The organism is Armatimonadota bacterium (genome assembly GCA_039679645.1).
Taxonomy (GTDB): domain Bacteria; phylum Armatimonadota; class UBA5829; order UBA5829; family UBA5829; genus UBA5829.
Genome location: JBDKUO010000065.1, coordinates 1 through 57,671 on the forward strand (window position 1 = coordinate 1; position 57,671 = coordinate 57,671).

Below are 57,671 nucleotides of genomic sequence, written 5' to 3' on the forward strand. Positions count from 1 at the left end.
ACAAGAGAATCGATCAACTCAAGCTATGTTGATGCCGCCTTGGGCGGCTCATAAATGACGAACAGATAACCGCTTTGAGCGGTTCCTATATTCCAAGCCTCCGGCTTTGCCGGAGGTTACTGACTCTGCTCGACTTTCGATTTTTGAGACAGCCTCATACGCTCTCGAAGCATCACTGCAAAGGGAAGAAATTGCATATATAAAAAACAGCCAAAACGAACTCCTCACGCTCAATAATCTAAATTTCACGCTCAGTTCGTTTTGACAAAACACAAAAAAAGAGGAGCCTTTCAGCTCCTATTAATTCTCAACAATATGTCCGCACAATTTCCATCTCAATCCCTTTGCCCGAGTATGAAATAAGGTCTCGCACGGCAGCTTCATCGACTTCCTGTCCGTTTATTAGAATCCTACTAGATGCAAGCCTGTCACCATCGCCTTCACGCCGAACTCGAAGGGTGAACGGCATAACTGTATATTCGCCGTTGTCTGTGCGAATAAAGAGCCTGCGTCGGAATGTGATATTGTCCTTGAGCATTGCAGGCAGGTTCGGCGATACAGTGAGGTCCGGCACTGACGGATCGTGAAGATTTAACCTGAGACCGGCTATACTCTGGAAGACCTCGATGATCCAGTCAGTCGAGCCGGACAGCCCGAAGTACATAGCCTGCCCGAAATGAGGATCGTCCACATCGGATACATATGACGTGCATGGTGTCTCAAACGGCCCACCGATAGACTCATCCCGGAGTGCGGACATCATAGGCTTGAACTCTCTCCATACCGTATCCGCCTGGCCGGCCACATTTAGCCGGAACCGGTGCATCATAACCTGAGCGTGATGATATTCACCGTTTTCAGCAGCGCCCGACGGCACCACTCCCATCCTGCCCACCAGCCGAACTGCCTCCCGGTTGTTGCCTATCGGGACAGTGAACAGAGCCAGCCCCAGCTTTTCATGATAGAAGAGAGTATCTATCGTGTTTAGCAGAGATTGTATTTTGCGCTCGGCATCGGGAACAGGCGTCAGATACGGTCGTTTGAGGTTAAGCATTTCAAGTCCATAAGCCTGGCTGGTAAGGTCACGGCGCTTGGCTCCGTCAAAGTCGCTGCCGGACATAGAACCCAGCGTATATCCGGTCTCGCCTTTATCATAAGCAGGCACGCTGCCGTCTTTTTTCAGCTCATGAATTACATTGACGAATCCAGGCTTGTCTCCGTCTTCCCAGGCTGTTTTTATCACGGCCTGACGCAGTTTGTCCGCGAAGGATTCAAGCCTCTGAACATCGGGATGGATGCCTTCACCGGCCAGATAATCCGACACATGCTTAGTCCTCAAAATGTCGATGAACTCGGCCAGAGTCAGCACGACATGCGCCGAGAGACGTGTATGTGATCCGCGTCCCATCCCGCGAGTAGAGCTGTCACCGACTACCGAGGTGCCGAACATATCCACCGGGTCGCACCACTCACCATAAAGGATCTGAGCCATCTTGTACGGCGAGTCCAGCACATGCCGCTCGAATGAGGCGAATACTTCCATCGCAACTTCGAGAATACTATGTGTCTTATCGCAGCCGACTATACCCGATTTTTCCGGGTTGTCCGGGTCAGTGAGCCGTATTGTTTCAACATTTTCAAGCAGCAGCGAGATGTCACCCGTTTCTCTGATCAGCATGCAAAGTGAGTTGATCAGCCACAGAGGGCTGTCCGTATACGGCCGGTTGTCGTTAAAGACTTCCTGATCACGGTTTCGCCATGCGCTGGGATACTGGCGGGGAAACATGCCATGTAGCTTTTCACGTAGAGTCAGGCGGCTTGCCGATGGGTCAGGAGTATAGTCTACAGTCTGGTACATAAAACTCATAGCATGAATCAGATCGGCTCGGACGCGTCCCGGGTCTTCTTTCATTTTTGGCCACATATCCTGCCCGCGGTCACGCGTGCCGAGTTCTATTCCGTCAGCAAGCATTGCGCCGTGAGCGCGGCAATTTTCGTATATCTCACTGACGCCTGTCCATACCGAGTTGGCATACTGGGCTACAACCGGGTCACTAGGTATCCGAATATCAAAATCAGGATGCGCCTCACCATCCTTTGTCCCTCGACGGCTGCGGGCAGCATCCAATACTGCATCCGGCGCCGAACTCACAAGCATTTCTGCTGCAGTCTTGAATGCGTTGGATATTGCGCTATAGGTAGGCGCGTCTGCTAAGGAGCATTTTCTGAATGCTTCGATGATATCGGGGTCTGTAACATAGAGCAGGCTCTGGAACAATGCAGCGGATTCTCCAGCCTTAAGGTCGAATGAGTAGCCGTTTGCAGCAATAGTAGGTGATGAAAACCGGTTCATTCTATCGCCCGCGCCTTCAGACAGAAGTTCACCACGCAGCACCGCCTGCGGCGTAATTATACTCGCTGAAGAGCTGCCGACAAAACTCATATAGTCGCATGTCTGAGCTAATGGCTTGAACCCTTCAAAGCGGGACGACTGCCGCTTGATTTGCAATATATCGCTATATGGCACAACTGCCGAGGCCACTGTTTCAGTATCAGATAAAGGTAAACCGGAGTCATACCAGAGGTCTTTGTTGTAGACAAATCGCTGGGTGCCGTGCAGATTAAAATGTGTCCACAATGATCCTTGAACGGATTCTGCACCCGCATTTTTGACCATCATCTGGCGAAAGATTGCAGGCCCCTGATCCAGATATACCAGCGACAGCCGCACCGCGGTACGTATTTTTACTCCATTGGGCTTTAAGAACTCGGCGAAATACCAATACGCCCGGTCCGGTTCACCCATCTTTACCAGTCTGTGGGCTGTCGGTTCCAACGAGCGATTATTTAACGGGTTGATGATAGATGCAATGCAGGGTTGGCCGTCGATTTCGAGTCGAAGCCAGACATTGGATGATGGTGTGCCTGTCTCGCGTTTTGCTGTGGTGTCAAAGTGAGATTCCAGGATATTGACTTCAAGTCCTTCCTCGATCTTGACTAAAAACCCTAACGATCCGTTGGACATAAACGTGGCAGTAGCATTTTGCTTCTGGTCTACCAGCACTGATGGGCAGGCAACAGGCGGGGCATCATATATCACTTCTCCGTCTTTGCCGTAGCCGCCGATCTTGTTGACTCGATCAGCTATTTCCATACCGAACAAGCGCTCTGCTTCATTTTTGAACTCTACAAACATGCTTACCTCTACAGGGGATTGTGAATAATAACAGTATACTCTATAGAGGCTGAAAGCTGAAAGTGGAAAGCCCGGAATGAGCGGTCGCAGTCAGATATCGCGCCCAGTCACGATATTAGTAATAATTTACTTCGACTGTCTTGTCCTCATCTCTCAATAATGCAGCAAGAGTCTCGACGACAGAGCGCCGTAGGAGCATTTCAGGGGGGAAGCTTGCATTCTGGTGAGCTGCATTGCGAGCAGTACCGACCATAAACGTGATGCCGTCGCATGATTTCAAAATATCATATAGCTTTGTGGCGGCGTTTTCCTCGCCATCGGGCACGCCGCGCTTCATGTAATCGACAACGCGATTGAGTGTGAGCATGCCTTCTGTAACAATATCTATTCCTTCGATCTTGGCAGTCGGCGGGAGACCTGTGTCCAGGTATTTCAGCTCGATCTCAACTTCTTTGCCCATCTTTTCGGCCACAAGATGCGATGTCGTGCCTCCCGCGACGATCTTTATCCCGGGAGCGGACAGAAAATCGTTGAGCATGCGAGGCATGTCCTTCGGATCGCCCGCCGGACCGGTTATAACTACAGCGTTCCGCGCCTTTCTGTAGCGTGTCGCAACGACCGTTCCGTCATCGCCCGGTGACGATTCCCACAGTTCATTCGCCTGCTTGAGGACTATATCCGCCAACCTCTCAGGGTCGCCTTCAGCCAGGTGTGCGACATGGCTCAGATAGCTCTGAACGCCTTCCTCCTGCCAGCCCATGCGCATCGTCGTGCCGACCCCGGCATGGATGATTCCGTCCGACATCTGCAGGATAACATCATTCGGTTTGAGCCTGAAGTGAGTCTCGCGGATCGTTTTGTCGAGGACTTCAACTTCAGAGCCTATGGCCGGACTGACCTTGACACCGCCTCTGAGTCTTAATGAGATCGGAGAGTCATACTCGACCAGAGTCGCCTGACCTGTGTCATATATTCGCAGAATCGAAAAAGTAGAGTAAGCAATGCCGCGCCATTTGCAAACAGGCAGGGTCGCGACCAATGTCTCGACCATTTCATGCGTACTCAGGTTGCCGCTCGCAAGACCACCGACAATTTCGACCGTGAGCGTCGAGAGCACATTTGCCTTAACACCGCTGCCCAGGCCGTCCGAGAGCACGATTACCATTGAATCAGGCGCACGAAAGACCTTGAACGAGTCGCCGCAGGTGTCCTCGCCCTTCTTAGAAAAACTCTTTCCGATTACATCTACCGTATATTGCTTCATATCTGTACAGTCAAAAAGTCAAAAGGCCGAAAAGTCAAAAAGTTGGGTAATGCGATTTTAAGACGGGTCTTTTTGACTTTCTAACTTTTTGACTTTCAAACTCTATTTACTCTCTTCCACATCCTGCGCCAACTGCGTAAGCTTGCGCAGCAGCACGCGAGTCTCACTTGTAGTCTCGCCGAGGATACTTGCGATCTCCTGGGCCATCCGCATTTGCTTTTCAATCACGCTTTCCGCGTTGGAAAGCGTCTCAGAGCGAATGCGCGCTATCCGTTCCTCTTCTTCCCTTGTCTTTGTGAGGTTTGCGAAGATCCCGATCATAACGTCCTCGCCGTCGAGCCTATATATGCTCTCACTTGTGATCAGGTTATACTGCTGAAAAGAGACCGGTTTGCCGCTGATCCTCGGGATAACCTCAGCCGCCACTTTTTCAAAGTCTTCGGGGTCCATAAGCGTGCTAATGGGTCTGCCGACGAGCTTGTCTGTCGCGCTGAACATGCAGGCGAACGCCGGGTTGAACGAGACTATGTTGAACTGGGCATCTACCATGACAATGCCGTTGGGGCTGTTATCTATGATCTGATCGGTCTTGCGCTCGGCAAGCTGGCGCATCCACGGCAGGCACATGCTTCTTTCCGCCATGCCCGAGAGCACCGCGAGCGCATTCTCCCTGCACGACGAATATCCGCATGCGCCGCAGTTCAGCTCGTCTTCGAGTGCATATTTGCCTGTTTCGGCCAAAACCGCCTTGACCGCCGTCTCGCTGAACTGAGGCTGCGTTAGTATCTGTGGGCTGATCTCACGCGCCAGGTCTATCTTTGGTGCACCGGCTATATCAAATTCTTTTTCAGCCTCATACGTCTTTCTCTTGTGATATTGAAGTACCTTGTTCCGGCGGGCAAATATGTCTTTGGTGGGGCCCATACATGCGCCGTTTATGCATCCTCCTGCGCAGAAAAGTGCCTCAAATAACCTGATAGGAGTATTGTCGGATAGGTGGTCTATCATCTCACCTACATGCCTGCTGCCGGATAGAGTTATGAAATCCTCGCGCAGCAGGCCCGACGCAATCGAAGCCGTTTTAGCCAGCCCGCCCTCCAATGGGAAAAGCTGAGCATCTTTTGGACGAACATCGTCAAAGGCTGTAGGCTGCAGCGCGCTCTTTTTGATCCCTGCGTCGGCCAGTGCCTGGTGGAGTTCTTCAAATGTGAGCACCGCATCTACGCTGCGCTCCATATCTTCATCAGCTTCACCCTTCTTTGCCGAACATGGTCCTATGAAGACGACTTTTGAATCCTCGCCATATTTCTTCTTCAGATATCTTGCATGCGCGATCATAGGAGAGATAAGAGGCGTTATATTTTCACAGACCTCGGGGTGGTATTTCTCAACGTAGTTCACCACCACAGGACATGCGGAGGTTACCAGTGTATTGTTATTCTTGTCCATAAGCCCGGCGGTGGCGTGCGCGACCAGTTCAGCGCCGACGGATGTCTCGGTCACCATATCGAACCCGAGTTTCTTTAATGCAGCAGGAAGCAGACCGTTGCCGTAATCGCCGAATGCAGCGGGAAATGATGGCGCCACGGAGGCGATTTTGTTACCCGATAAGGAGAGAATCTGCATTACTTTCTGCACGTCATCGCGCACGTGTTTGGCCTGCTGAGGACATTCGCGGACGCATGTGCCGCAGAGTATGCACCTGTCTGCGTCGACACGCGCCTGACCGTCAGCGAACCTGATAGCCTTTACCGGACAGACTCTAACGCACCTGTAGCAGTCCCTGCACTTAGCTTTATCTGTAGAGATAATGGAGTTTTTCACGATTGCACCCGCGGCAGAATCTCATTGTTGAAGAATTCCTCGGTCCTCTCCGGCGTCACTCCGCCGTGAACCTTGCCGTCGATGACGACATTGGGCGCGTCCAGACAGTTTCCGAGGCATAAGTCGGCCTTGAGTTCCACTCTGCCGTCGAGGTGTTCTCGCTCAATCAGCATCTCAAGTGTTCTCAGGGTCTTGCTGCCGCCTTTGACGTGGCACGAACTGCCCACACATACTTTGATTTCAAGCTTATCGGACATAGGGGAACTCCTGACTCGGGGCCAGCCATTGTTACACCGCTGTGACCTACTAATACATTCTCCACGCAGAATATTGCTTTGTCAAGAGATTATGTTCAAAAGATTAGCTTGCAAATGTTAAAAACAATCAGCCAACTCCGTGCCGTTGACGCAAACCTGAGGTCATCAATCTTAAACGCACTTTGGCCAGGGCGAACGCATCAAAATGTCATTCACCTTGTTTTTGCCTCTGCGGTTAAAACCGCGACTAAGAAAAATACGAAGTGTCCCTTCGGACACTGAGATTTCAGTCGGCGAAGGCCGACTTCGTGTTTTTGTAGCAGTGACTTTAGTCGCCTGGCGGTTAAAACCGCGGCAACAACTACACAAAGTCCCCCTGCGAGGACTAGATCTGTAGCTCAATCCATATTACACATATGATATAATAATATAAGCCTTTCCCGTCTCGGCGGCAGGAGAGGCGATTTTTATGTCCTGGAGTTTGTATTGGCTGATAATATCCGCGATGAGATCCGCAGACGGCGGACCTTCGCTATCATATCTCACCCTGATGCGGGAAAGACCACCCTTACAGAAAAACTGCTGCTCTATTCTGGCGCAATAGACCTTGCAGGCTCGGTCCGTGCGAAAAAGGACCAGCGGCACGCCACGTCCGACTGGATGGAGCTCGAGCGGCAGAGGGGGATATCGGTCACATCCACCGTGCTGCAGTTCGACTATGAAGGGTATGTGCTGAATCTGCTGGACACTCCCGGTCATGAGGACTTCAGTGAGGACACATATCGCACGCTGACCGCTGCGGACAATGCTGTGATGCTTATAGATGCCGCCAAGGGAATCGAGCCGCAGACACGCAAGCTCTTTGAGGTCTGCCGGATGCGCGGAATCCCGATTTTTACCCTAATCAACAAGATGGACCGCCCGGCTCGCGACCCGCTTGATCTGCTCGATGAACTAGAAAAAGTATTCGGTATCGCGACTCATGCCATGAACTGGCCTCTGGGTAATGGCGCGAATTTCCGTGGAGTATATGATCGTCACGGTCGCAAGATGCATCTCTTTGAGCGGACAGAACACGGCGCAAAGCGCGCACCCGTGATCGTTACGGACCCAGACAGCCCGGAGTGCGCGAAACTGGTGGACAAAGAGACTCACGCCAGGTTTCTGGAAGAGATGGAACTGTTGGATATGGCCGGCGACAAGTTTGACCCCGAACTGCTGCGCACAGGAAAGCTTACTCCGGTATACTTCGGCAGCGCAGTAAACAATTTCGGCGTCAGGCTGTTTTTAGACTCGTTTCTCAAGTTGGGGCTTGAGCCTGGTGCCAGAGAGACCACGCAGGGCAGGATCGAACCCGATTACCCGCACTTTACAGGCTTTGTCTTTAAGATTCAGGCGAACATGGACCCCAAACACAGGGACAGTGTCGCGTTTTTGAGGGTGTGTTCGGGCAAGTTCGAGAAGGATATGCAGGTCCACCATTCGCGGCTCGGGACAAAAATGCGCCTCTCCCGTCCGCATAAGCTCTTTGCAAGGGACAGGGATACTGTTGAAGAAGCGTATCCCGGTGATATACTCGGCCTGGTGAACCCCGGCGCATTTGCGATAGGGGACAGTGTGAGCGCAGACGGGCCGGTTGCATACGGCGGTATTCCAAGGTTTGCGCCCGAGCATTTCGGCGTGCTTCGATGTCCTGATCCGTCTAACTACAAGAAGTTTCGAAACGGCCTGGATCAGCTCAAAGCTGAGGGCGCGCTGCAACTATTTTATGCGGCGGGCGCAGGTTCCGCTCATGAGCCGATTATAGCAGTGGTAGGTCGGCTTCAGTTCGATGTGATTACGTTCAGGCTCAAGAGCGAATATAATGTGGACACTATATTTGAGCCGATGCATATGAAGTATGCGCGCTGGATTACCGGCAGCGATGAAGATATTGCCAATATTTCACTCTCGATAGGCACGCGGCTTGTCGAAGACCCTGAGGGCAGACCTGCTGTGTTGTTCGATGACGACTGGAGCCTGTCTCGCGTTATCGAAAAGAACCCGAATCTCAAGTTTGACAGCGTTGCTTCTTAAAGTGACGCATCAATAATATATTTCCACCTCCACCGAACCCGCTAGCCTCAAAGCGGCTCTTATATATAGAACATATAGAGGGAGTCGAACGGCAATGCTTCTGCTGCGTGATCTGCTCAAATTGTGCGAGACGGGCAATAACGATGCTGTTGCGGAGCTTGTCCGCCGCTTCCGGCCATGGGCGCTGGATTTCGCATCTGCAATCCTGGACGATCATGACCTCGCGGAAGACGCCGTGCAGGAAGCATTCATAACCGCAATCACACACCTATGCGATCTTCGTGAGCCAAATGCATTTCCGGGCTGGTTCCGGCAGATCATCCGCACGCAGGCCAGTCGTATTCTTCGTATACGCAAAGAACTGCCGATTGAACAGGGTGATCTACTCGCTTCATATGACTGTTCGGCGCAGGACCAACTTCAATCTAAAGAACTCCGCGTCGTGGTCCGTGATGCTTTAAGGTCGCTTCCAAGCATAGGACGTGATGCAGCGGAAATGTTCTATCTTGAAGAGATGAGCTGTGCGAGCATATCGGACCTGCTTGCAGTGCCGGAAGGCACTGTGAGACGCCGGCTCTTCGATGCCAGGGCTCGGCTTAGAGATTTGCTGCTTGGCTATGTCCAAGGTGAAGAGCCGGATCGCGAAGAGCACAAGGACCCAGGATTCCCCCTGTGAAAGGAGACTGAAATGTCAGAACAATCGTCTGTTGAGCTTGAGAAGTTGGTTATGATGGCTTATTCGCGCGGGGCAAGTGACCTGCACCTGCTCGTTGGTGAGCCGCCGACACTCCGTATTGATGGCGTGCTGGAGCGTACAGACATTACACCACTTACCGCTAATGAGACCAGGGCAATAGCATCTGCTGTTATGTCGAGTGACAAGATCGAGCAGATAGAACGCGAAGGCGGAGCGGTAGAAAGGTCTATAACCTTTGGAGAAGTTGCGGCGAGGTTTTGTGTAGCTCGTGTTTCAGGTGATATCAGTATTTCAGTTCGCTTGATTCCTACAAGCGTTCCATCTGTCGATATGCTGGGTCTGCCTAAGGGGCTGATTGAGGCAGGAAAAGCTCCCATGGGGCTTATAGTATTTTCCGGTCGCATAGGTTCCGGCAAGTCAACTGCAGCGTACAGCCTCCTCGACCACATCAACTCGAACAGCAGCGCTAACATCCATACTCTGGAAGACCCGATTATGTATCGGCTCATACCGAAGAAATCACTGGTGCAGCAAAGAGAGGTGGGTGTGGATATCCCTGATACTATCTCGGGACTCAGGCAATTGATTCATATGGACCCGGATGTCATATTCATGAGCGAGGTGAAAACGCTGGAGGACCTGCAGGCAGTCATAACCGCTGCTGAGACAGGGCATCTGGTCATCATGGTAATGCATGCAGACTCACCCGAGGAAGCAATCCAACGAATAGGGGATGTCTTCTCAGAACAAATACGCCCGTTCTATCGGAAAGCGCTTGCTGGTGTGCTCCGGTGTGTGTCATGCCAGCGCCTCATACCTAAGATAGGTGGAGGGCGAGTCGCGGTATTCGGGGTATTGGTTCCTGATGAAGAGATGAGGACAGCAATTGCTGAAGGTGAGGATGTCTTTTCTAGGAAAACTCCACTACCCGAAAATTGCATCCGCATGCCCGACGAGATCAATCGTATGGCCAGGGAGGGGATTATCAGCGAGGAGACAGCTAAAGCCTATTTGGCGGATATTTAGCTGAGTATACTGCGCTTTGCTCTTGCGAAAGCATGCAAGAGCAAAGCGCAGGAAAATGACTGCCGTGCGCATAATTATCTACTTACAGCTAGCGCATACAACGTGACGCATCCGAACATTGCTGCTCTTCCTGGAGGACCTGACCCATGATCCCCAACGCTTTTTTGATAGGTGAAAAAATATATCTAAGGCCGTTCGAGAAAAGTGACCTCGACTATATCCGCAAGTGGTATAACGATCCCGAACTCAGAGGGTCTATCTGTGTGACTGAGCCTTATAATGCTGTGAAGACCGAGCAGTGGTTCGACGATATCTGCAAGGACGAGCAGCGTATATGGTTTGCGATTGCTGTGAAAGAAAATGACGAAGTGATCGGTGAGTGCGGGCTGCTGCGAATGTTTGTCGCCTGGAAGACCACAGACCTGACCATGATCATAGGCGAACGCGACGCGCATGGCAAGGGCTATGGGTCTGAAGCGATCCGGCTGCTGCTGGACTATGCATTCGGCTATCTGGGTTTTCATAGAGTAGCTGTTGGAGTGGCCGGTTTCAATGAGGATGCGGTCAGATTCTATGAGAAAAACGGCTTCAAACGCGAGGGCATCCAGAGAGACGGCTATTATTATAATTACGAATATCACGATTTTGTGATGATGAGTATTCTGGAAGACGAGTATCGGCACACTGCCTCTTGATGCCAGCCACGTTTACCATTTCCATTGATACCCTATACCTTGAGGTGAAACCATCACATGGTCGCCGGTGAAGCGCTTGCCTATGAAATATCCAAGAGCAGCGCCGCCGATTACATCGCGCCAATAATGCGATCCGGCTTCTACCCGTGAGTATCCGATTGTGGACGCGGTTATATAGGCGGGCCATTTATACTCAGGTCTGTAATCAGCAAGAACGGTGGCCATTGCGAATGCGGCAGCCGTATGACCGCTCGGGAAGCTGGTCCCGGAATCGCTGTTCGGGCGTTTTTCTCCGACAGCATACTTCAATGCTTCCGTGGCAATGCAGGTAGCTGCGACCGCTTTTGCACACTGTGTAAACTCGTGCTTATCGGACAGCAAGGATAGCCCACCTGCAGCGAGAAATGGTGTTACCGTACCAGATATTGAGCGTGCAAGAGGTTCTCTGATTACCTCGGAACTCCAAGCATGTGCGGAGCAGACCATCAGCAAAAAGATCATTAGCGGCACAAATGAACAAGTTGAATTCCTTTTCATATTAAGTTGCAGTTCTCCAAAGTCTGGGCTTTGCGAATCGATTCAGTGTTTCATCCATGAGTTTATACTGCCAGGGCAGCATTCCGTGTTCCCGGACGATGAGATGAGATGAATGCTGTGATATCTGAATAGTGTCATTACAAAGGAAAAAGGCTGTCAGGCACCGAATACATTACTTTCAATCGGCACACGACTCGTTCGAGGATCCTGAAGGCAGGCCGACGGTGTTATTCCGATGATGACTGAAGCCTGTCGCGCTTGGTACACAATACAAGGGGAGAAATGATATGTCGAACTCTTTCTTGCGCCGCATAACATTTTGCATTATCCTGGCTGTGATCTGCGCTACGGGCTTGTTTGCGGATACAACAGAAAGGACGTCTTCCAATATGTGTGTGCCTAATCTGGCCGCTCATCCGCGCCTGCTAATGACGGCTCAGAACATTACAGAGATGAAGAGCCGTATCGAGCACTGCGATTGGGCTCGCGAACAGTGGAGATCAGTCAAGGAAAAAGCTGATGAAGCCCTGAACGAGGAGATAATCCTGCCGCCTCGCGGAGGCAACTGGCCCCACTGGTATGCGTGTCCGGTGCATGATTGCCCGCTTAGTAAAGGCAAACAGATCGGTTCGTGGCGCTGGGAACATAAATGCCCGGTCGGCGGCGAGACGCTTTTGGGTGATCCGAGCACACCGAGTAAGGACTACGACAGCTGCGTTCTTGCTGATATTCACACCAAATGGGCACTGGCTATACTCGATCTCGGCATTGCATATCAGATTACTGACGATACCCGTTATTCTTCAAAGGCACGCGACATTTTACTTGCCTATTCAAAGAAATACCTTGCTTACCCGCTCCACGACATTTACGGGAGAATCGGTCCGCAGAATCTGGGCAAAGACGACAAACCGGCACTTGGCGGTGGTAGAGTTGGTCCTCAAAATCTGGACGAGGCTGTCTGGCTGATTCCGGTCTGCCAAGGTGCAGACCTCGTGTGGGATACTCTTACTCAGGCCGACCGAGACACGATATCGAATAATATGCTCATGCCTGCCGTAAAAGATGTGTTGATGCCCAATCCGCTCGGTATTCACAACATCCAGTGTTGGCGAAACAGTGCGATAGGGCTTGTCGGTTTTCTCTTAGGCGATAAAGACCTCATAAGTTACGCAATCGATAATCCCGATACGGGCTTCCGGGCGCAGATAACCAAGGGCGTTACGGCTGACGGCCAGTGGTGGGAGGGTGCGTGGAGTTATCATTTCTATACCGTATCGGCTATCTGGAGCCTTACCGAAGCTGCGCGCAATTGCGGAATCGACCTCTATTGTCGGGAGTTCAAGTCGATGTTCGATGCACCTTTGGCAATGGCAATGCCGAACATGTATCTGCCTGCTTTCAATGACAGTGGCGAGGTCAATCTCGAATCCGAAGAGGACCTATACGAACTGGCTTACGCTCGCTACAAGAATCCTGTTTATCTCGGCCTGCTTGATAAATCCGACAGGCACAACAACTTTGCACTGTTCTACGGTGAACCAAAGCTGCCTGCAGTGTCGCCAATGAACTGGAAAAGCACTGATTATCCTCACAGTGGCTATGCAGTGCTCACCAAAGGTAAGCGCGAGATGGCGACGTGGCTTTGTATGAAATATGGGCCGTACGGCACTAGTCATGGTCACCCTGACAAGCTGAGCTTTGTCCTTTATGCAAAAGGACACGTGCTCGGTATCGATTCGGGCACATCTCGTTATGGTCTGCCGATCCACTCCGCATGGTATAAGACAACTCTTTCGCATAATACGCTCACCGTGGATGAAGAATCTCAGAAGCCTGTGGAAGGACGCGTGATCTCATTCGGAACCGAGAAAGGCGTGGACTTTGCTTTGTGCGATGCCGGGCCGATCCAAGATGGCGTCCACTTCACGCGCGCGGCGGTGATGCTGGATGAAAACCTGATCATCTTTATCGACCAGATACGCTCGGACAAGGACCACATTTATGACATAGCCTATCACCAGTGCGGCAAGTGGACCAACATCCATCAAGGCACAGCCTGGAACCCACCCGACAAGCTGGGTTACAGCTATTTGAAAGATGCAATAATATGCGGTCTGGGTAAAGGAATCAATCTAGGCGTCGACGTCGCGCCGGGCAATAAGGTCATGCTTGGCGCGGAAGCCGAAAATGATGCGGAGGTCATCACGGCCACCGGAGTCGGTGCGAATATTGCGGACCGCGTGCTCGCCGTGATCTTCCGCAAGCATGCGAAGGATATGTCGCTGGCATGGTATATTTCACTGGATGGATCTGCGGTTCGTATCGAGCGACTGAGCGTGAATGACGAAGGTGGAACCGATATAGCCTCACCAGCGGTAGCCGTCATGGTAACTGATGCGACCGGCAAAAAGTGGTGTCTGCTTTCCAACCCCGAAAAACGCGAAGTTGCAGTGCTGCTGCCGGACGGCTCTATGTGGCGGGGCAGGTCATTGTTCGCAGTGAAATAGCAAATATCCCATACTCTGGTTCTTCGATTCGTTTTTTGTATTAGGCTTTTTCGTTTTGGGGACAAGTTCCAGAATAATCAAAAAGTGAGTTTGTTTGTTGTTATAGGAGGTCGACAGATCGCATATGTCAAACCACCTGAGACCCAGAGTACAAAACTACTAACCAAAACCATGCTAGTGCTTTCGCAATTGGGGCTTGGCTGGCTTTGGATAGCCCAATTAAAGCTATTCCAGATGGACCGGGAGGTCAATGTCCCGGTCCATCTAAGCTGCGCTCTGGTCTATTCTACTTCTACCAACGCGTAATCCTGACTTCCCAAACCGATCTTAGCCGATTCCACGCATTGCAAATATGGGTCCTTGCTGTGGATTTTATGGAGCAAGTGACCGTCGATGTCGTCGCGGACAATAAGCGGGTGGGGCAGTGAGCCCTCTATGAAGTTTTCAGTTTTGATTGAGTCTATCGATGCTTGCTCGACCGAGACGATGTCGGTTCCCGCGAAGACCCCCACGTCCGGGACAATGGCGGGCGACGAAAATCCCCAGCAATCGCAAAAAGGCGTGACGTTGAGCACATGGTTAATATAGAGCACACGGTCTTGATCGAATGTATCAAGGCAGGCCTTGGTTGCACGGGCCATGCCGGTCTGGAAGTTACGGATTGCTTCCTGATGCATCTTGATTGCGCCCACGGGGCACGCGAGCACGCAGTGCATGCAATACCGGCAGTGGTGTGAAAAGATATTCAAAATGCCGTCTTCATTGAATGTGAGCGCGCCGGTCGGGCAGTTGTCGCGGCAGAGGTGACAGTGAGTGCACAGCTCTGAGTTCCACTCGAAATCAGTATCTCCGAGAGCGTGTATAGACCCTCGTGTCTTGCAGGTGAAGTTGCCCATGGCGATGTTTTTGATGGCGCCGCCCCATCCGCACATGCCGTGGCCCTTACCGTGGCTGTAGACGATCATGGCATCGGCATTGTATATTTCACCACACATCTGGGCTTCTTTGAAGCTGAGGTAATCTATCGGTACAGTGACGAAATATTTCTCATTGAAGCCTGCGGCAGGCACAATCGGCGCGCCGAGGACTTCCTGAGTGTAGCCCCTTGCGATTGCTTCCGGTATTGCCGGTGTGCCGTCCGTGATGAACGGGTTTCCTCCGGCATCTTTTATCTCCCGGACCAGCATTCTCACAAATAACGGCGGGATAGTAGTGTAGCCATAGTGACCTCCAAGATGCATCTTGATGGCGACTGTCTTTCCTCCGAACATATCCTTGAGCGGATATCCCTCGAGCAGTCTCTTGAATTTGGCGGGCAGGCTGGCGTCCGCGCGCAGTTGCTTGAGTTTTGCTGAAGCGAAATGAACCTTACTCACGTATCATAGACCTCTCAAAACAATATCGGTGTTTCTCTATATTCCGTGCTTTCATTATTTGAAAACCATGAAATAACTTCCGCCGATCTCTGTGAGTAACCTTCGTGAGCGCGGAAATTCGGGCAGGAAGATATCAGCGAGTGTCGAAGTCCTAATTATACTGAGCGCTTATAAGTTCGGGCTCTCAGCTATTTTGATGGAGTAATTATCATGGAGATATTTCCGGTAAGGACAACGAAACGGCACCAGTTTGTGGACGTAACTGCCCAGGTGCAAAAATGTGTGGATGAAGCGGGGTTCAAAGATGGTCTGGTGTGTGTGTTTGTCCCGCATACCACTGCCGGGATCACCATGAACGAAAATGCCGACCCTGATGTCGTGACCGATGTGCTGGAAACACTGGCGAAGGTGATACCCGAACGAGCGGGGTATCGTCATGTGGAGGGAAACTCGGACTCGCATGTCAAATCGAGCCTTATCGCACCGTCGCTCATCGCGATTGTTGAAGACGGACGTCTTAAGCTCGGAACATGGCAGGCTATCTATTTTGCAGAGTTCGATGGTCCCAGAAACAGGCAGTGCTGGGTTAAGATGATTGGAGACGGAAAGTAAGAGATAAATGTGATCGTCGGGGGAGAATCCATCCCCCGACGTTTACTACGCCTTTACAGCTTCAAGCGCTTCGTCGAGGCTGTCATATATTCCAAACACGGTATTGAGCCGGGTAATTTTCAAGATTCTGTCGATGGAACCACAGCATTTGATCAGGTTTACGGTTCCGCCGGCCGGCTTTAATTGCTTGGTAGCTGAAAGCAGCGCTCCGAAGCCACTGCTGTCCATATAGGTTACTTGCGCGAAATTAATGATTAGATGCTTCTGACCACCGGAAAGAACGGAGTTGATCGCCTCCTTGAACTGGGGAGCGGTGTAGACATCAATTTCCCCTGTTACGTCCAATACATTCACTCCGTCAACATCACGAACATTTGTCTCTAGACGGATACCCTCCAATGTCACTCCTCCTGTCTGAAGTTCCAAAAGTATACACCCCCTACCAGGCAATGTCAACCACTGTGTGGACGCCCGGCGACTATCAGTAAATCGAACGTGATAGATGCGAGCCAGTGCAATACGAAGCCGGGCACAAATGATTTTGCGTTCAAAGCTATGATACCTAGAATTACTCCGGCGCCAAACGACGCTATGACTTCGATGCCCGGCTTGCCTGCATGCAAAATTCCAAACGCAATTGCCTGCACAAGAATAGCCGACCACCCGATCGACCGCTGCAGCCCGAAGAGCAGATAGCCTCTGAAGAAAAACTCCCAGCAAAACAGATACATGCCGTAGCTGAGTTCCGCATAAATCATCATCATTGGGGCAACCAGAAACGGGTTCTGCTGGGGATAACCGGCAAATGCGGCGGCGAAGTCAGGATATCGTCTGAATATTGGATAGTAGTCCTGGAAACCCTGCATTCGGCTTGCATAGAGCATCATGAAAAAGAGCGCTGCGAATGCTATTACTAAAACAATCCATATCCGCCGCCAAGAGCCGAGTAAGAACCCGAATTTGTCCGGTTCCTCACCAAAGAAAAACAGAACCGTGAGCATAGGGATCCAGAATATTCCGATCAGGTTGCCGACCAAATATTGATTGTAGCTGGTGGCGGCGAAATTGAAGCGCAGAAGCGCCGCGACTATCACCGCTCCCACTATCGCAACCACAACCGTGATAAATCTGTTCTTTCCCTTGACCAAATCAACTGCTCCTGACGCCGAGTTTGGCTTTGTATTCGTCCATATCGATATTGACCGGCCTGCCGTCTTTTACGATCTCTGCTCCGTCTACCATAACCATTACTACATCAGATGGGCTGCGTGAGATCACTGCCAGAGATAAATCCTCATCAGGCAGAGTATCGCTGAGGTCGATTACACTCATATCGGCGCGCTTGCCGATCTCAAGTGTTCCTACGAGTCCTTCAAGCCCCAGCGTTTCCGCGCCGCCTATTGTGGCCAGCCTTAGAATATCATTCGCCGTCATCACAGCCGCATCCTGCCTGCTTGCGCGTGCCATACCTAATGCAAATCGCATTTCTTCAAAGAAATCAAAGCGCATGCAACTGCCTTCGCTGTCAGTGCCCAGACCGACCGCCGCGCCCGCCGATATAAGCTTTGTTACCGGCGCAATCCCACAGCCGAGATATGCATTTGACCTCGGACAATGCGCGACTGACGCTCCCGAATGTGCAATAATATCGATATCATCATCAGAGACATGAACACAGTGCGCCAGGCTCACGCCTTTTCTCAGCAGACCAGCTTTCTTGAGCGTAAGGGTAGGGGAAAGGCCGGTTATCATTGGCGGATACCCCATACCAACGCGCCAGTCGGCTATGGGACCGGCGCCATACATTGTATAATCAGCCTCTGCCCATGTCTCAGCCAGGTGAAGCGAAATCGGAATGCCAATTTCAGAGCATGACTTGGCGCACAGCTCAAGCACCTCAATATTGGAAGTATATACGGTGTGCGGCGACAGACCGACCTTTACAAGCGCAGATGATCGAGCCTGCAGTTCATAAAGATTGTTCAGCTTTGCGGCATAATCTTGAGCATAGTTATCACCCATGCTCTGGCCGAAGAGTTCGCAATAAGCTATTCCACGCAGTCCGACCAAGCTCATTGCTTCTGCCGCAGCGCCCGTTAGTGTCGAATCGCCAAGGCATGTTATCCCTGAGTAAGCGCATTCTGCGGTTCCAAACGTTGCTGACACAAGAGCTTTATCGTATTCCGGGCGACCATTTTTATAGCCGACGTTGTCCAACCAATTCCATAAGTTTAGCGCATCGTATTGGTTGCGGCTCCAGGTGTAGTCTACATGTGAATGTGCGTTTACAAACCCCGGCAAGATCACGCAATTGCCGAAATCGCATATCGGCTCATCGAGATATTTTTCAGACAGGCGGATTCCAATATCGCAAATAAGGCCATCCTTGATCAGGACCTCGCCTTTTTCTATCGGATCGCCCGCCATTGTCATTATATATGCAGCCTTGTAGATCATATCAACTCTAGATTATTCGGCTTGCGGGACTTTTCCTTCGGAGAATATGGGAACACTACACATATGTTAGGCGAAGCATTTGCGCATGAGAAATCATTTGTAAACCTGATCTTAACCCAATATATGTCTTACATTATTGAATGGCAAATGCTTCGCCCCTGCGAAGATAGAACAATCGGAAATACAATGGACCGAAAAGTAAGAGCCGCATCCTTATCGGTATTATCGAATACATTCCTGCTGGCGCTGAAGCTGGTTGTGGGCTTGATTACAGGCTCGATCAGTATCATATCAGCGGCGGCGGACTCACTCAACGACCTGACCGCTTCAATCATAGCGTTATTGAGTGTACGCGCATCAGCCGCGCCTGCCGATGAGGAGCATCCGTTCGGCCATGGCAAGATAGAGAACATATCTGCTGCTGCCCAGGCTCTGCTTATATTCGGCGCGGCGCTGTATATTATCTACGAGGCTGTTGATAAGATTTTAAGCCCAAAGCCGCTGCAATCACTGCCTCTGGGGCTGATGGTAATTGGGATGACGGCGGCGCTGGATGTATTCGTATCGCGATACCTGCTTAGAGTCGCGCGAGAAACCGATTCCGCCGCCATTCGAGCAGATGCTTATCACCTTACTACAGATGTCTGGACATCAATTGGGGTATTTGCCGGGCTGATATTGATCGAAGTAACCGGGCTATTGATATTCGACCCTATAGTCGCGCTGGGCGTAGCGGCGACTATCCTTTGGGTGGCGTTTACTCTTACAAGGGAATCAGCCGGACTGCTGCTCGATAGACGCCTGCCGACGGATGAGATTACAAAGATAGGGCAGATAGTGATGAGCACGCCAAAAGTTGTGGGTTTTCACAAGCTCAGAACGCGCAAATCGGGATCTGCCAGGCAGATCGACTATCATTTGATCGTGCCTGCGGATATGCCTGTGCTTGAAGCTCACAATATAGCTCAGGAGATCGAGAACAGGATGAAAACGGTGTTGCCTGATGCGACTGTCGTCACGCACATCGAACCGGACACTCTGGATATGACAAGCGAGCCGGACACCCGGATCAGGCATCCGGCTCTGCGAATGGTTCGAGTCCACGCTTGGAGGCTTCGAAGGAGGCTTCGGTAACTAATGTGAATCAGGCAAAACTCGCCATGAAATTCTGTCGTACTTGCCCGTTGTGGGGTAGTATGGCGGAGGCCGCTGAGCCATACGCGGGTCATATACATAGTTTTTGGAATAACCGGTGGAAATAGCTCCCGTTGAAGTGCTGAAAGTGCCGACCGGTCCTCTTGCTTTTTGGATGATCCCTCCGAGGATTTTCAGTGTACCGGTAGGCTTTTTGGAACCGTAATTCTTGACGCTGAAGCTGCCGTCCGAAGTATTTTTGCCTCCTGCGAGGCATACTCCATCTATCTCCAGGTTTGCCGGAGCAGAGGAACCGATTGTAATATTTCGGCCGACCAGACCCAGTGTGCCTGCGGCCAAATTGGCCGGGGCGTCGGAATCTAGAGTCTTATCGGGCCGTGTATGATATATGATGTTGCCTGTTATCGTTATGTCGTCTATGTTGTCGTCATTGCTGACATCGGTTGCTATAGTCAGTTCGGATCTTGTGGTGATCTCATCGCCACTATATAGATTGTCTGCTACCTCGCCTTTAAGCGACGTGATATTTCCTGTACAATAGATCACCCCATTGATAAGTGACGACATGCTCGTTGCGCTATCTGGACCGACTGTTCCAGTTGCGGTCGTCGTTTTGTTGTATCTATCAAGAGTAACAACAGTCGTCTGCGTGCCGCCGCCGATGACCTGCTTTATAGTCATCTGCTGGTTGCCGCAGCCATCAAGCGACAAGTCAATTGCAGCATCGCCGACAATATATAGTCCACTGCCGCTTGTGCCTCTGAGATAGACTCCATTGGTGGTTGGGTAGCCCGATGAACCGCCCCATGCTGCCTGCTTTTGAATATCGGTGGTTTCCGGCAAGTCTATTGGGTCCACGCCCAATCTCAGGCCTTTGCTGCCGTTCGCGAATATCTTCTTATAGGTCGTCTCATTACCCGGTGTGCCGGGGGTATAGTTGATTTTGCTTGCGGCGGATGTCACCATGTCCAGGAATATCGGCTTGGTGGAGCCGGTATAGTATATATTGAATTTGGAATTGTTTCTGTTGTTGCTGTGGACAGGTCCATCGACGGACTCACCCGTTCTCCACCAGATTTCTCCCCCGCCTGCGCTGGAGGTCTCACTATCGGTGAAATAAGCGTACCTGCCGAACGAGGCCTGCCGTATTACTATTTCTACCGTTTTTGAGACCCCGTTATAGGTCCCGACAGACGTAATCACAAATGTTTTCAGCGTATCGTTTGTTGCATTATCTTCATCAGGATCAATGGTTACACAGTAATGCCCGCCATTGAGCGTCACAGGCCCATTGAAGGGGTCAAAGGATTCGGTAATGTTTGGCGCGCTGTTAAACTTGTAGAGATACAAAGCGCCGTCCTCAGCGCCTGATTCGGCGATGTTGAGAGCCATTGCGCGCGACTGCTGCTGACTGTTCATATAAAGCGCTGTGCTTGTGATGCTGATGACCGCTATCGCGAGAGTCGTTACCATAAAGAGAGCGATTATCGTGATCAGAAGAAGACTACCTTTATTTATATGACCTGTATATTGATTTGATTGCATTCTAGTCATATCACGATTTCCCCGCATAATTTCTTAGATACACAACGCGCTCAGTAAGCTCAGTCGGTTCCATATCGCTATTACATTGAGGCAATACACGCACTGTTATTGCAATCGAATCGTCTGTTTTGCGCTCGAAATTCAGATAAGTCACATCTTTCATAATTGGGCGGCGATCATTATTATTTTTGCCTCTCCAAAGCCATGTCCCATCGTGTCCGGGTGTGCCGGTAGAGTCAGAAAGGTAATAATCAAATTGATTAGCATTATCCGGTTTATACCTGTTATAGTAATCATGACCCTCAACAGTTTTTGGGGGTATGATTCTTAGTCTGTTACCGTCCGCGATGAATTTGACATCGCTTGCCTCTCGCACGTCGGATACAATTTTCTGCATCGCGGTGGATGCATCTGTGTCCATATAGGTTCGTGCCGTGGCGCGATCATAGCAGCGCATTGTAGCGACTGTCATAGCTCCGACAGATACAAGCATGAACGCCATAATACCGCTCACCATTAACACTTCCAAAAGAGTAAAGCCGCGATTATTCATTTGGCCCTCATTCCACATTTGTGATAATTGCTGCAAGTGTTACAGTGTTAGTCTTGTTCTGGTAGGCTGCAGGATGCCATGTTATGGTAACGGTTACTCTAGCTTTGCTCGTATCGCCGTCATAAGGTTTCTCGATTGCCAGCGTTGCCGCTTCGGGTCGGGGAAGGTAGTCCGCAACGCTGTCCTGATCAGCAAACGAGTATACTGAGTCGCCAATAACGGAATCGACAATTTCTCCGGTTAGAAGTGATTCATCATTAAGCTGTCCGAAGCCGACGGCTCTCGCCTGGTCAATCTTGTGCTGACAAAGGCTGATCGCTTGCGCGTATTGACCATTGACGTGGGCGCTCTTTTCGGCCATTAGAACAGAGCTTGCGAATATCACTACAACGACCGAGAAAGCCAGCAATGAGACAGCTACCTCAACAAGAGTGAAACCCCTCGATTGCTTGCGCTTGATGTATATGTTGGATCTATTGTTGATTTTCATACCGGTTCTCATGAATGACAAGCGTGTGAAATATTGATTTTCATTCTCGTATAATTCATCTATGCCACGTTTTGCTGTCTTGCACGCCTGGTACTACTGCATGATTATCGGGTCATTAACTGTATCGCATTACATATTGAAGTCACATTATTGTGTAATCTTCTTACTTTGGGCTGCATGACAATGGTGTACAGCCAGTAGACTCCCACGCACCCAGGATCACATAGCTTATCACCACTGGACAATGTAACCGTTTACATATATAATTTGGTTGAAAAGTTATGTGAGGTGCATGCATGTCTAGACCCAAAGTATTTGTGACCAGGGTGCTGCCGCAGGCGGCGCTCGATAAGATTGCCGAAGTTGCCGATATGGAAGTTTGGCAGGACGAACTGCCGCCGCCGCGCGAAGTCCTTATGGAGAAAGTCAAGGACATCGACGGCTTGCTCTGCCTGCTTACCGACAAGATCGACCCTGAACTGATGGACACAGCGGCCAAGGTCAAAGTGATATCAAACTATGCTGTCGGTTACGACAACATCGATATTCCCGCCGCCACGCAGCGCGGCATTCCGATAGGCAACACTCCTGGGGTTCTCACCGAAACCACCGCCGACCTTGCGTTTACTCTGCTGATGTCGTCCGCTCGCAGGATTGTCGAAGCCGACAAATATACGCGCGCAGGCAAATGGAAGACTTGGGGCCCGATGCTCTTTTTAGGCCGCGATATCCACCATGCCACCCTTGGAATTGTTGGCCTGGGCAGGATCGGAGCCGAGATGGCCAAGCGCGGCAAGGGTTTCGATATGAACGTGATCTACTTTGATGAGTATCGCAACGAACAGCGAGAGAAAGAACTCGGCATCAAATATGTCGATCTAGATACTCTGCTCAAGGAAAGCGATTTCGTCTCGATGCACGTTCCGCTCATGGAATCGACTCATCACCTAATCGGCGAGCGCGAGTTCAAGATGATGAAGAAGACCGCTATCCTGATAAATTCATCCAGAGGTCCGGTTGTCGATCAGAAAGCTCTTTATACAGCTCTCAAGGATGGCGAGATCGCACACGCGGGGCTTGACGTCTTCGATCCTGAGCCTGTTGCAGTTGATGATCCGCTGCTTACTCTGAGTAACATAACAGTCGTGCCGCATATCGCATCGGCGTCGGTCGCCACACGCACAAAAATGGCTATGATGGCCGCCGATAACCTGATTGCGGGTATCACAGGAAAACCTCTTCCGAACCCGGTCAATCCTGAGGTGAAGAAGCGTTAAGAGTTAACGGGTTATGAGTTGTGGATACAAAACCCACAACCCATAACCCAAAACTCATAACTCATAACTCATAACCCATAACCCAAAACCTATAACATATAACTCACATGAAAGTTGTAATTTGTCCTGACTCATTCAAAGGCAGTCTGTCATCCATTGAGGCTGCAGAGGCTATAGCGCGAGGTATTGAGCTTGGCGCGCCCGGCACGCAGACGGTGAGCATTCCCATCGCAGATGGTGGTGAGGGCACGGTCGATGCGCTGGTCAGCGCCACAGGCGGCGAACTGCGTCGTGTCAGGGTTCATGATCCGCTGATGCGGGAGATCAACTCATTCTATGGCGTAATGGGCGGCGGCAAAACAGCCGCGATTGAGATGGCTGCAGCTTCCGGTCTGGTCCTCTTGTCTGATAATGAACGAAACCCTCTGGTTACGAGCACCTATGGCGTCGGCGAGTTGATATCCGCCGCTATCGATTCTGGCGCTAAAAAGATAGTGATCGGAATCGGCGGGAGTGCAACCAACGACGGCGGCACAGGCGCTATGAGAGCATTGGGCGCAAGATTCCTGGACAAAAACGGAGATGATCTGCCTCACGGCGGCGTTGCACTTGCAGATCTCGCTCATATCGATATGGATGCTTTTAAGTTTCCTATGGAGTCGATCAAAGTCGAGGTAGCGTGCGATGTTACGAATCCCTTGTGCGGACCCACAGGCGCATCAGCCGTATACGGCCCGCAAAAAGGCGCGACGCCTGAAATGGTCGCAAAGCTTGATGAAGCACTGTGCAACTATGCACAGGTTTTGCACAAAGACTTAAACAAAGACGTCGCGCAAATGCCCGGCGCGGGCGCTGCCGGTGGAATGGGCGCAGGTTTGGCGGCGTTTCTAAATGCCGAACTTCGGTCAGGGATAGATATGGTCCTTGATACAGCAGGGTTCGATGATGCCCTGATAGGCGCTGATCTTGTTATAACAGGCGAGGGTAAGCTCGACGAACAGACTGCCTATGGCAAGACTATAGGCGGCGTATTGAAGAGAGCCTCGGCAAACGGAGTGCCGGTCGTTGCGATAGCCGGTTCCGTCTCGGCAGATATCCGCGCATTGCTGGACTCCGGCCTCATCGCATTCAGCATTGTATCCGGCCCGGTCAGTTTGGATTACGCTATGTCGCATGCACCCGAGCTGATAGAATCAGTGTCTGCAAACATTATCAGACTTGTTTGGCATATCTGACATATGATCGTAAATTTCCGCATGCTTGCACAGATCCTCAATGGATGCAGTAATCTGCTATTAACCCAAGCCCCCGAATCTGGTAGAATATACATAGTAATTTTCGATGGAGGAATTGATGACAATTGATCTCGCGCGTCCATTGGCGGGACAGATAAGTGTTTGGATGCAAAATCAGGTCCGGGAAGCCGGGACAAAGGGGCTTGTTTTTGGAATGAGCGGCGGAATAGATTCGTCCGTCGTTGCTGTGCTCTCCAAGATGGCCTGTGGGGATAATGTCTTGGGTATGATAATGCCCTGCCACTCAAACCCTGCATCAGCCGAAGACGCGAAACTGGTCGCGCGCAAGTTCGGCATCAAGGCCCACTTTGCCGATCTTACCGCCACATATGACGTGCTTGTTCCCAGGATTCCCCATATCGAGGGCTTCGAGCTTACCAACGTCAGACCCCGCCTTAGGATGACCGCGCTCTATTGCGCGGCTCAGGCTTTAGGTTATCTCGTGGCAGGCACCAGCAACAGGACTGAGATCGAGATCGGCTACTATACCAAATGGGGCGACGGCGGCAGCGATCTTTTGCCTTTGGGTAATTTCTATAAACATCAGGTATATCAGATTGCCAATGAGTTGGATATGCCGCAGGAAATAATCGACAAGGCTCCTACGGCTGACCTTTGGGAGGGTCAGACCGATGAAAACGAGATCGGTATGACCTATGAAGATCTTGACTCAATACTGGCGGCGTTGAATAAGGGCGAGCTTTCAGGCTTTGATCCTGACTCGGTCGAGCGCGTGCGCAAGCTCATTGCGGATTCAGAGCACAAACGTGTTTCAATTCCCAGGTTTGTGCCGATTTAGGGAACCTCAGACGCGCATAGCTAGTCCCATAATAGAGATATGCAATCAGTCAACTGCTGCTTGCAATAAGACAATTAGTATGATCGTTTATCGTTTGTGTAGGCGAGTGCATTGTAACCAATATCAACGATCTACGCTCCACGATCATACGATTTATTGACTTGCCCGCTATGAATGTAGTACCATTTCAGCGTTAAGCATCACTTTGGAGTGTGCAGATGTCTCGTAGCTACAATAAGTTGTTTTCGTGTGTCTTCTCGACGATCATTCTGATGGCGCTGGTTGTGCCCAGTCATGCCATGACGATATATTGGCCTAAGCAGGATCAGATAGTTCGAGAAAATGTAAAGATATCTATCCCAGGCTCATCCGTCCCTAAAGACACTTTCATCTCGATATTAGTCGGTGAGAAGGGCAAGGAAAATTTTGTCCTGGCCGTCAATTCGGAGAACGTGCGCTCAAAGAATGGGACTATTAACATTTTTTGGGACAGCAAGTCTCCATACCGCACTGTGTCCAACCCCAAAGAAGATCACAACTTCAAGGACGGTAAGTACAATATAAAAATCGATATCCACAGACAAGGTGGAAACTCATCAGATATTATTGATACAGGCAGCGTACCTGTGGTGTTGAAGAATATGATTGCAAGACCTAATCCCGCGCCGGGTGTCAGGCTTGTGAACAGACTGAGCTTTGGCCAGTTAAATACATATAAAATAACATCGGCTGTGCAGGTCTTTGAGGTCGTTTCAGGTATTGCTCTACCGATTGTAGGCGAACTGGGTATGTCGGGAGAGTTTAAGGTTGCTCAGAGTGTCGAAGATGTGCGCAGCACAGGCGAATATCTGCTCAGATACAGGATTGATGGCTCTCCTGTCGTTACACAGTTCGGGCAGAAGACGAAACTCTATGAAAATGACCCTATCAAACCGCAGCTCTACAGAGTGATGGACAAATACGGCCATGTGACTGACCGCAATATGTTCAGCAAGCAGTCGCAGTTTATTATTACAGATATCTTACCTGTTTTGCCAAAACATGCCGTCAAAGAAGGAGACTCCTGGCCCGATAAGATGAGTCTGAAGCTCGATGGCATAACTGATGTTATCGATCTGAAGGGCAATTGTTCTATGGACTCGTTCGAATGGCAGAGCGGCCGCGAGTGTGTAAAACTGGTTTCGAAGATGTCCGGCAAATCGACGATTTCTCTGGCGGACGGAAAGATACGCAGTTCGGATGATAATGTAAACGCAGACGTTGTGACCTATTATGACTACAAAAATGAAAAGATGATCAGGCGAGACGTGATCCTTGAGTTTCGTGTGACCGTCGAGCCGGGTACAGGAGATGTAAGTGGGCAGCCGGCAGCAACTCCCCAATCATCTTCATCTCGAAGCCGGTACTATTCAGCTTCTCCTATAGCTGGCGATAACTATAGCCAACCCGGCATGTCACCGTCGTCCGGCAGCACACAAAATGCAGGTTTCAAGAAGGGCAAAGTGCAGATTACAGCCAGTATAGTGCCGGCGAGCTAGCGCCCATTGTGAATGCAGCCGCTTTCCTGGATTCGATAAAAAACTCCAAGGACTACCGCGGTCAGATCGCTCACATCGAGCGAATCCCGGCAAGAGCTGCCGCCTGGCGGCCTGTTGATCCGCCGATTACCGGTCAGACAGCGGACGCGCTTGATCGCCTTGGTATCACTCGGCTGTATATTCATCAGGAAGATGCGATAGAGGCTGTGCGCGCCGGGCAGAACATAGTAGTCGTGACGGCCACGGCCAGCGGCAAGACTCTGTGCTACAATGTGCCGGTGATGGAGGCGCTTGAAAGCAGCCCCAAGTCTCGCGCGCTATATATATATCCCACCAAAGCGCTCGCGCAGGACCAGCTCGGCAAGATCAGGCAGTTCGGCCTTGACTTCATCAAGCCCGCGACATATGACGGCGACACGCCACGTCAGGAGCGGCCGTTCATCAAAAGCACGGCTAATATTATCCTTACCAACCCGGATATGCTCCACATTGGCATATTGCCTTATCACTCCACCTGGTCTGAACTATTTCGCAACCTTAAGTTCGTAGTGATAGATGAGGTCCACACATATCGAGGCGTATTCGGGGCGCATGTGGCCAACGTGATCCGGCGTCTAAGACGAATCGCAAATTACTATGGCTCGGACCCTCAGTTTATATGTGCGTCAGCTACCGTGAGCGACCCCGGCAGGCTTGTGCATGATCTTACAGGCATTGACGCCCGTGTGATCGACGATGACGGCTCGCCCTCAGGTCCCAAGTCATTCGTGTTTTGGAACCCGCCGTTTATTGCCGGTAAGGACGAACGTCGCAGTTCCAATTCAGAGGCCGTAAAGCTCTTTGTAAAGATGGTCGAGTCGGGGGTCCGCACAATTGTATTTACCAAGGCAAGAAAGACAGCCGAACTGATATACCGATACGCCCGAACAGAGCTAAAGGACGAAAAATCGCCCATGGCAGATAAGATCATGGCTTACCGAGCGGGCTACAAGCCGGCCGAACGCCGTGAGATCGAACGTAGGCTCTTTACGGGTGATCTGATGGGCGTGACATCAACTACGGCGCTTGAGGTCGGTGTGGATATCGGCGGGCTGGATGCAGTCGTGATGACGGGCTATCCGGGCACGGTGGCGAGCACATGGCAGCAGGCTGGACGGTCGGGCAGGGGACTTGCCGAGTCGATGGCAGTCCTGATCGCTCTGGACAACCCCATAGACCAGTATATGATGCGTAACCCCGGCTACTTCTTCACCTCCGCGAATGAGCGTGCGATAGTCGATTCACAAAACCCGTATATCCTGGCCGATCACCTGCTGTGCGCGGCATATGAGATACCTCTCAATAACGATGAAGTGACCTCTCTATTCGGTGAACGCGCTTGGGAACTGCTGGGTATTCTGGCAGACCTTGGCCAGATAGAGTATCGACGCAGATGGTATTGGGCAGGCTCGAACTACCCTGCAGCCGAGGTCAATATACGCTCCACAGGCGGGAGCAACTACAACATTGTATCAGTCGAAAATGGCGGTACTCTGCTGGGAACAGTGGACGGATCGAGCGCATTTGACACGATTCACCCAGGCGCTGTCTATCTGCATGCGGGCGATAGCTATGTGGTTACCAATCTCGATATTGACGAGAAGGTCGCCTATGTTGAAAAGAGCGAGGTAAACTTCTATACCACTCCCGCGGATCAGACAAAGATTCTGGTTGAACGGGAGCAGGAATCACGTAATCTGCTTTCGCCGGATGATGATCAACCTGCCGACTCATCGGAACGGGCATCCAGCCCCCAACACCCAACACCTATCACCCAAGTATGTTTTGGTGATGTGATAGTGTCCAATCAGGTAACTCACTACTGGCGCAAACGGCTTTTCAGCGATGAGATTATCGAGAAGCGCCCACTTGACCTTCCGGAAACACAGCTTCATACCGAAGCGGTCTGGTTTGCTCTGACAGAAGATGTCGCGAACAAGATCATAGGCAGAGGCTTCGATCTTGCAGGGACAATTCATGCAATAGAGCACGCGGCAATCGGGCTTCTGCCGCTGTTTGCGCTTTGCGACCGTCAGGATATAGGCGGCGTTTCGCATCCTAATCATCCTGACACGGATGGCGCGCCCGTGATCTTTATATATGACGGTCATGCGGGTGGGGTGGGTCTTGCTCGAACAGCTTACGAGCGGATCGAAGAGCTGCTTTCAGCCACACTTACGACAATCCGTGACTGCCCGTGCGATGACGGCTGTCCGTCGTGCATTCAATCTCCAAAATGCGGCAACAATAATGAGCCTCTAGATAAGGCTGGTGCTGTTTTTGCGTTGAGTGAGATTTGTTAGGTGGCGCTATGCCATTATGTCGCATAGCAAGACAAGAACCGATGAAAGTCCACGTAAGTACATATCCCCTTTCATTGTGCTGGTTTATAAATAAAGAAGCCGGTGCTTCAGGTCGATCTAAATTTTGTACAAGAAATAAATAATCACTTGCGCGCATATCCCGGCACAAATCAATAAGTTCCATTGTGAATGACCATCCCTCATGTTAAGCTTAAAGCATTGCTGAGATTTGGAGTTAGAACGGACCGTGGATTACAGGCGCGAACTCTCAAAGGTGCATGAGTATTACAAGCGTAAACCCATTCCCTCCTGCCTCTTCCAAATGCTGGTGGATGAGCTTGAATTACCATCGCTGAATGTGTCATATCTGGACTTGCCTCTCAAGAACCCGTTGATAGTTGCGCCGGGTCAGATGACGCTGCGCACATCTCAGGTCGAATCGATCCACGAAGCTGGATTTGCAGGCTGCGTGCTGAAATCGGTTGTTGGCGAAAGCCGGAACGGCTGCTGCTCTATGATCAACCAGCGAAAGCATGCGTCATATATAAGGACTTTCCACAAAGGTGATGATCCGGAAGGCAAGAGGCCTATTATCCACTGGGATGGGCGGTGCGACACGCGCACTCTGTCAGAATACATGGACTTTGCGAGGAAAGCTCACCTCTATAATAATCCGGATGACTTTATAGTGATAGCATCCATTCTCTGCCACCTTCCGTTTCCTCATGAGGACTTTCTTGAAGAGGAATGGGTTCATACCACAAAAGTGCACTACGAAGCGGGGTTCAAGCATATCGAGATAGATTTCTGCCCGTTTCTTGCAAGCGATGATTATACCGAAAACCAGGAGAACGTGTTGAGATGGTATCGTACCTGCCCCGGCATTATGAAATCGGTGGCAAGTGACGTCAAGGTCTTTCCAAAGATGCTCAATCTTGATTGGGGCCTGGAATTTCAGCTAAAAATGGCTGAGGCAGCGTTCGACGGAGGCTCGGATGGGGTTGTTGTGGCCAATCGACACTACAACAGGCAGTATGCCTCGGGGCACGGCGGCGAAGAGCTGCGGCTGAGGAACCTGGAGCAGGTAAGGCATATCAAAGAACGCTTCCCCACACTCTCGATCTCGGCGACAGGCGGAGTTTATTCGGGCAGGGATATTTATAATTATCTAAAAGCCGGCGCGCAGAATGTCCAGTTTCTCAGCTATCTGATGGGGAAAGTGAACACACCCTTCGCCAGGACCGAGGGCAGCAGGTTCGATATGGTGTTTCACAAACTGATATTGGACCCTGATGATGGTTTGCTTGCTTGCCTGCTAGAAGAAAAGAATGGAGTTACATTATGAGTAAAGTCGCTTGTGTTACCGGCGGCGCTTCAGGAATTGGATTCGCCATCGCACAGGAATTGGCAGGCGACGGCTATAAAGTCGTGATTGCTGATGTCAAGCCTGAAGCCGACGTTATTAGTAAGCTTACGGGTGACGGTCATAATTATATCTCGGCTGATCTGAGCAAGCCTGCTGACCGAGAAGCAATACTTGCCGAGATTCGCAGTCGCTATGGCCGCCTGGATGCCTTGGTCAACAACGCGGGAGTTGCCCCGCTTCAAAGACGGGACATTCTGGACACAAGCGAAGAAAGCTTCGACCGCGTTATGTCCATCAATCTGAAAGGCCCTTTCTTTCTGACCCAGTTGGCCGCGCGCTATATGATCGAGCTTGCCGACAAAGAGATTGTTTCCAAGCCCAAAATCGTTAACATGTCATCTAATTCCGCTTACACATCGTCTACATCACGTCCGGAATACTGCCTGTCCAAGGCTGGGGTCAGCATGATGACAAAGCTATACGCTGATCGTCTTGCCGAATACGGCATCAATGTCTACGAGATCAGGCCCGGAATTATTAGAACTCCTATGACTGAAACTGTGCAGGGTAAGTATGACAAGCTTATAAATGAGGATGGTCTGCTCCCTATCAGGAGATGGGGCGAGCCGAAAGATATCGCCCTGGCGGTGAAGGCAATACTCGGCGGCGCATTCGATTATTCGACCGGAGAGGTTTTCAATATAGATGGAGGCTTCCACCTCCAAAGACTGTAGATATTTATGGAAAAATCGACTATTACTCTCGAACCTGGAATTGATATAGACGTTTACCGGTGCCATACTCTGGTGGTTGGCAGCGGCGCGGCGGGCCTGACGTGCGCTCTGCGGCTGCACGATCTCGGCATTGAAGACGTTGCGATCCTGACCACGGATGCTCACGGCGGGACCTCATACAGTTCCGGGTCGGACAAGCAAACATATTATAAGCTGAGCGTATTCGGAGACACTGCGGACAGCCCCATCGAGATGGCTCACAGTCTCTTTGACGGCGGCGCGATGCATGGCGACCAAGCCTATATCGAGAGCCTTTATTCCCTGCCTGCTTTTTACCATCTGGTTGGAAATGGCGTCCCGTTTCCTTATAACAGCTACGGGGCATTTGTGGGCTATAAAACGGACCACGATCCTCGCCAGCGCGCAACCAGCGCTGGACCAAAGACTTCCAGGTATATGGTGGAAACTTCAACACGCCGCATAAAGCAAAAGGGGATTCCCATAATCGAAGGAATCACCGTGGTCAGGCTGGTCAAGGATAATGAGCGAGTGGTGGGGATTGTCGGGTTAAAGAATGATCAACTACACGGCAAAAACTTGGGCATCATTCTTTTCCATGCTGAGTGCATTGTGCTGGCCACCGGCGGACCAGGAGAACTCTATGCCGATTCGGTGTATCCCGCAGGACAGGTGAGCTGTCACGGCCCTGCTTTAGAAGCCGGAGCAAGCGCGGTGAACTTGGGCGAGTCCCAGTTCGGCATAGCATCTACCGAATTCCGTTGGAACCTCTCAGGCACGTATCAGCAGGTGCTTCCGGCATACTTCAGCCGGAGCGCCAGGGGAGACCAGCGTAATTTTCTTGCCCTGCACTACTCCAATCTGCCCAAAATGGGGTCGGGCATATTCCTGAAGGGCTATCAATGGCCGTTTAGCGCATCGCGTGCAAGCGGCTACGGTTCCTCCCTGGTCGATATGGCAGTTTTTCAGGAGAAAGAAGCGGGGAGGGCTGTGTATCTGGATTTCATGCATAACCCTGAGCGTGATGGACAGCCAATAGACATGGAGGCTCTGATCCCTGAGGCAAAAGATTACCTAAGGCTATCGGGCGCTGTGCAGGAGACGCCTTACGACAGGCTCGCATGGATGAACCCCGAGAGCATAGAAATTTATACAGAGAACGGCATCGATTTGCACGATCCGCTGGAAATCGCTGTGTGCTTCCAGCACAACAACGGCGGTCTGCGAGTCAACGATGTCTATCAGACTGACGTAATGAACTTGTTTGCGATAGGAGAAGTTGCGGGGGTCCACGGCGTGTCTAGACCGGGTGGGGCAGCGCTCAACTCCAGCCAGGTCGGTGCTATGCGTGTTGCCCAGTATATCGCGGCGACCAAGCGAGACAGTCGCAGCGGCATCCACGATTCCGTGCTTCAGGAAGCGGCGATATCTGTGCTCAAAGAGAGCCGCGCGATGCTTGAATCTTCTCAAAGTCATGAAGCGGTGCGATCTTTTGTCCAGAAACGAATGAGCGATGCTGCGGGCATGCTGCGCGCTCCAAGTCATGTGAGCGCTGCGCTATCCGATGCTCTTTCGTTGGTTGCGGATTGCGAAAAGACACTGCCCGGAGCTTCCGACAGATCGCAACTGCCGCGAGCTTGGGAGACCAGAGGCCTGGCTCTCACGCATGCCGCGTTTCTGGCAAATATCGATGCGTATATCCGAAAAGGCGGGGGCAGCAGAGGTTCATATCTGGTTGTGGATGAGGATGAAGCTTCGGATTCCGGGATTGTCGATTCGGCCAAAGGTGTGCTTATGCGCTACAAAAAAGAGCGAATAGAAGACCGGTCAGAGCGTGTGGTTGTCTCAGGCTCCAGTCTGCAGACTTCGGTGGAGCAGGTCAGGCCGATTCCCGAGGACAAGAGCTGGTTCGAAAGCACTTGGGCCATATGGCGAGACGGCAAGACTTTCTGCGACCGAGAGGGTAAGTGAGATGATCCGAACGGGGCTGGTATCCGTAACATTTCGAGGCATGAGTCCCAGGCAGATCGTGGAGATCACGGCGAAAGCCGGGCTGGATGCCGTAGAGTGGGGCGGCGACATTCATGTGCCACATGGCAATCTGAGTGCTGCTCGTGAAGCCGGACAATTGACGACGGATGCCGGTCTTGCGGTCGCAGCATACGGGTCTTACTATCGAGTTGGACAGGATGAATCCGGTTTCGAGAAAGTGCTTGAGGCGGCTATTGAGCTTGGAGCGCCGACTGTGCGCGTGTGGGCCGGAAGCAAGGGATCGAACGAAGCGGACGAGGCTTACCGCAAAAACATTGTTGAAGATTCACGCAGGATCGGCGATTTGGCGGATGCAGCGGGTCTGACGATCTCATACGAGTTTCACGGCGGCACACTAACCGACACCAATCAAAGCGCCATAGAGTTGCTCAAGGAAGTGTCGCATAAATCCGTAAAAGCCTACTGGCAGCCAGCTATTGCCATGGACCCTGAATATCGGCTTGCCGGGCTGGAGGCCATACTTCCGTGGCTTAGCAATGTGCATGTTTTTCATTGGGGTGATGTCCCGACAGATCGAAGACTACTTTCCGAAGGAGCCGTCGAATGGAAACGCTATCTCGAATGTGTCTCTTCGACGGAGAGGGATCACTTTGCGCTGATCGAGTTTGTTCAAGATGATGATCCAGATAAGTTTATTCAGGACGCCGAAACGCTAAAAAGGCTGGTAGCATAACATATGCAGAGAATTGCAATTGTCGGAACCACAAACTATGGCTGGCTGAGTATGCAGCTTCTTTTCAAACTGCCGGAGCAATATGTCATTATTGCCGCGATGGAACTGCCCGGCAAGGAAACGGAGGGGACGGCGGCCTGTCGTGAGCGTGGAATCCCGATCTACAACGACCTGGACCGGATGCTGACCGATCTTCAGGGTAAGTGCGATGTCATATATCTGCCAATTCCCATACCACTGCATGCGAAGCTCGCGACCAAGTGTCTAAAGGCGGGATACAACGTATACCTCGAAAAACCGCCCGTGCCGACGGTTCAGGATTACGATGAACTGATTAAGGCAAGGGATGAGTCCGGCAAGCGCCTTGCGGTCTGCTTCCAGGCCATACACTCCGACACTATCCAGCGTCTGAAGCAATACATCAGCCAGGGCAAGTTTGGAAAAGTAAAGCGCATTCGCTCGATGGCGTGCTGGCCGAGACCAGACGCATATTACGCTCGAACCAACTGGGCTGGGCGAATAAAGACAGATGCGGGTTGGGTCCTCGACGGCCCCCTCAATAACGCTCTCGCGCACTGTGCTGCCATTGAGCTGTATCTTGCATCGAGCACCCCGGACCGCATGGCGTATCCCACAACGATACAATCAGAGCTTTATCATGCACGCGATATCGAGAGTGAAGACACCAACAGCATACGCGTGATTACTGACGAAGAAGTCGAGATTATCTTCAATGCAACGCACTGCAGCGCGGAGCTTACTCCGGTCAGTATTCTATTGGAAGCGGAAAATGCCAGCGTCGAGTATTTTGATTTCGAAAAAGCGACTATCACCTGGGCGGACGGCAGAACAGAAGAATTATCCGATTCCGATGACATCCGGCTGGTGCTATATCGCCGACTTGCGCAGTCTCTTGAGCAGGGGACGCCGTTTTACGGTGAGCTGGAGGTCTGCAGGCCGTTTACTGTAATGGTCAATGGAGCGTTTGAGTCCCCCGGGCAGATAACTCAAATCCCGTCCGAATACACAAGGCGCGAGGAAAAATACGACTCCATGGTGACCATCGTAGATGGAATGGATGATCTGCTCATTAAAGCCCACGCTGAGGGCAAACTGCTCTCCGAAGTCGGCGCGCCGTGGGCCAAGAAATCAAAGATAGTTAACATGACGGGATACAATCAATTCCCAAGCCGGGGATTTGGCGAGGAATCTACCATGAAGTTTTCTGCATAATCACTGGGGTATACAACCCAGGCTTCGGCCCCTTCGGAACCGAAGCAACTCTATGTATAACTGAGCGGTGGCTGTTCCGGGCTTCTTGGCTCTCCACTCTCATCTGTTTTCGAGGAGGAAAGCATGTTTGGGCTTAGTATAATCGACATTGCGGTCATAATTGGGTACTTTGCCGTCACGCTGGGTATCGGTTTCTGGACAATGCGCCGCATCAAGAACCAGGAAGACTACTTCCTTGGCGGACGCTCGTTTGGAAAGATAATCCAGACTTTTGCCGCTTTTGGGCAGGCGACTTCCGTAGATTCCGCGGTCGGAATGACAACCACGACATTCACTAATGGCGCTGCGGCCGTATGGAGTTCTGTCTGCACGGTATTTACAGTCCCAATATACTGGATGACCTGTCCCTGGTATCGACGGCTGCGATTGCTGAGTATGGGAGACTTCTTCCGCGAGCGCTACGGCTCCAAATATATGGCCATCGTCTATGCCCTGGTCGCCTCGGTCGGTATGATGTGCATCATCTCGATTGGTTTCAATGCCATGGGCAAGACCACGGTCGCGATGACACCCAAGACCGTCAGCCAAATGACGAGTGCGGAGCGCCATGAGTATCATATGGCAAAGGAACTCAACAAGCTGGAGGCAGCCGATTTCGATACTCTGAGCGATACGCAGAAATCCAGACTTAAGGAACTGCAAATACTCAAACCGCAGGATGTGCATTCTCACATCAGTGAGAGTGCCATTATATATATCGTATGCTTTATTGTCCTGGTATATAGCGTCGTTGGTGGCTTGCATGCGGCATTTCTTACTGACCTGATGCAGGGAGTATTTATAATTATTCTATCCGTGATCCTGCTGCCGTTCGGGTGGACGAAGCTCAATGCCACTTATGGCGGCGCCGGTGTATTGAATGCGTTTCAACTCCTGCACCATCGTATTCCGGAATCATTTTTTGAAATCTTTGGGTCGCCATCGACCATGGATTTTACCTGGTATTATGTCCTTGCTCTTACCATAATGACCACTATCAACGTTGCCGCACAGCCTAACCAGCTAGTGGCAATCGGATCGGCAAAAGACGAGTATACTGCTCGGCTCGGGTTCACATCCGGCATATATCTCAAACGACTGTTGACGATTTTCTGGGGGCTCTTTGGACTCTTCGCCGTCTTGCTTTACACCGGAACGGTGAGAAACCCGGATATGGTGTGGGGATATGCAACCCTCGATCTGCTTGGACCTATGAAAATGGGGCTTGTAGGACTAATGATCGCGTGTCTAATGGCAGCCCTAATGTCTACGGCAAGCTGTCTGATGATTACGGCGTCGGGTTTGCTGACTCACAATGTATATCGAGAGCTTCTGCCGAATTTGCCTGAGCGTCATTACGTGATCGTCGGACGTGTAATTGGCGGGGTCGTGGTCATCGGCGGAGCTATAATAGCCACTCAGTTCGCGACGATATTTGCGCAGATGAAGTTTCTTATGGAGTTCTATTCGATATTCGCCGCCAGCTTCTGGCTCGGCATGCTGTGGCGTCCGGCGACTCGGGCGGGCGCATGGGCATCGATCTGTATCGCGCTTGTTTGTTTCTTCGTGTTGCCCCTGGCAGTTCCCGCTGTTTGTCCCAGCCTGCACACGAATCACTATCTGGCAAAGATGACTCATGCAAGAGTCGTCTCTCGTGGATACATGGCGCATCCGATGGATATCGAAGAGCGCAATACGCTGATCGCCAAATGGGACACACTCAATAAGATTGGCAAGGCGAAGGGCGAGAGACCGAAACCTATTCACGTTGGAGAGCATTTCACAAAGAAGTATGAGCTGCCCGCGAAGGAGATTTTCTGGACCCAGGGACTGAAACCAAACGCTGCAGGTGTTCTTGAAGGTCATGGAATGCTGAACCTCGACCTGCTGCTTCTTCAAAAACTTGGATTCGATCTCTCTAAGAATCCCTATGCAGTCAATGAGACCCTGCGTGTTGTTTTTCGCACCCTGATACCGATTTTCGCTATCTTTATCGTCAGCATGTTTACGAGGCACGATAATAAAGAGGCTATCAATCGCTTCTATGCCAAGATGAAAACACCGGCGCTGCCGGACCGTGAAGCGGACGAGCGGGAACTGGCTCTTTCATATGCCGAACCGCATCGCTTCGACCACACCAAGCTCTTTCCAAAGTCCAACTGGGAGTTTCATAAGTGGGACAAGGTGGACGCAGGGGGGTTCCTACTGGCGCTTGTTGTAGGGGCCGCGATAGTCGGAGTGTTCTTCCTGTTGATGTCTATAGGAGTAAGGTAGTTTTGGAGGTTACGAAATGATATCTATAATAAAACGGCATATACCGGCATTAATGGCCTGCTGTCTTTTGGGGCTAATCTTCGCGGGATCGGCTGCCGGTAAGGAGTCAAACGTGCTCGATAAGATTGATGTGGCGCCCGTGTGGGCAGGTCACAACGTTGGCTTTGCATTGCTTACTTACGGCGAAGATCAGTTCGTAGCCTTCTACGACAAAGACAGGCAGATGACTCTCGCGCAGCGCAAACTGAGTGAGCACAAATGGAAGTTTGCCAAGCTGCCAGAGAAAGTAGGCTGGGACAGTCACAACTACATAACAATGACCATCGATCATGACGGCTATTTGCACGTCAGTGGAAATATGCACGTCCTGCCTCTCGTTTATTTCCGTTCTCGAAAGCCGCTTGATATAACGACCATGGAACGGGTCAAGCATATGACAGGCTCCCAGGAAGACCGGACCACATATCCGACTTTCTTTCAGGGGCCAGATGATGAGCTGATCTTTACTTACCGCGATGGCGAGAGCGGTTCGGGTAATCAGATTTACAACGTCTATGATTTGAAAACGCAAACTTGGCATCGATTGCTCAATACGCCTCTTATTGACGGCGAGGGCAAGAGCAACGCTTACATCGATGGCCCCGTCGTTGGGCCGGATGGGTGGTATCACATGTGCTGGGTCTGGCGTGACACCTTTAATTGTGAGACAAATCACGACCCGTCTTATGCAAAAAGCCCGGATATGGTCCACTGGTATACAGCCGCCGGAAAGCCGCTGGATCTGCCCATTACCTATAAAACGGCTGAAATCGTCGATCCGATCCCCATGCGTGATGGGCTGATCAATATGAATATAAAGATGGGCTTCGATTCACAAAAGAGACCGATCATTACATATCACAAGTTCGATAAGGACGGTAACACGCAGGCATACAATGCCCGCTTTGAAGACGGCATGTGGAAGATATACCAGATTACCAACTGGAAATACCGATGGTGGTTCGAAGGCGGCGGCTCAATAACTGCCGATATCAAGATATCGGAGGCAAAGCCCGGCGGACCGGGCCGGTTGTTGCAGACCTATAATCACAAGAAATATGGCAGCAGGAAATTGGTGCTGGATGAGGCCACTATGGAAATAGTCTCAAACACCAAAATACCTACTGTGATCGAGCAAAAACCGGAAGGCACGTTTCCCGGGTTGGCTGTCAGGACCCGCGACGACATTGGAAAGAGCCCGGAGGCCGGTATAAGATATATGCTTGACTGGGAGACGCTGGGCACAAACCGCGACCAACCGCGCGAAGGCGAGCTTCCGCCGCCGAGCATGCTGCGTGTCTATAAACTCAAGATGTAAGTGGCAGGTCATGATTGATAATCGGTAAAAATAGCGTTATAAGACAATATTTGCATCGCGCTACCCCATGGTGTTCAGCATAATCTGACATGGTATGAATTAGGTGTGTTTCTCTTCATGCTATACTAAGTTTATGAGGATGTCCCATATGACAAAAAGGATAGAATCCTACGATTACAAACCGGAAAAAACGTGGCAGGACCAGTTGCTGGAATCGCTTAATGAGCCGACAGTCATTTTCGGCCAGAACATGTCCGTGCATACCGCACGAATGGTCAGTGGACATACGCATGATTTCTGGCAGTTGGACTACGTAAGCAAAGGCAGCGGCACTATAGGAATAGCAAGCACGGAGCAGCCCGTGAGACAGGGTGATTTGTTCGTATTGAATCCCGGCGACTTGCATGAATTCACTTCGTCAAAAGATCAGCCCATCGAGCGAATCATGCTCAAGTTCTCATTGGGCAAAAAGTGGCTGAATGTACGCATTCCAAATTATCTCGGTAACCTGACGCGACTTCCGCGCGGCCAGCAGCGCGAGTTGGAGTTCTATCTGCGACGAGCGTGCATAGAGGCGAACAAGCCCGATAAGGCAAATATTCAAATTGCATCGGCTCTGCTCAAGGGATTTCTCATTAGCTCGATGCGCTACCTAAAGGAGGTCGACGTTGTCGCCGGCGAATGCGGGCAGCATGGAAGCAGCCAGCGTGTTCTCGACTACATTCGAAAGCACTACGACAAGCGTCTGACTCTGAGCGAGCTTGCGAATATGTGCGGGCTGCATCCTCAATATTTTTGCCACAGGTTTTCGGTGGAGATAGGAATGTCGCCGATGGTCGCACTGAGTAACGAGAGAATCGAGGCGGCGAAGAAGCTTCTTGCCAACACATATCTACCTATTGCTGAAGTAGCGGCCAGGGTCGGCTACAATGACGCATATCACTTCTCAAAGCGATTCAAGCAGATCACCGGGCTGTCTCCCAAGCATTACAGGGATCAAAGCGACCATAATATCTGATCATTTCCACGCATCCAATGCTGTCAACTCAGGCAGCTTATCCATCTTGCTGTGCGGGCTGAATATTACCACGACTCGTGTTTTTGCGGTCTTTTCGGGCATCCGAATGAGGAGCTTTCTCTCATTGGTGAGCGGCCTGTAAGGTCTGTTGAGCTTGACCTCTTCCACTATAAAATGCGTTCCTGCAGGGCTGAGCAAATATACATGCATTGTCTTGCCGGCCAGAGTGAGGGTGGCATGGGTGCCTGCCGGATCGATATTTACTACTGCGCTGGTATGTATGGACCAAACGATATTTGCAGACTCCTGCACCTCGATTTCGTCCTGGACCAGTACTTGGCGTCTCTTGTCTCGAAGGGCAATTCCGCGAATAACTTGCTTTGCGCCATTTTGAGTATATGCGCTAGTCAGATCGGCGATTGCAAATGCGTGATCTTTCACCGAGACATACTTCGTGATCGGGGCAGTGGCGTTCAGGTCCTGGTTTGCGCCGTCGAACGTGATGGTGTTGTGACCTGGGGTGGATAATCGATAGTAGGACCAGCGCTTTACGGGGACAAAATAGTATGGCAGGTTGTAACTGTCCGAGCCAAGGTCATCGGCCCAACGCACACCGTCAGCATCAAGAACAAAACTGCCGAGGTCCAAATGAGCATGGTTCGCGCTGTTTGAACCCGCCTTGAACCCTACAAATATTGCATTTGGATCGGTCCATGATGATCTGAATGTTGCCACGCCAACATTAGAGTAGAGTGTGTCCAGAGGTGTTGAGGCAATATCTTGTTCACTTCCGCTCGGGTCAAACCATATGAGGTCGAATGCGCTGATGTCTCCAGCTTTTGGGGCCTTGCGAGCGAGATATGCATACGCTGGGTCAGCATACCATCGGGCAAGACCGTAAAGACATGTGCGCATGTTGATGCCGGTGGCCGAATCGGCAAAATCAAATTCTTTTCCCGTTGAGCCGGTAAGAATCTGCGGGTAGTAGCCGGTTTTGCGCATCCCCGGATACTCCATCACTCCCATATCCGTTCCCAAGGCAGAGCGAAGGGCATATGCCGCGAAAAGAGTGTAGTGGGTCGCATATTCCCAGTAGTTGGTTCCTTCGGGCCACGCGCCATCGGGCGCATACGTAGCCATGGCCAGCGGCAGGCTCTTTAAGGCATACGAGATAATCTTTTTCGCAAGCGAGGGCTCTTCGTCCGCGACGGCCAGCGCCCCAAGTATCATTCCGCCGTTGCACACGTTGTTCCAATTGAAAGGTGACTTTGTCCACCACTCATTCGTTCTATAAAGTGCAAGCGCCGGGTCAAGGCCTTTCTTAACAATAGCGGTCCTGATGAGTGCTCGATCCTCGGGCGTCATAGCATCGTACAGCCAATCGTAGCCAAAAGCCATGGCAGCCGTCATTTCCGCCACATCCAGAAAATGAGGCGAGTTCCAGTCGACAAATACAGCGGCTGCGCGCATCTCTTTGATTGCCCTTGCGGCCCACTTAGGGTCGTTGTCGAGCCTGTACAGCAGGCCCAGCGTGGTCACTCGATCAAGCACCGCGCGGCTCACATACAACAGTCGCGGGCCATTGAGTATTCTCTCAACCGGCTTTGCATCGAGAATGGCGTCACCATGTTTGCTGAGACTTTCCAGATAACCGGCGGCAATGGGGTTTTGTTTTACGGTTTTCCGAATCACATGTATATCGGATTGTGTGAGTATGATTCTAGGATGAGACTTGAGCGGATTACCCGGAAGATTCCCAGCGTCTTGCGCAAATGAATCGCCAGATGCGCTAATGGTAACCATCAACAAGAACAGACATATAGCAACGAAGAGACTGTGATTATACATGATGCCTCCGGCGTTATCGCTGGACCCTTCCGGAAGCATCGCCTCCGGCGAGCTTTTCGACCTCAGAAACAGTCACTCGGTTGAAGTCGCCGATGATCGAGTGTTTCAGGCAGCTCGCCGCGACTGCGAACTCCAGTGCTTCCTGATGTCCCATCTCGGTCACAAGACCATATATAAGCCCGGCCGCGAACGAATCACCGCCGCCCACTCGATCGACAATATCGGTGATGTCATAATGTTTGCTTGTGTGAAATTCCTTGCGATCGTGAAGACACGCCGACCAGCCGTTGTGGTCAGCGCTTTTGCTTTCCCTGAGTGTGATTGCAATCATCTTCAGATTAGGAAACTCATCCAAAACCTTGCCTGCCAGGGACTCATAGCTCGACTTGTCGAGTTGGCCTCGTTCAACCTCTACATCTATCTTGACGCCAAGCGATTTCTGACAGTCTTCCTCGTTCGCAATACCGACGTCCACGTATTTGACCAGCTCTCGCATCACTTCGGGAGCCGATTTGCCGTATTTCCACAGTTTACCGCGATAGTTGAAATCGCAGGAGACAGTGAGCCCCATCTCCCTGGCTGTCTTCACCGCCTCCATAGAAAGCTCAGCCGCCGATGCACTCAAGGCCGGTGTGATGCCCGAGATATGGAACCATTTTGCGCCGGAAAATGCGCTTTTCCAATCTATTGTCCCAGGTTGGGCAATAGCTATGGCTGATCCTGCGCGGTCATAGACGACCTTTGATGCCCGCTGGTTTGCTCCACTTTCCAGAAAGTAAATTCCGACCCTGCCTGCGCCGCGCGCGATCAGTGAAGTGTCGACATTGAAACGGCGCAGTTCTCCGATGCACGCATCCGCGATATCGTTGTCCGGCAAGACTGTTGCGAATGCCGCATCCAGACCGAAGTTGGCGAGTGATACCGCGACATTCGCCTCACCGCCTCCGAACGTCGCTTCCAAGACCGGCGATTGAAATAACCTTTCAGCCCCGGGAGACTTGAGCCTGAGCATTACCTCGCCAAAAGTGATTATACGCTGTGCCATTCTATATCTTGCCTTTCTACTTTTTATGCAGCAGATGAAATGTAAACCCTAACGTGCTGACGATACTATAGCAACCGCCTCGCGCGTTATGCGGGTGATTTCATTGAAGTTGCCGCTCTTAATCAGATCGGCCTTCACCATCCAACTACCGCCGCAGGCAAGAACCTTGCCGAACGATAGGTAATCCTTCAAGTTTGCTGCGTTAATGCCGCCTGTCGGAATAAATTTCATCATTGAATACGGAGCGCATATAGCCTTGAGAGTTTTGACTCCTCCAAAAGCTTCAGCCGGAAAGAATTTGACCACATCAAGATTTAGGCCAAGAGCCATTTCTATTTCGGTTGGAGTGCTGCAGCCGGGCGTTACAGCAACACCCTTTTCTTGGCAAAACTTAACGACAGCCGGGTTAAGACCGGGGCTGACTATGAACCGAGCGCCTGCCATAATTGCTTTATCAGCCTGCTGGGTCGTAAGCACTGTCCCGGCGCCGACAAGAACCTCGGGCAGTTCGGATGATACGGCCCGTATGGCGTCTTCGGCGGCGGCAGTTCTAAAAGTAATTTCGGCCAGGGGCAGGCCGCCATCTTTGAGTGCTCGGCAAAGTGGGACGGCGTCCTTTGCATTCTCAATCACAACGACGGGCACTATGCCCAATTGTTCTATGGTTCTTAAGACATCGTGCATTGATTTATCCTGAATCTCCGCGGTTTTTCCGCTCATGATGTATACCTGTTGTATTCCAGTATATTGCACATGAGCATTGACTACAATGGATTTTTGTAAGGATAAACAAATACTCGATGTAAAATTGTGATGTGGCGGACGGAACATATCGAACTATTTATCTCAAGGAGTGCAAGCTACCCATGAAGCGCCACAGATCAATGCAAACACTTCGCAAACTTATCGCGCACAGGTTGAGATAACACTGTCTGTGGGGAGCTGTGCTGAGAAGAAACGATTGGTGAGGTTGTAAAAAATAGCTCCGGACGATCTCGAAGTTGAAATCAACCGAAGCCATTGATGAATACAGTGGGAGCGGCAGAAGAGCTTATTGCGAACTATCCACCACTTAGAATGCGTGCTCTTGAGGTTAGAAGGGCGAAGTCTCTACGCCATCTTTCGTCGCCACATGATGCAACCTACTCCACTGATGCCACAAAGCAAGGCGAGAATGGAGGAAGGCTCGGGGATAACAGTAATGAGGACGTCGGTTGCATTTAGAGGGACTGAATACCCAACGTTGCCATAAGGAACCCAATGATCAAATGCATATGATTCCTCCATTGAGTTGTTCCACCTGGTTATATAGGCGCAAACACCAACACTACTGTATGAATACGTGGTGCCCGTTCGGACGGAAGGCACATCGAATGTAAACAAAGTGAACGTCCTGCTCTGGTTAATCCTGATCTCCTGAGAATCGTAGACGGGGACATATGTCAATGGTGGATCACCGCCTTTTTGTCCATAAATTGATCCGATTCTACATATGCTCAACGTGGGGTCCTGAGATATGCTTGTGACAGTGAACGAGATATTGAGGCGTTGTCCTGGTGACCCAGCCAGATGGATTGACGTAGGAGTTACACTAGCAAATGGAGTGAGATCATCTGCTAGAGCTGGATTAAGTGCTGCAATTCCTAGAAACGCAAACAATATCGCAATTGATATGGGTTTCATTGAATCTCCTTCGCTCATTTTGGAGCCTATTGAAGTGTTATGATAATAAAGAAGCCTAGTACTCGAGTAATCCCGAAACTGCTGGGCTTTATTTGCATTATATCACATGGCTGGCAGGCATTGGGTTGGCATACAACAAAAAAAGCCGACCCTTACGGATCGGCTTTTTTTGTTCGTGGGAGCGGGGAGAGGATTTGAACCCCTGACCTCCGGGTTATGAGCCCGACGAGCTACCAGACTGCTCTACCCCGCGTCGACTTAAATAGTATACCACTCTGGAGAGTTTCTGTAAAGCGTTTCTGGATCGACTTTTCTAATAAATGGCCGCCTGCTGAAAATTAACGCGCAGAAGAGCTAGAAACTCTTCCGCGCGTTACGATTATTGCACTATTTCTGTTTGCCCATCTGGCGGTTTTGCAGTAGCTCATTAAACTTCTTCAACTGGTCGAGTGTGAGCTGCTCTTTGATCCGACTGATTGTGTCTTCACGAACCTCTTTGCATTTTGCCTGCCTGACTTCGGGAGTTAGGGTTGTGTCCTGCCTGATGGCCTTAATCTTCTCATCGCTGGCTTTCACTACCGACTTAATGGATGCCTTTTGCTCTTGTGTAAGATCAAGTTTTGCAAGAATACCAAGTAGAGGAGATGCAGGTCTGCGATTCAAAAGCCTGTCGATAAGCTTCATCTTTTTGGCTTTTACCTGTTGATCAGAGTTCAGCACGTTCATGATCGATTTGCCCGCGCTCTGCCTTAATGCTTTAATCTTCGATTGTTTTTCCTCTTGGTTGACATTGGATTTTCTTACATCTCCGGCGTCGGCATGAAATTCCTTTACTATACCGGCGATGCTCTTGACCTGGTCTTTTGTGAGATCGAGCTGTTTTGCGATCCTGCCCATATTTACTTTTTGACCGCCAGCCCTGCCGTATGGTCCGCTCTTACCCTTTTGTGCAAATGAGGCACATGAGAGCATAAAGACTGCCAGCAACGCAATGACTGCTGTTTTTCGGTTCATTTTAGATTACTCCTTTGTAGTAGATATGTGCGTTCCGAAAGAACAGACGTATGCTATGATTTGTGGTTACAATATCCTGCATGGTTTTTGCGGCAATCTACTGCACATATTTGCATCAAATAACGGCATATAGGTTTAATTTGGGTCTTGGTTGGAGATAATATATATGGATGTGCTATGCTTGCGGACAACTTCTGCAATATTCACTTTCATTCGCAGTTGGAACCATTATGCCGGCGCCTCGAAAGTACAAAGGAGGCGTCATTATGAGAACTATAAGAGATGAAGCACTCATACAGCTTGTGCAGTCGCGGCTGAACCAGAACAGGCTTACCGGCGGAGAGACGATTTATGTGACGCTGGAAAACGGCAATGTAATTCTGGTTGGCTGGTGCGATCACGAAGAACAGAAAATCGCCGCCGAGAGGATAGTATCAGGCACTTTCGGAGTTACGCACGTTGTGTCGAGGATCAGGATCCGCAAGATAAGGCAATCAATTTGAGGTGCCGGCCAATTCTCGCGCTGCGACACAATTGTTACTCAGCCAATCGGCCCACGCTGCGCGATTGAGCGCTGATTTGGCTTGTGTCAAAAGTGCTTGGTTGCTATTTTTTTGCGCTCGGCGATCCTCAGGTTCAACTTTCAGTATTTCAATATTCCCCGCTACAAGACAGCTTTGAGCGGTATTTTGGGTAATAGCTCTTGCGCAGACACCTGAGTCGAGCATGGTATTGATGCGTTTTGCAATAACCTCTGCACGATCCTTGGATGTCATGCCGTTGGACAGTGGGGCGGGTGTGCATACATCGCGATCACAGATAATGACTTTATATTGGTCGCTGCCTTCGCTGATAGGGATTGCTTGCGCATAAGCTACTCCGCGTATCTTTCGCACATTCGGAGCCAGACCTTCGGCGACCATGGCATCCACTACTGCTTCCACGCGTCGAAACGGCAAAGGGTGATCCTGATAGATACCCATTGGCAGGGTGGGGTTCTCGGTATGCTTCTTGTCCAGTTTCTGCATGAATGCCAGAAGTCCGTCGGGCTTATATGTAGACTTGGCAAGGTATGCTACGGCTGTCCTGTCCGCGTCGCGTTCGGCATTCATTGTGTGACCGCTGGCGCTCCCGACTTTAAGCATCTGTGCGCCGAGAAGCAAATTATTTAGATCTGTGTTTTTGACCTTACCGAATATCCCTGCAAGCGCAATCAATGCCACATATTTGTCGAGTTTGGATTGCTCTTTGATGAGTTTTGTAGCGTGATGATGCGCTACATGGGCAATCTCATGTGCGAGGACTCCCGCTAGTTCATCATCCGAATCGACCATCTCCAGCAGTCCCGTGTTGACGTATATGTAACCACCCGGCAGCGCGAATGCATTGACATCAGGATCATCGACAACCTTAAAGCGATATTCAAACCGGGCTATTTTCGAATCGCCATATGATGCGCGGACTTCATTCTCATTGGCAATTTTGGCTAGGGTTTCGCCGATTGTTTTCACCCTCTCGACAATGGACTGGTCATCAACAAAACTCATCTCTTTTTCCATGCGTTCGGCATACTCGCGTCCCATCTTCTCCTCGTCCTTATATGTGTCGGAGATAACAGGTGACATGGCTGCCGCCAGGAGGGAAACTGCGCACAGGATGAGCGCAAGAGTCTGTCTCGCCCTTTTCATGGTCGGTCCACCTCAGGCTCTGACCCGGAGTCATTGCTACTAAGGGTTACCCCCGGTGAAACAAGGGCAAAACATATGCGAGGCAGACTATTTCATTGGTTTAGCCGTGCTATTGTTTGTGAGACCATAGATGCCGGAGGACAGTTTGAACTCCACAATCGGTTTGTCGGGGCCCGGTACATAATCGAATTTATAGTCTATAAGGTCCGTGCCTGTTTGAGTAAGCTGAATGAACTGCGAGCCTTTACCGGCAGAGACATATGCCGCGTCTTTTGTGGCCAGGGCCTTCTGAAGAATGGCCCATTGATCGTCCGATAGGGAGCTTACCACCAGAGACTTCGTTGCCATGTCTTTCTGCTGGTCGTAGCTTAGTGACGCATAGAAACGCAGTATATCTCTGTTGCGAGCCACCACGACAGTACTTAGCCCTGCGAGCACTTGATCGGTAATTATCGTGTTGTCTATCTGAGCATCCCTAAGCATAGCGATCTGCACCATGTCTTCCAGCAGTAGTCCATTGTTGGCTTTGGCGCGTGAAGCCCAGTAGTCCATCCATACACGGGGCACTTCCCATGACCGCTTTATAAACCATTCGCTGTCGCGGAAACGCAATATGTTGCCGGATTTTTCCCAGTTTGAACCGTAAGCTCTCCTTATTGCCTCCAATTGCTCACCCAGCGGCCTGCTGCCGCCTGCGATCACTGGAGACTTGCCGGGCAGGCAGTCGGATATTACGTTCAGTCCAGTCCAGTATGCAATTAATTTGAGCGTGTCCTTTAGCGCCGTGGGAGTATCGATATCATACAAAACGATTCCTCTCTTGAGCGATGGATCGGAGGCAATGTCACGCCCTGATTCGCCCGGCTGCGCGGCATCGGTCTTGGATTTCAACTCAGATTGCAGGAGCTTGCCGACTTCTTCTTTTGAAAGACCGCTCTGGAGCCTTACTATTGCGCGGCCAAGTGACTTGGCAATATCACTTGAGGGATCAAATATGGGCACATAAATCGACTCCGATGCCGTGCCTACGTCTATTCCACCGAGGAGCCCGTTTGCCAACACGGCTGATGCGCTTGTCGAAGCGTTTCGGTTTATTGTTACCTGGAGCTTATCGAACTTGCTGAGCAGATCCGAATGATCTTCAGAGGCTCCAATTCTCTGCTGCAATGAATCATATGATTGGGCCATGCTGCGCACCGTTGCCTGAAGATCGGTTGAAAGTTGAGAGACAGGGAAGCTTACTTCCGTGCCCTGCAAAAAGGCATTGCGGACGTCGGCAAATGAGCCTAGAAACTTGGCGAGGTTTCGCCCCAGAGGCTCGCTTGCCAGAACATATTTCCAGGGATCGGTGTTAGCGAGGCTCGCGGCATCCTGCCTGCTCAGCGAACCGAGGTTTGCCATCTCAGCTAGCACATTCTCCCGCTTGGCACGGAGTTGCTTTGCCTGCGTATCCATGGCCGAGTCGCGCAGAGACCGCTCTTCTTTTGCCTGATCGTCGGTCTGCAAAATCGCATATTTGATTTCGGAGCCGCTGCCTGCTGTTATCCAATCGAAGTGGAGTATCGAGCCAATCTCTCGCATCAGGTTACGAAGAGGCATACCTTTGACGTGAATTATGATCCTGCGGTCGCGCACCATCCAGTCGTTATCATTTACGCCGGCCGCCATGTTTACGCCCGTCTTGAGGGCAAGGCTGCCCAGCGCTTCGGAGACGCGCAGTCCGTCGGCGTCGAAGTCGACTTTCTGATTCAGCCTGGAGTCGGTGCTTTGAGAGAGAACATCGCTGCTTGCCAACACTGCCGTAGCGCTGATAGCAACGATGAAAACTGCAAACGAGAACATACGGTGAAGATTCATATGCGGACCCGTCCAAATAAATATGAGTTTATGCCACGGTTATCATACGATTTCCAGAACGCTATTGTTCCGCCGGTGTCCTTGTTCCAGTAACCGCCAGAAGCAGAAGTATACCAAAGATAACCCGGACAATACCGGCGATCCAGAGTATTTTGAGCTGTGCATACTGTGGACGATTCAGGAATATTGTACCCATCAGTCCGCTTATACGCTCAGGATTTATCAGCATTACAATCCCAAACACAAGCGCGACTACCCCTAAAGCTGCGACAAAAGGTATCAGAGCAACCGCTCTCTTTATGGCAGCAAGGAGCATGACCGCTCCAAACAACACCGCCACAACCCCGAATATCCTGATCTGTGATTCTGACTCTACAATTCCCTGTGATATACGAATCCAAAATCCAGGTAATAACGGCTGGCTGATCCCCACTAAAATCAGGATGAGTCCCAGCAAGAACACAACTGCTCGCAAAAAGCGCATCAGGACCACCTCACTCTTATTGAGCGAGGCCATCCCAAATAGAACCGTCCGAAAGCCTCGCTTCTACATCGACACCGTAATACTCACCCACCGGCGCCAGGAACTCGGGAGCCTTCGTCCAAACGCTCCTGGCGGCATCCCTTACAACCTCTACGCCCGCGCGCGACATCTTGCCCAGCGGTTTTCTGCATGGGCCCGACGGCATTCCAAGGCCATTCATCAGGACCTTGATCGCAGCCGGGTTACGATATCTGTCCGTGACGGCTACTCTTTTGCCGTTGGGTAAGATCCGCTCATTGTCTACCCTGACTGTTACGATGCCAAACAATGGGGCAAGGCCTTCATAGACCTTACGTGCAGCGTCCTGGTCGCCCGACAGGATAAACTTCACCATCTTTGACAGTGCAGCGGGAGCTACGTTGGATATGACTGATATCACGCCGTTTGCGCGAACATCGGCAAGAGTCATCATATCGAATGTGAGATCATCGTCACCGCTCATAATCGAAAAACCGTCGCCGAGCAGACTTCTGGTCCGGGCCATTCTGTGAAGGTCGCCTGTAGCTTCCTTAACAGTATTTACATTCGGGAATTTGGCATTCAGCAGCGCCAAATCTTCGGCGGCGAGAGCGGTCCCGGACCTGCCGGGAATGATATAGGGGACAACTGTGGTGTTTGGAAATTCTGACGCGATAGCGCCGTAGTATTCATCTCGAAGTTCGCTTGAAGACGGACCGTTATAATAGCAATCGACCAGCAATACGGCATCTGCGCCCGATTTTACCGCGTGCCTTGTGCTGGCAATCGCCTCGGATGTGCAGTTACTGCCGGAACCGGCAAGAATACCGCAACGGCCTTTACACAGAGATATGACACTCTCTATAACCCTGCCATGCTCGTCCCAGTCGAGTGTAGGTGACTCTCCGGTCGTGCCTGCCGGCACCACACCCGTAATCCCCTGCGATATCTGGAACTCGATGTTTTTCTTGAGTCCATCCCAGTCCACACATAAATCATGCGTCAGCGGGGTGACTGCGGCTGTCCAGGTGCCTTCCAGCATCTTCATTAGAATCCTCCAAAAAAAGCTATTATTATATTTTAGAGTGGATTCGTTTTTTTGGCAATGCCTCACGTAATGTACATCACGTAATGACAAGCGCGCTATTTGAAGCGCACGTGCATCCGCGAGTCTTCGGTAATGTCCTAATTGCATCGCGCAGCACATCCGCCAGACTTTTAGATGTGGAGGCTATTGCCTCGCGTACCTCATCGTGCGAAAGTGGAGTGGGGGAGATGCCGCTGGCCATATTGGTAATAACACCTATTGCGCCGTAACAGAGTCCCGCTTCTTTTGCCAGCACAACTTCAGGGATATTCGTCATGCCGATCACATGAGCGCCCCATGATGCGTACAAACGTATTTCGGCGGGGCTTTCATATCTCGGCCCTTCGACTCCGGCATAAACCGCGTCCGGCACAAACGCGACACCAGCCTCGCCGCATGCCGAACTCAGCGTACTAGATATCTCAGGACAATACGGATGCGAAAAATCGGTATGCACTACAGGCCCCTCGGGATCGTCAAAAAAAGTATCGATACGCTTTTTTGTGAGATCGATAAAATCGCCGAGCACGGCAAATGAGCCGGGCGGCATATCTTTTCTGACTGAACCCACTGCGCATATTCCTATAACACGCTGCACACCGAGTTTTTTTATTGCCGCGATTTGTGCGCGATAGTTTATCCTGCTCGGGGAAATATTGTGGCTGCTTCCGTGTCTGGGGACAAACAGAAGACGAATATCATCCAGCCGTCCGTCTATGATCTGGGCCTCTCCGAAACGGGTCGTCAGCGTCGAAATCGAATCGATATCTATTATTTCGTCAATGCCTGTCCCGCCGATTATCGCAATATTCACTCATATACCTCCAAGATGCAAATTCCATTGAAGAGCGTATTTCTCCTTCTATGAGAGGGCGGGTCTATGGAAAATAGCAGATGATGTGATTGTTTGCGCTAGGTAGACTAGTCCGAAATATAGTATAATTGATGCACGGCATGTTATGTGAGGTGTTTATTTCTCAAGGAAGGGAAAAATACACATAGCGTCTAAGATTGAAATTGTCCATTGGACATGCTGGCGACTGTTCAATTTTTTATGTCACGACCCCGGACGGGTGCATGTATGTACTGGGGGAGCCTGAACCATTGGATAAATTGGGTGGGTTTGGACTTCTGGGCTGTAGTTTGGGCCGTCGTAGTCGAGAAAGGAGTTCATCGGCAATGGAAATGGATTTACAAATAAACGTCCGTAAGAATGGCACCACAAGAATTATTGAGCTAAACGGGGAAGTGGACGCATATACGTCTGCGCGTTTCAGAGAGATCATGCTTGAGTTGATAGACGACGGAGGCATTGATCTGATTATCAATATGTGTAAAGTCGAATATATAGACAGCTCAGGGCTTGGCGCTCTTGTCGGCGGATTGAAGAGGGTAAGCGAGCGCGACGGAAAGATTATGATCGTCAGCGACGGACCTCAAATCAAGAAAGTATTCGAGATTACGGGGCTGGAAAAAGTGTTTCCCATCTTTGACGCGGAGCACGCTGCCGTTACGGCATTAGATCAAATCACGAACAGGAATCGAGGTCTTGTTGTTGATGGCGAAAACTGATGAGAAGGCAGTCCCGCATGTGGACATATCTGTCCCGGAAGAATTTGCTCTACGAGACGAAGTAAGATGGCTCAAAAGTGAAGACTTGAGTCTGTTCAGGTATCTTCGCGAAACCATGAACAAGATCGAGCCCGCATATATAGCAACTTATCCGCCCAGTGAGTGCGGAATTGCCACCTTTACCAAAGACCTCTCTTCCTCTGTTGCAAAGTATACTCCGTTTTCAAAACCCAATATCATAGCGGTAAAACGCGAGCATGAGATTGAGCCGTATGAGCGCGTCGTGCGGTTCCAGATACTTCGTGAAAACAAGCAGTCGTATTTGGACGCGGCGAAGTTTATAAACGATTCCACAATTGATATCGTAAGCATTCAACACGAATTCGGGATATACGGCGGAGACGACGGCGAATACATACTAGATTTTCTTGAAGCGCTCGAAAAGCCTGCCATTGCCACGTTGCATACGGTCCTTCAAAGGCCGAGCCCCAACCAGAAAAGGATAATTCAGGAAATCGGCAGAATGTGTGAGGCCATGGTCGTCATGGTCCGCACGGGAAGAAATATTCTGCTGGATGTATACGATGTCGACCCCAAAAAAGCTACGGTAATCCCGCATGGAGTGCCCAATGTCCACAGAGTCTCAGCGGGAAGTGTGAAGAGGGCGCTTGGGCTGGCAGATAAATCGATCCTGTCTACATTCGGGCTTATTAGCCGGGGCAAAGGGATCGAGCATGTTATTCGAGCAATGCCTAAGATCCTTGAAAAGCACCCGAATGTGATATATCTGGTGCTCGGTGAAACGCATCCGGGCGTAAGAAAGAACGAAGGCGAGTCATACAGAAACATGCTCGTCGAGACCGCGAGTGAGTTGGGAATCGAGGACAGTGTCCGGTTCAACAACCGTTTCCTCTCTCTCAACGAGTTGGTGCGATACCTGTGCGCAACTGATGTATATGTGACGCCGTATCTGAGCAAGGACCAGATCACCAGCGGCACGCTGGCTTATGCTCTCGGCTGCGGTAAGGCTATCGCAAGCACACCTTATCTTTATGCGGAAGAAGTGCTCTCGGAAGGTCGCGGCATGCTTGTGGACTTTGAGTCGCCTGACAGCATTGCAAATGCAGTCAATACTATACTCGACAACAAAGAGTTGAAGGAGTCCATGGAAAACGCTGCGTACGCATACGGCAGGCGTGCGGCATGGTTTAATGTGGCAGTCGATTATATGGACCTGTTCCACAGGATCCTCACTCGCCAACGAGCTAAGATGGGTGAAGTCGAATGACATATCCTCCAATCGTATTTGAGCACCTGGAGACTCTGACAGACTCGACAGGGGTCATTCAGCATGCGATATTTTCGATCCCTAACCGCAGGACCGGCTACACGACAGATGACAATGCTAGGGCGCTGATTTCAGCTATTATGGAGTTCGAGCGGACGGGTTCGCGACAGGTATTGCAGCTTGTCAGCAAATATCTGAGCTTTCTGCATTATGCGCAGACTCCGTCAGGACACTTTCATAACTTCATGGCTTACGATCAGGTATGGCTGGACGATCAGAGCAGTGACGACTGTTTTGGCCGCGTGATGTGGGCATGCGGATACGCACTATCCGCCGAACTGCACTCTAACATCAAGAAAGTGGCAAGACAGCTATTTGATGCCGGAAAACGATGGATCAACCCGAATCAGAGCCTGCGCGCGCGCGCATATATGATCATGGGCTGCCATTACTATCTCAAGAATGTTCCGGACAGCGAAGACGCCCGCCAGATCATGGAGTCGCTTGCCGATTCGCTCTGTGAGGCTTTTCACTGGAATGCAAAGCCGGACTGGATGTGGTTCGAAACCGTTCTGACGTACGCGAACGGAATGCTGCCCAGGGCGCTCTTTATGGCATATCAGACACTTGGAAAGAAAGAATATCTCGAAGTAGCGACCACGAGTCTCGATTTTATCACAACGGTGTGTATACTCGATGGCATGCTCTATCCTGTCGGCTGCAACGGTTGGTATGTAAAAGGCTATGAGAGAGCCTATTACGATCAGCAGCCGGTGGACCCACTGGATCATACATTGTCGTACCTGGCAGCATATGACGCTACCGGTGAAGAGAGATATCTTGGTCTGGCAAAAGTATGCTTTGACTGGTTCTTTGGTCACAACTCAGTCGGAGCGCCGCTTTACGATCCGGTTACGGGTGGGTGCTATGATGCTCTCGGCCCGGATGGTTCCAACCTTAACCAGGGTTCGGAATCCACAATCTGCTGCCTCTTGGCGCAGTTAGCGATGCAGCCATATCTGGACAAACTGGACACTTAGCAAATAACACAAAAGTAATCCCGGGAGCATATGGTGAGCAGACTATTTGCAAAGAAACCACTGAGTTTGTTGCTGGAAGAGATGGCGGGCGATAATCGTCTGCGCAGAGTCCTGGGACCATTGGAACTCACCAGCTTAGGGATCGGATGCATAATCGGGGCCGGGATATTTGTCGTTACGGGCATAGTAGCGCACGACAAGACAGGCCCTGCTCTCATTCTCTCATTCGTTGTGGCCGGGATTGCATGTGTTTTCGCCGCGCTCTGCTATGCTGAGTTCGCTTCACTTGCGCCAGTCGCGGGATCGGCTTACACATATGCATATGCGACACTCGGCGAACTATTTGCATGGATCATAGGTTGGGACCTTGTGATCGAGTATACAGTCGCCTCTGCTTCTATTGCTCAAGGTTGGTCCAAATATGCGCAGGACTTCTTGAGCATATTTAATATACATCTGCCTGCCGCACTTACAAACGCTCCATTCGATTATAGCCCATCACTAGGTCACCTTGTTTCGACCGGGACTTTATTGGATCTGCCTGCGATTATTATAGCGGCCCTAGTCACATCAATCCTGGTGATAGGCATAAAAGAAAGCGCAAGGTTCAATGCAACCATTGTCGCTATCAAACTGGCAATTGTGCTCTTTGTAATTGCTGTAGGCGCGTTTTATGTAAATCCTGCAAACTGGAAGCCGTTTGCCCCTTATGGAATGACAGGCTTCGGTTTCTTCGGTAAGACAATACTGGGCATGTCCGGCAAAGGCGGAGAACCGCTTGGGATGCTCGCAGGCGCGGCTATTATGTTCTTTGCGTATATAGGATTTGATTCCGTCTCGACCCACGCCGAGGAGGCAAGAAACCCTCAGAGAGACGTGCCGATCGGCATCATAGCCTCACTTATCGTCTGCACGATTTTATATATTGCAGTTGCCGCCATTCTGACCGGCATGGTGCCATACAACAAGATAGATGTGAATGCGCCGGTGGCGTCGGCATTTGGGCAGGTCGGCCTTCCGTGGGCAAGATTTCTTGTGTCAATGGGAGCCGTTGCCGGGATCACATCCGTACTGCTTGTCCTGATGCTCAGCCAGCCGCGCGTTCTGCTTGCTATGGCGAGAGATGGCCTGCTGCCGGTCAAGTTTTTCGGCGCAGTGCACAAACGCTTTAAGACGCCATGGAAATCGACAATACTTACCGGGTGCCTTGTAGCGCTAATGTCTGCCCTAATACCACTGAGAATTTTGGCTGAACTGGTCAATATCGGAACGCTGCTTGCATTTGTGATTGTGTGCCTAGCGGTGCTGATAATGCGAAGAACACATCCGAATGTCTCGAGGCCGTTCAGGTGCCCGATGGTGCCGTTGGTGCCTATTCTGGGTATTGCATTTTGTCTGCTTCTGATGTTCTCTTTGCCCTGGGAAAACTGGTTGAGGCTGGGCGTTTGGCTGGCGATAGGTTTGGTCATCTATTTTAGCTATGGGCGGCGTAATAGTGTTATGGCAAAGATACGCGCCCGTGAAAAAGTAAGGGAGAGAGTCAAGCGCTAAAGGGTGGGGGAGCTATACCTGTGGGTTTTGACATATTCTGCCGAAAACTATTCTGTAGAAAGTGTGCAGTTGCATTAATTGACCACAGGACTGCCCTCGTGATATACTTGAAGTCGATGGAGAACAATAAGGAGGTCCCAGCGTGGCGAGAAAGATTCTAGCCGTTGATGATGAAAAGCACATTGTGCGCTTAGTTCAGGTGAACCTTGAGCGGGCTGGGTATGAAGTAGTTACAGCTAATGACGGGAAAGAGGCGCTGGAGAAGGTCGCGTCTGAACGGCCAGACCTAATGGTGCTCGACGTTATGATGCCCTACATGGACGGGTTTGAAGTCCTGCAAAATTTGCGCAGAAATCCGGCCACACGAGATATTCCAGTTATTATGTTAACCGCAAAGGCGCAGGATGCGGATGTTTTCAAGGGTTGGCAGTCTGGTGTTGATTGTTACCTTACCAAGCCGTTCAACCCAATGGAGTTGCTCTCCTTTGTAAAGAGGATTTTTGATTCAATGGACGGCGGCCCCAATGGCGACGTGCGTTATGAGATCAAGCTCTAACAAACTTACACTAAGGAGAAAAAAGGCTGTGAGTGACAAGAAAACAATGGCTATCGTATTAGGGACGGTTGTTGGAGTTGCTGCTGTGGCTACTGCCGTCAGTGTCTATATCTCCAAGCACAATGAGCCTGCGGTTTACAATATTAACGATGTTTTTGAAAAAGCAAAGCAGACAGTGCGCAGACTAGATGAAGCCGTTGACAACCTGCGAAAATCCGCAGCCTGACAACGCAACATAAGCTACATATAATAGCGGCGGAGGATTATTGCCTCTGCCGCTTTTTGTACATTCATTATTCCTTGCTCTAGGTTAATATTTCTGATGCATCGCAGGTTTTAATGCGCGCACCATAATATATGTTATGTTAACCATTCTCTTAAATAAACATCTGCATGCCCTTCTCTCATGAGACAGTATCGTTGATTCTTTCGGGCCGGCATCTTATTGCTGTCCAGTATTCTTCTCTAGCATCTTCGTCTAAACAGACAGGCTCGGCGTCACCCCATGGATACCGGTCCTGGCCGTTCTTTTTACAGCCTGATATCCAATACTCATCACCAGTGTCGATGTCATAATAGTTTCCGCAAGTACTTGGACGTCCTCGTTGGAAACTCTTTCCATTGTAGTAAATTGTTCTGCCGGTCTTTGAAAATG

At 50.8% G+C, this 57,671-nt stretch carries 49 protein-coding genes and 1 tRNA gene (1 of these 50 running past the window's edge); 27 read left to right on the forward strand and 23 right to left on the reverse strand.

All coding sequences use genetic code 11. The features are described from left to right. Positions 1 to 307: 307 nt before the first annotated feature. The 4 genes from ABFD83_13125 to ABFD83_13140 all read right to left on the reverse strand — a co-directional run bounded on the left by ABFD83_13125 (position 308) and on the right by ABFD83_13140 (position 6,541). Positions 308 to 3,196, reverse strand: a complete 2,889-nt coding sequence (locus ABFD83_13125; GenBank protein ID MEN6358013.1) for a hypothetical protein — start codon at positions 3,194 to 3,196, stop codon at positions 308 to 310. Between the two features lie 115 nt (positions 3,197 to 3,311). Then, the gene (locus ABFD83_13130; protein ID MEN6358014.1) at positions 3,312 to 4,460 is read right to left on the reverse strand and encodes a SpoIIE family protein phosphatase; all 1,149 of its coding nucleotides are present in this window, start codon (positions 4,458 to 4,460) and stop codon (positions 3,312 to 3,314) included. A 102-nt stretch (positions 4,461 to 4,562) separates the two neighbouring features. After that, the gene (locus ABFD83_13135) at positions 4,563 to 6,284 is read right to left on the reverse strand and encodes a [Fe-Fe] hydrogenase large subunit C-terminal domain-containing protein (protein MEN6358015.1); all 1,722 of its coding nucleotides are present in this window, start codon (positions 6,282 to 6,284) and stop codon (positions 4,563 to 4,565) included. Beyond that, on the reverse strand, positions 6,281 to 6,541 hold the full coding sequence (locus ABFD83_13140) for an NAD(P)H-dependent oxidoreductase subunit E (GenBank protein ID MEN6358016.1): 261 nt from the start codon (positions 6,539 to 6,541) through the stop codon (positions 6,281 to 6,283). Before ABFD83_13140 ends, ABFD83_13135 begins: the two co-directional genes overlap by 4 nt. 486 nt (positions 6,542 to 7,027) lie before the next feature. Here ABFD83_13140 and ABFD83_13145 point away from each other — a divergent pair, with 486 nt between their 5' ends. The 4 genes from ABFD83_13145 (at position 7,028) to ABFD83_13160 (ending at position 11,035) form a co-directional block, all read left to right on the forward strand. Further along, entirely contained in the window at positions 7,028 to 8,617 is a 1,590-nt protein-coding gene (locus ABFD83_13145; GenBank protein MEN6358017.1) for a peptide chain release factor 3, read from the forward strand. A gap of 94 nt (positions 8,618 to 8,711) precedes the next feature. After that, positions 8,712 to 9,293, forward strand: a complete 582-nt coding sequence (locus ABFD83_13150; GenBank protein MEN6358018.1) for a sigma-70 family RNA polymerase sigma factor — start codon at positions 8,712 to 8,714, stop codon at positions 9,291 to 9,293. A gap of 12 nt (positions 9,294 to 9,305) precedes the next feature. Beyond that, a complete protein-coding gene (locus ABFD83_13155; GenBank protein MEN6358019.1) occupies positions 9,306 to 10,340 on the forward strand; it encodes an ATPase, T2SS/T4P/T4SS family in 1,035 nt (344 codons plus the stop codon). 146 nt (positions 10,341 to 10,486) lie between these two features. Beyond that, positions 10,487 to 11,035, forward strand: coding sequence for a GNAT family protein (locus ABFD83_13160; protein MEN6358020.1), 549 nt, complete (start codon positions 10,487 to 10,489; stop codon positions 11,033 to 11,035). Positions 11,036 to 11,047: 12 nt separating this feature from the next. Here the strand turns inward: ABFD83_13160 and ABFD83_13165 are convergent, their stop codons facing one another. Further along, positions 11,048 to 11,572 (reverse strand): phosphatase PAP2 family protein, encoded by a 525-nt coding sequence (locus ABFD83_13165; protein ID MEN6358021.1) that lies wholly within the window; start codon positions 11,570 to 11,572, stop codon positions 11,048 to 11,050. A 287-nt stretch (positions 11,573 to 11,859) separates the two neighbouring features. On the opposite strand from ABFD83_13165, the gene ABFD83_13170 reads away from it, so the two are divergent. Further along, positions 11,860 to 14,082, forward strand: a complete 2,223-nt coding sequence (locus ABFD83_13170; GenBank protein MEN6358022.1) for an alginate lyase family protein — start codon at positions 11,860 to 11,862, stop codon at positions 14,080 to 14,082. A gap of 281 nt (positions 14,083 to 14,363) precedes the next feature. On the opposite strand, the gene ABFD83_13175 is transcribed toward ABFD83_13170, so the two are convergent. Then, on the reverse strand, positions 14,364 to 15,458 hold the full coding sequence (locus ABFD83_13175) for a DUF362 domain-containing protein (protein ID MEN6358023.1): 1,095 nt from the start codon (positions 15,456 to 15,458) through the stop codon (positions 14,364 to 14,366). A gap of 210 nt (positions 15,459 to 15,668) precedes the next feature. Here ABFD83_13175 and ABFD83_13180 point away from each other — a divergent pair, with 210 nt between their 5' ends. Then, positions 15,669 to 16,070 carry a secondary thiamine-phosphate synthase enzyme YjbQ gene (locus tag ABFD83_13180; GenBank protein ID MEN6358024.1) on the forward strand — a complete coding sequence of 134 codons (402 nt, stop codon included), beginning with the start codon at positions 15,669 to 15,671 and terminating at the stop codon, positions 16,068 to 16,070. Positions 16,071 to 16,115: 45 nt separating this feature from the next. On the opposite strand, the gene ABFD83_13185 is transcribed toward ABFD83_13180, so the two are convergent. The 3 genes from ABFD83_13185 to ABFD83_13195 are packed head-to-tail and all read right to left on the reverse strand — an operon-like array spanning position 16,116 to position 18,527. Next, positions 16,116 to 16,496, reverse strand: coding sequence for an STAS domain-containing protein (locus tag ABFD83_13185; GenBank protein ID MEN6358025.1), 381 nt, complete (start codon positions 16,494 to 16,496; stop codon positions 16,116 to 16,118). Between the two features lie 26 nt (positions 16,497 to 16,522). Beyond that, positions 16,523 to 17,218: a CPBP family intramembrane glutamic endopeptidase gene (locus ABFD83_13190; protein ID MEN6358026.1), complete on the reverse strand. Its 696-nt coding sequence runs from the start codon at positions 17,216 to 17,218 to the stop codon at positions 16,523 to 16,525. A 1-nt stretch (position 17,219) separates the two neighbouring features. Then, positions 17,220 to 18,527: an amidohydrolase family protein gene (locus tag ABFD83_13195; GenBank protein ID MEN6358027.1), complete on the reverse strand. Its 1,308-nt coding sequence runs from the start codon at positions 18,525 to 18,527 to the stop codon at positions 17,220 to 17,222. A gap of 186 nt (positions 18,528 to 18,713) precedes the next feature. Between ABFD83_13195 and ABFD83_13200 the strand changes: the two genes are divergently transcribed. After that, positions 18,714 to 19,661: a cation diffusion facilitator family transporter gene (locus ABFD83_13200; GenBank protein MEN6358028.1), complete on the forward strand. Its 948-nt coding sequence runs from the start codon at positions 18,714 to 18,716 to the stop codon at positions 19,659 to 19,661. On the opposite strand, the gene ABFD83_13205 is transcribed toward ABFD83_13200, so the two are convergent. Genes ABFD83_13205 through ABFD83_13215 form a run of 3 tightly spaced genes read right to left on the reverse strand, consistent with a single transcriptional unit; the run spans position 19,662 to position 22,270 of the window. Then, positions 19,662 to 21,236, reverse strand: coding sequence for a hypothetical protein (locus ABFD83_13205; GenBank protein MEN6358029.1), 1,575 nt, complete (start codon positions 21,234 to 21,236; stop codon positions 19,662 to 19,664). It abuts the gene before it with no gap. A gap of 1 nt (position 21,237) precedes the next feature. Further along, the gene (locus ABFD83_13210) at positions 21,238 to 21,780 is read right to left on the reverse strand and encodes a prepilin-type N-terminal cleavage/methylation domain-containing protein (protein MEN6358030.1); all 543 of its coding nucleotides are present in this window, start codon (positions 21,778 to 21,780) and stop codon (positions 21,238 to 21,240) included. 7 nt (positions 21,781 to 21,787) lie between these two features. Then, positions 21,788 to 22,270: a prepilin-type N-terminal cleavage/methylation domain-containing protein gene (locus tag ABFD83_13215; GenBank protein MEN6358031.1), complete on the reverse strand. Its 483-nt coding sequence runs from the start codon at positions 22,268 to 22,270 to the stop codon at positions 21,788 to 21,790. 296 nt (positions 22,271 to 22,566) lie between these two features. Between ABFD83_13215 and ABFD83_13220 the strand changes: the two genes are divergently transcribed. The 13 genes from ABFD83_13220 to ABFD83_13280 all read left to right on the forward strand — a co-directional run bounded on the left by ABFD83_13220 (position 22,567) and on the right by ABFD83_13280 (position 40,285). Continuing rightward, the gene (locus ABFD83_13220) at positions 22,567 to 23,547 is read left to right on the forward strand and encodes a D-glycerate dehydrogenase (GenBank protein ID MEN6358032.1); all 981 of its coding nucleotides are present in this window, start codon (positions 22,567 to 22,569) and stop codon (positions 23,545 to 23,547) included. A gap of 107 nt (positions 23,548 to 23,654) precedes the next feature. Beyond that, positions 23,655 to 24,782, forward strand: coding sequence for a glycerate kinase (locus ABFD83_13225; protein ID MEN6358033.1), 1,128 nt, complete (start codon positions 23,655 to 23,657; stop codon positions 24,780 to 24,782). 118 nt (positions 24,783 to 24,900) lie between these two features. Further along, positions 24,901 to 25,641 carry an NAD(+) synthase gene (nadE, locus tag ABFD83_13230; protein ID MEN6358034.1) on the forward strand — a complete coding sequence of 247 codons (741 nt, stop codon included), beginning with the start codon at positions 24,901 to 24,903 and terminating at the stop codon, positions 25,639 to 25,641. Between the two features lie 218 nt (positions 25,642 to 25,859). Then, positions 25,860 to 27,179: a hypothetical protein gene (locus tag ABFD83_13235; protein MEN6358035.1), complete on the forward strand. Its 1,320-nt coding sequence runs from the start codon at positions 25,860 to 25,862 to the stop codon at positions 27,177 to 27,179. A gap of 8 nt (positions 27,180 to 27,187) precedes the next feature. Then, on the forward strand, positions 27,188 to 29,521 hold the full coding sequence (locus ABFD83_13240; protein MEN6358036.1) for a DEAD/DEAH box helicase: 2,334 nt from the start codon (positions 27,188 to 27,190) through the stop codon (positions 29,519 to 29,521). A gap of 247 nt (positions 29,522 to 29,768) precedes the next feature. Next, complete coding sequence (locus tag ABFD83_13245) at positions 29,769 to 30,866, forward strand: hypothetical protein (protein MEN6358037.1); 1,098 nt, start codon at positions 29,769 to 29,771, stop codon at positions 30,864 to 30,866. Then, a complete protein-coding gene (locus tag ABFD83_13250) occupies positions 30,863 to 31,621 on the forward strand; it encodes a 3-ketoacyl-ACP reductase (protein ID MEN6358038.1) in 759 nt (252 codons plus the stop codon). Before ABFD83_13245 ends, ABFD83_13250 begins: the two co-directional genes overlap by 4 nt. Before the next feature lie 6 nt (positions 31,622 to 31,627). After that, positions 31,628 to 33,610, forward strand: coding sequence for an FAD-binding protein (locus ABFD83_13255; protein ID MEN6358039.1), 1,983 nt, complete (start codon positions 31,628 to 31,630; stop codon positions 33,608 to 33,610). A gap of 1 nt (position 33,611) precedes the next feature. Next, entirely contained in the window at positions 33,612 to 34,364 is a 753-nt protein-coding gene (locus ABFD83_13260) for a TIM barrel protein (protein ID MEN6358040.1), read from the forward strand. A 3-nt stretch (positions 34,365 to 34,367) separates the two neighbouring features. Continuing rightward, on the forward strand, positions 34,368 to 35,597 hold the full coding sequence (locus ABFD83_13265; protein MEN6358041.1) for a Gfo/Idh/MocA family oxidoreductase: 1,230 nt from the start codon (positions 34,368 to 34,370) through the stop codon (positions 35,595 to 35,597). A gap of 123 nt (positions 35,598 to 35,720) precedes the next feature. Beyond that, positions 35,721 to 37,910, forward strand: a complete 2,190-nt coding sequence (locus ABFD83_13270) for a sodium:solute symporter family protein (protein ID MEN6358042.1) — start codon at positions 35,721 to 35,723, stop codon at positions 37,908 to 37,910. Positions 37,911 to 37,926: 16 nt separating this feature from the next. Then, complete coding sequence (locus ABFD83_13275; GenBank protein MEN6358043.1) at positions 37,927 to 39,267, forward strand: BNR repeat-containing protein; 1,341 nt, start codon at positions 37,927 to 37,929, stop codon at positions 39,265 to 39,267. Between the two features lie 148 nt (positions 39,268 to 39,415). Next, positions 39,416 to 40,285, forward strand: a complete 870-nt coding sequence (locus ABFD83_13280) for an AraC family transcriptional regulator (protein MEN6358044.1) — start codon at positions 39,416 to 39,418, stop codon at positions 40,283 to 40,285. On the opposite strand, the gene ABFD83_13285 is transcribed toward ABFD83_13280, so the two are convergent. The 5 genes from ABFD83_13285 to ABFD83_13305 all read right to left on the reverse strand — a co-directional run bounded on the left by ABFD83_13285 (position 40,286) and on the right by ABFD83_13305 (position 45,875). Continuing rightward, positions 40,286 to 42,133, reverse strand: a complete 1,848-nt coding sequence (locus ABFD83_13285) for a heparinase II/III family protein (protein ID MEN6358045.1) — start codon at positions 42,131 to 42,133, stop codon at positions 40,286 to 40,288. It abuts the gene before it with no gap. A gap of 13 nt (positions 42,134 to 42,146) precedes the next feature. Next, entirely contained in the window at positions 42,147 to 43,178 is a 1,032-nt protein-coding gene (locus ABFD83_13290) for a sugar kinase (GenBank protein ID MEN6358046.1), read from the reverse strand. A 48-nt stretch (positions 43,179 to 43,226) separates the two neighbouring features. Then, positions 43,227 to 43,898, reverse strand: coding sequence for a bifunctional 4-hydroxy-2-oxoglutarate aldolase/2-dehydro-3-deoxy-phosphogluconate aldolase (locus tag ABFD83_13295; GenBank protein MEN6358047.1), 672 nt, complete (start codon positions 43,896 to 43,898; stop codon positions 43,227 to 43,229). A gap of 1,139 nt (positions 43,899 to 45,037) precedes the next feature. Next, positions 45,038 to 45,114: transfer RNA gene (locus ABFD83_13300), tRNA-Met, on the reverse strand. A 134-nt stretch (positions 45,115 to 45,248) separates the two neighbouring features. Next, a complete protein-coding gene (locus ABFD83_13305; protein MEN6358048.1) occupies positions 45,249 to 45,875 on the reverse strand; it encodes a hypothetical protein in 627 nt (208 codons plus the stop codon). A gap of 266 nt (positions 45,876 to 46,141) precedes the next feature. Here ABFD83_13305 and ABFD83_13310 point away from each other — a divergent pair, with 266 nt between their 5' ends. Next, complete coding sequence (locus ABFD83_13310) at positions 46,142 to 46,378, forward strand: BON domain-containing protein (protein MEN6358049.1); 237 nt, start codon at positions 46,142 to 46,144, stop codon at positions 46,376 to 46,378. Here the strand turns inward: ABFD83_13310 and ABFD83_13315 are convergent. The 5 genes from ABFD83_13315 to ABFD83_13335 all read right to left on the reverse strand — a co-directional run bounded on the left by ABFD83_13315 (position 46,370) and on the right by ABFD83_13335 (position 51,823). Further along, positions 46,370 to 47,563: a M48 family metalloprotease gene (locus tag ABFD83_13315; protein MEN6358050.1), complete on the reverse strand. Its 1,194-nt coding sequence runs from the start codon at positions 47,561 to 47,563 to the stop codon at positions 46,370 to 46,372. The genes ABFD83_13310 and ABFD83_13315 overlap by 9 nt on opposite strands. Before the next feature lie 87 nt (positions 47,564 to 47,650). Beyond that, positions 47,651 to 49,420 carry a hypothetical protein gene (locus ABFD83_13320; GenBank protein MEN6358051.1) on the reverse strand — a complete coding sequence of 590 codons (1,770 nt, stop codon included), beginning with the start codon at positions 49,418 to 49,420 and terminating at the stop codon, positions 47,651 to 47,653. A gap of 61 nt (positions 49,421 to 49,481) precedes the next feature. After that, positions 49,482 to 49,904 carry a hypothetical protein gene (locus tag ABFD83_13325; GenBank protein ID MEN6358052.1) on the reverse strand — a complete coding sequence of 141 codons (423 nt, stop codon included), beginning with the start codon at positions 49,902 to 49,904 and terminating at the stop codon, positions 49,482 to 49,484. Between the two features lie 16 nt (positions 49,905 to 49,920). Continuing rightward, positions 49,921 to 50,970, reverse strand: coding sequence for a 4-hydroxy-tetrahydrodipicolinate synthase (gene dapA, locus ABFD83_13330; protein ID MEN6358053.1), 1,050 nt, complete (start codon positions 50,968 to 50,970; stop codon positions 49,921 to 49,923). A 76-nt stretch (positions 50,971 to 51,046) separates the two neighbouring features. After that, positions 51,047 to 51,823 (reverse strand): MTAP family purine nucleoside phosphorylase, encoded by a 777-nt coding sequence (locus ABFD83_13335; protein ID MEN6358054.1) that lies wholly within the window; start codon positions 51,821 to 51,823, stop codon positions 51,047 to 51,049. 365 nt (positions 51,824 to 52,188) lie between these two features. Here ABFD83_13335 and ABFD83_13340 point away from each other — a divergent pair, with 365 nt between their 5' ends. From ABFD83_13340 to ABFD83_13365, 6 genes are all read left to right on the forward strand, one after another. Further along, positions 52,189 to 52,581 carry an STAS domain-containing protein gene (locus tag ABFD83_13340; protein ID MEN6358055.1) on the forward strand — a complete coding sequence of 131 codons (393 nt, stop codon included), beginning with the start codon at positions 52,189 to 52,191 and terminating at the stop codon, positions 52,579 to 52,581. Next, positions 52,568 to 53,869 (forward strand): glycosyltransferase family 4 protein, encoded by a 1,302-nt coding sequence (locus tag ABFD83_13345; GenBank protein ID MEN6358056.1) that lies wholly within the window; start codon positions 52,568 to 52,570, stop codon positions 53,867 to 53,869. Before ABFD83_13340 ends, ABFD83_13345 begins: the two co-directional genes overlap by 14 nt. Further along, positions 53,866 to 54,909, forward strand: a complete 1,044-nt coding sequence (locus ABFD83_13350) for a glycosyltransferase (GenBank protein ID MEN6358057.1) — start codon at positions 53,866 to 53,868, stop codon at positions 54,907 to 54,909. Before ABFD83_13345 ends, ABFD83_13350 begins: the two co-directional genes overlap by 4 nt. Positions 54,910 to 54,939: 30 nt before the next feature. Then, a complete protein-coding gene (locus ABFD83_13355; GenBank protein MEN6358058.1) occupies positions 54,940 to 56,460 on the forward strand; it encodes an amino acid permease in 1,521 nt (506 codons plus the stop codon). A 142-nt stretch (positions 56,461 to 56,602) separates the two neighbouring features. Beyond that, positions 56,603 to 57,016: a response regulator gene (locus ABFD83_13360; GenBank protein ID MEN6358059.1), complete on the forward strand. Its 414-nt coding sequence runs from the start codon at positions 56,603 to 56,605 to the stop codon at positions 57,014 to 57,016. 28 nt (positions 57,017 to 57,044) lie between these two features. Further along, on the forward strand, positions 57,045 to 57,242 hold the full coding sequence (locus tag ABFD83_13365; GenBank protein ID MEN6358060.1) for a hypothetical protein: 198 nt from the start codon (positions 57,045 to 57,047) through the stop codon (positions 57,240 to 57,242). A gap of 178 nt (positions 57,243 to 57,420) precedes the next feature. On the opposite strand, the gene ABFD83_13370 is transcribed toward ABFD83_13365, so the two are convergent. Next, positions 57,421 to 57,671, reverse strand: the 3' portion of a protein-coding gene (locus ABFD83_13370) for a 1-deoxy-D-xylulose-5-phosphate synthase (protein MEN6358061.1). 85 nt of this gene lie beyond the right edge of the window; 251 of the gene's 336 nt are visible here — the last part of the coding sequence; its start codon lies off the right edge, out of view — the gene reads right to left on this strand; the stop codon is at positions 57,421 to 57,423.

Bases quoted from the DNA above. Each gene is read 5' to 3' on its own strand.
- ABFD83_13125 (MEN6358013.1), bottom strand. From the start codon at position 3,196: ATGTTTGTAGAGTTCAAAAATGAAGCAGAGCGCTTGTTCGGTATGGAA.
- ABFD83_13130 (MEN6358014.1), bottom strand. From the start codon at position 4,460: ATGAAGCAATATACGGTAGATGTAATCGGAAAGAGTTTTTCTAAGAAG.
- ABFD83_13140 (MEN6358016.1), bottom strand. From the start codon at position 6,541: ATGTCCGATAAGCTTGAAATCAAAGTATGTGTGGGCAGTTCGTGCCAC.
- ABFD83_13150 (MEN6358018.1), top strand. From the start codon at position 8,712: ATGCTTCTGCTGCGTGATCTGCTCAAATTGTGCGAGACGGGCAATAAC.
- ABFD83_13155 (MEN6358019.1), top strand. From the start codon at position 9,306: ATGTCAGAACAATCGTCTGTTGAGCTTGAGAAGTTGGTTATGATGGCT.
- ABFD83_13160 (MEN6358020.1), top strand. From the start codon at position 10,487: ATGATCCCCAACGCTTTTTTGATAGGTGAAAAAATATATCTAAGGCCG.
- ABFD83_13165 (MEN6358021.1), bottom strand. From the start codon at position 11,572: ATGAAAAGGAATTCAACTTGTTCATTTGTGCCGCTAATGATCTTTTTG.
- ABFD83_13170 (MEN6358022.1), top strand. From the start codon at position 11,860: ATGTCGAACTCTTTCTTGCGCCGCATAACATTTTGCATTATCCTGGCT.
- ABFD83_13180 (MEN6358024.1), top strand. From the start codon at position 15,669: ATGGAGATATTTCCGGTAAGGACAACGAAACGGCACCAGTTTGTGGAC.
- ABFD83_13195 (MEN6358027.1), bottom strand. From the start codon at position 18,527: ATGATCTACAAGGCTGCATATATAATGACAATGGCGGGCGATCCGATA.
- ABFD83_13200 (MEN6358028.1), top strand. From the start codon at position 18,714: ATGGACCGAAAAGTAAGAGCCGCATCCTTATCGGTATTATCGAATACA.
- ABFD83_13205 (MEN6358029.1), bottom strand. From the start codon at position 21,236: ATGACTAGAATGCAATCAAATCAATATACAGGTCATATAAATAAAGGT.
- ABFD83_13210 (MEN6358030.1), bottom strand. From the start codon at position 21,780: ATGAATAATCGCGGCTTTACTCTTTTGGAAGTGTTAATGGTGAGCGGT.
- ABFD83_13215 (MEN6358031.1), bottom strand. From the start codon at position 22,270: ATGAAAATCAACAATAGATCCAACATATACATCAAGCGCAAGCAATCG.
- ABFD83_13220 (MEN6358032.1), top strand. From the start codon at position 22,567: ATGTCTAGACCCAAAGTATTTGTGACCAGGGTGCTGCCGCAGGCGGCG.
- ABFD83_13225 (MEN6358033.1), top strand. From the start codon at position 23,655: ATGAAAGTTGTAATTTGTCCTGACTCATTCAAAGGCAGTCTGTCATCC.
- nadE (MEN6358034.1), top strand. From the start codon at position 24,901: ATGACAATTGATCTCGCGCGTCCATTGGCGGGACAGATAAGTGTTTGG.
- ABFD83_13235 (MEN6358035.1), top strand. From the start codon at position 25,860: ATGTCTCGTAGCTACAATAAGTTGTTTTCGTGTGTCTTCTCGACGATC.
- ABFD83_13250 (MEN6358038.1), top strand. From the start codon at position 30,863: ATGAGTAAAGTCGCTTGTGTTACCGGCGGCGCTTCAGGAATTGGATTC.
- ABFD83_13255 (MEN6358039.1), top strand. From the start codon at position 31,628: ATGGAAAAATCGACTATTACTCTCGAACCTGGAATTGATATAGACGTT.
- ABFD83_13260 (MEN6358040.1), top strand. From the start codon at position 33,612: ATGATCCGAACGGGGCTGGTATCCGTAACATTTCGAGGCATGAGTCCC.
- ABFD83_13265 (MEN6358041.1), top strand. From the start codon at position 34,368: ATGCAGAGAATTGCAATTGTCGGAACCACAAACTATGGCTGGCTGAGT.
- ABFD83_13270 (MEN6358042.1), top strand. From the start codon at position 35,721: ATGTTTGGGCTTAGTATAATCGACATTGCGGTCATAATTGGGTACTTT.
- ABFD83_13275 (MEN6358043.1), top strand. From the start codon at position 37,927: ATGATATCTATAATAAAACGGCATATACCGGCATTAATGGCCTGCTGT.
- ABFD83_13280 (MEN6358044.1), top strand. From the start codon at position 39,416: ATGACAAAAAGGATAGAATCCTACGATTACAAACCGGAAAAAACGTGG.
- ABFD83_13285 (MEN6358045.1), bottom strand. From the start codon at position 42,133: ATGTATAATCACAGTCTCTTCGTTGCTATATGTCTGTTCTTGTTGATG.
- ABFD83_13290 (MEN6358046.1), bottom strand. From the start codon at position 43,178: ATGGCACAGCGTATAATCACTTTTGGCGAGGTAATGCTCAGGCTCAAG.
- ABFD83_13295 (MEN6358047.1), bottom strand. From the start codon at position 43,898: ATGAGCGGAAAAACCGCGGAGATTCAGGATAAATCAATGCACGATGTC.
- ABFD83_13305 (MEN6358048.1), bottom strand. From the start codon at position 45,875: ATGAACCGAAAAACAGCAGTCATTGCGTTGCTGGCAGTCTTTATGCTC.
- ABFD83_13310 (MEN6358049.1), top strand. From the start codon at position 46,142: ATGAGAACTATAAGAGATGAAGCACTCATACAGCTTGTGCAGTCGCGG.
- ABFD83_13315 (MEN6358050.1), bottom strand. From the start codon at position 47,563: ATGAAAAGGGCGAGACAGACTCTTGCGCTCATCCTGTGCGCAGTTTCC.
- ABFD83_13320 (MEN6358051.1), bottom strand. From the start codon at position 49,420: ATGAATCTTCACCGTATGTTCTCGTTTGCAGTTTTCATCGTTGCTATC.
- ABFD83_13325 (MEN6358052.1), bottom strand. From the start codon at position 49,904: ATGCGCTTTTTGCGAGCAGTTGTGTTCTTGCTGGGACTCATCCTGATT.
- dapA (MEN6358053.1), bottom strand. From the start codon at position 50,970: ATGAAGATGCTGGAAGGCACCTGGACAGCCGCAGTCACCCCGCTGACG.
- ABFD83_13340 (MEN6358055.1), top strand. From the start codon at position 52,189: ATGGAAATGGATTTACAAATAAACGTCCGTAAGAATGGCACCACAAGA.
- ABFD83_13345 (MEN6358056.1), top strand. From the start codon at position 52,568: ATGGCGAAAACTGATGAGAAGGCAGTCCCGCATGTGGACATATCTGTC.
- ABFD83_13350 (MEN6358057.1), top strand. From the start codon at position 53,866: ATGACATATCCTCCAATCGTATTTGAGCACCTGGAGACTCTGACAGAC.
- ABFD83_13355 (MEN6358058.1), top strand. From the start codon at position 54,940: ATGGTGAGCAGACTATTTGCAAAGAAACCACTGAGTTTGTTGCTGGAA.